General features: G+C 72.2%; 41 protein-coding genes, 1 tRNA gene and 2 rRNA genes (2 of these 44 only partly in view). 25 read left to right on the forward strand and 19 right to left on the reverse strand.

Features of this window, described 5'->3' with window-relative positions:
- The 3 genes from OG982_RS22710 to OG982_RS22720 all read left to right on the forward strand — a co-directional run.
- Positions 1-2,552, forward strand: a 23S ribosomal RNA gene (locus OG982_RS22710) (it extends 570 nt beyond the left edge of the window).
- A gap of 72 nt (positions 2,553-2,624) precedes the next feature.
- A 5S ribosomal RNA gene (gene rrf, locus OG982_RS22715) occupies positions 2,625-2,741 on the forward strand.
- A gap of 5 nt (positions 2,742-2,746) precedes the next feature.
- Positions 2,747-2,819 (forward strand) — tRNA-Thr (locus OG982_RS22720).
- 46 nt (positions 2,820-2,865) lie between these two features.
- On the opposite strand, the gene OG982_RS22725 is transcribed toward OG982_RS22720, so the two are convergent.
- The 3 genes from OG982_RS22725 to OG982_RS22735 all read right to left on the reverse strand — a co-directional run bounded on the left by OG982_RS22725 (position 2,866) and on the right by OG982_RS22735 (position 6,503).
- Positions 2,866-3,336, reverse strand: a complete 471-nt coding sequence (locus OG982_RS22725; RefSeq protein WP_266783927.1) for a hypothetical protein — start codon at positions 3,334-3,336, stop codon at positions 2,866-2,868.
- Positions 3,337-3,404: 68 nt separating this feature from the next.
- Positions 3,405-3,917, reverse strand: coding sequence for a DinB family protein (locus tag OG982_RS22730; protein ID WP_266783925.1), 513 nt, complete (start codon positions 3,915-3,917; stop codon positions 3,405-3,407).
- A 63-nt stretch (positions 3,918-3,980) separates the two neighbouring features.
- Positions 3,981-6,503 carry a SpoIIE family protein phosphatase gene (locus OG982_RS22735; protein WP_266783923.1) on the reverse strand — a complete coding sequence of 841 codons (2,523 nt, stop codon included), beginning with the start codon at positions 6,501-6,503 and terminating at the stop codon, positions 3,981-3,983.
- A 260-nt stretch (positions 6,504-6,763) separates the two neighbouring features.
- Here OG982_RS22735 and OG982_RS22740 point away from each other — a divergent pair, with 260 nt between their 5' ends.
- The 9 genes from OG982_RS22740 (at position 6,764) to OG982_RS22780 (ending at position 21,120) form a co-directional block, all read left to right on the forward strand.
- Positions 6,764-12,295, forward strand: a complete 5,532-nt coding sequence (locus OG982_RS22740; RefSeq protein WP_266783921.1) for a HAMP domain-containing protein — start codon at positions 6,764-6,766, stop codon at positions 12,293-12,295.
- Between the two features lie 274 nt (positions 12,296-12,569).
- Positions 12,570-13,256: a two-component system response regulator gene (locus OG982_RS22745; protein WP_266783919.1), complete on the forward strand. Its 687-nt coding sequence runs from the start codon at positions 12,570-12,572 to the stop codon at positions 13,254-13,256.
- Positions 13,257-13,399: 143 nt separating this feature from the next.
- Positions 13,400-16,228 (forward strand): DNA translocase FtsK, encoded by a 2,829-nt coding sequence (locus OG982_RS22750; protein ID WP_266949184.1) that lies wholly within the window; start codon positions 13,400-13,402, stop codon positions 16,226-16,228.
- Positions 16,229-16,445: 217 nt separating this feature from the next.
- Positions 16,446-17,336 (forward strand): helix-turn-helix domain-containing protein, encoded by an 891-nt coding sequence (locus OG982_RS22755; RefSeq protein ID WP_266783915.1) that lies wholly within the window; start codon positions 16,446-16,448, stop codon positions 17,334-17,336.
- Positions 17,337-17,462: 126 nt separating this feature from the next.
- Entirely contained in the window at positions 17,463-18,977 is a 1,515-nt protein-coding gene (gene rimO / locus OG982_RS22760; RefSeq protein WP_266783913.1) for a 30S ribosomal protein S12 methylthiotransferase RimO, read from the forward strand.
- Positions 18,974-19,630 carry a CDP-diacylglycerol--glycerol-3-phosphate 3-phosphatidyltransferase gene (gene pgsA / locus OG982_RS22765; protein WP_266783911.1) on the forward strand — a complete coding sequence of 219 codons (657 nt, stop codon included), beginning with the start codon at positions 18,974-18,976 and terminating at the stop codon, positions 19,628-19,630. The genes rimO and pgsA overlap by 4 nt, the downstream gene beginning before the upstream one ends.
- Before the next feature lie 86 nt (positions 19,631-19,716).
- Positions 19,717-20,196, forward strand: a complete 480-nt coding sequence (locus tag OG982_RS22770; protein WP_266791781.1) for a CinA family protein — start codon at positions 19,717-19,719, stop codon at positions 20,194-20,196.
- Positions 20,197-20,305: 109 nt separating this feature from the next.
- Positions 20,306-20,689 (forward strand): helix-turn-helix domain-containing protein, encoded by a 384-nt coding sequence (locus OG982_RS22775; protein WP_037791103.1) that lies wholly within the window; start codon positions 20,306-20,308, stop codon positions 20,687-20,689.
- 140 nt (positions 20,690-20,829) lie between these two features.
- Entirely contained in the window at positions 20,830-21,120 is a 291-nt protein-coding gene (locus OG982_RS22780) for a hypothetical protein (protein ID WP_266783907.1), read from the forward strand.
- Here the strand turns inward: OG982_RS22780 and OG982_RS22785 are convergent.
- The 4 genes from OG982_RS22785 to OG982_RS22800 form a co-directional block, all read right to left on the reverse strand.
- Positions 21,068-21,832: an SDR family NAD(P)-dependent oxidoreductase gene (locus tag OG982_RS22785; protein WP_266783905.1), complete on the reverse strand. Its 765-nt coding sequence runs from the start codon at positions 21,830-21,832 to the stop codon at positions 21,068-21,070. The genes OG982_RS22780 and OG982_RS22785 overlap by 53 nt on opposite strands.
- A 67-nt stretch (positions 21,833-21,899) precedes the next feature.
- Complete coding sequence (locus OG982_RS22790; RefSeq protein ID WP_266783903.1) at positions 21,900-22,685, reverse strand: DNA-formamidopyrimidine glycosylase family protein; 786 nt, start codon at positions 22,683-22,685, stop codon at positions 21,900-21,902.
- Between the two features lie 204 nt (positions 22,686-22,889).
- A complete protein-coding gene (locus OG982_RS22795; protein WP_266783901.1) occupies positions 22,890-23,573 on the reverse strand; it encodes a hypothetical protein in 684 nt (227 codons plus the stop codon).
- Positions 23,574-23,760: 187 nt separating this feature from the next.
- Positions 23,761-28,350 (reverse strand): ATP-dependent helicase, encoded by a 4,590-nt coding sequence (locus OG982_RS22800; RefSeq protein ID WP_266783899.1) that lies wholly within the window; start codon positions 28,348-28,350, stop codon positions 23,761-23,763.
- A gap of 80 nt (positions 28,351-28,430) precedes the next feature.
- On the opposite strand from OG982_RS22800, the gene OG982_RS22805 reads away from it, so the two are divergent.
- From OG982_RS22805 to OG982_RS22815, 3 genes are all read left to right on the forward strand, one after another.
- The gene (locus OG982_RS22805) at positions 28,431-29,267 is read left to right on the forward strand and encodes an AraC family transcriptional regulator (RefSeq protein WP_266783897.1); all 837 of its coding nucleotides are present in this window, start codon (positions 28,431-28,433) and stop codon (positions 29,265-29,267) included.
- Between the two features lie 131 nt (positions 29,268-29,398).
- Positions 29,399-30,097 carry an AzlC family ABC transporter permease gene (locus OG982_RS22810; protein WP_266783895.1) on the forward strand — a complete coding sequence of 233 codons (699 nt, stop codon included), beginning with the start codon at positions 29,399-29,401 and terminating at the stop codon, positions 30,095-30,097.
- Positions 30,094-30,402 (forward strand): AzlD domain-containing protein, encoded by a 309-nt coding sequence (locus tag OG982_RS22815; protein WP_266783893.1) that lies wholly within the window; start codon positions 30,094-30,096, stop codon positions 30,400-30,402. Before OG982_RS22810 ends, OG982_RS22815 begins: the two co-directional genes overlap by 4 nt.
- Here OG982_RS22815 and OG982_RS22820 read toward each other — a convergent pair.
- The gene (locus OG982_RS22820) at positions 30,371-31,348 is read right to left on the reverse strand and encodes a hypothetical protein (protein WP_266783891.1); all 978 of its coding nucleotides are present in this window, start codon (positions 31,346-31,348) and stop codon (positions 30,371-30,373) included. The genes OG982_RS22815 and OG982_RS22820 overlap by 32 nt on opposite strands.
- Before the next feature lie 81 nt (positions 31,349-31,429).
- Between OG982_RS22820 and OG982_RS22825 the strand changes: the two genes are divergently transcribed.
- Positions 31,430-31,624 carry a DUF3046 domain-containing protein gene (locus tag OG982_RS22825; RefSeq protein WP_266783889.1) on the forward strand — a complete coding sequence of 65 codons (195 nt, stop codon included), beginning with the start codon at positions 31,430-31,432 and terminating at the stop codon, positions 31,622-31,624.
- Between the two features lie 228 nt (positions 31,625-31,852).
- Positions 31,853-32,956, forward strand: a complete 1,104-nt coding sequence (locus OG982_RS22830; protein WP_323139299.1) for an AI-2E family transporter — start codon at positions 31,853-31,855, stop codon at positions 32,954-32,956.
- Here OG982_RS22830 and OG982_RS22835 read toward each other — a convergent pair.
- On the reverse strand, positions 32,904-33,665 hold the full coding sequence (locus OG982_RS22835) for a Clp protease N-terminal domain-containing protein (RefSeq protein WP_266783885.1): 762 nt from the start codon (positions 33,663-33,665) through the stop codon (positions 32,904-32,906). The two genes, OG982_RS22830 and OG982_RS22835, sit on opposite strands and share 53 nt — an antisense overlap.
- A 238-nt stretch (positions 33,666-33,903) precedes the next feature.
- Here OG982_RS22835 and recA point away from each other — a divergent pair, with 238 nt between their 5' ends.
- From recA to OG982_RS22850, 3 genes are all read left to right on the forward strand, one after another.
- On the forward strand, positions 33,904-35,013 hold the full coding sequence (recA, locus tag OG982_RS22840; RefSeq protein ID WP_266783883.1) for a recombinase RecA: 1,110 nt from the start codon (positions 33,904-33,906) through the stop codon (positions 35,011-35,013).
- A gap of 3 nt (positions 35,014-35,016) precedes the next feature.
- Positions 35,017-35,625 carry a recombination regulator RecX gene (recX, locus tag OG982_RS22845; RefSeq protein ID WP_266783881.1) on the forward strand — a complete coding sequence of 203 codons (609 nt, stop codon included), beginning with the start codon at positions 35,017-35,019 and terminating at the stop codon, positions 35,623-35,625.
- 105 nt (positions 35,626-35,730) lie between these two features.
- On the forward strand, positions 35,731-38,304 hold the full coding sequence (locus tag OG982_RS22850) for an FtsX-like permease family protein (RefSeq protein WP_266783879.1): 2,574 nt from the start codon (positions 35,731-35,733) through the stop codon (positions 38,302-38,304).
- Between the two features lie 441 nt (positions 38,305-38,745).
- Here OG982_RS22850 and OG982_RS22855 read toward each other — a convergent pair whose 3' ends face one another.
- The 8 genes from OG982_RS22855 to OG982_RS22885 form a co-directional block, all read right to left on the reverse strand.
- On the reverse strand, positions 38,746-39,156 hold the full coding sequence (locus OG982_RS22855; protein ID WP_266783877.1) for a rhodanese-like domain-containing protein: 411 nt from the start codon (positions 39,154-39,156) through the stop codon (positions 38,746-38,748).
- Positions 39,153-39,680, reverse strand: a complete 528-nt coding sequence (locus OG982_RS22860) for a cysteine dioxygenase (RefSeq protein WP_266783875.1) — start codon at positions 39,678-39,680, stop codon at positions 39,153-39,155. Before OG982_RS22860 ends, OG982_RS22855 begins: the two co-directional genes overlap by 4 nt.
- Positions 39,681-39,779: 99 nt before the next feature.
- Positions 39,780-39,866, reverse strand: a complete 87-nt coding sequence (locus OG982_RS31065; RefSeq protein WP_311318651.1) for a putative leader peptide — start codon at positions 39,864-39,866, stop codon at positions 39,780-39,782.
- A gap of 41 nt (positions 39,867-39,907) precedes the next feature.
- Positions 39,908-41,512, reverse strand: a complete 1,605-nt coding sequence (locus OG982_RS22865; RefSeq protein ID WP_266783873.1) for an NAD(P)/FAD-dependent oxidoreductase — start codon at positions 41,510-41,512, stop codon at positions 39,908-39,910.
- A gap of 167 nt (positions 41,513-41,679) precedes the next feature.
- Positions 41,680-42,573, reverse strand: coding sequence for an amino acid ABC transporter permease (locus OG982_RS22870; protein ID WP_266783871.1), 894 nt, complete (start codon positions 42,571-42,573; stop codon positions 41,680-41,682).
- Complete coding sequence (locus tag OG982_RS22875) at positions 42,570-43,244, reverse strand: amino acid ABC transporter permease (RefSeq protein ID WP_266783869.1); 675 nt, start codon at positions 43,242-43,244, stop codon at positions 42,570-42,572. Before OG982_RS22875 ends, OG982_RS22870 begins: the two co-directional genes overlap by 4 nt.
- A gap of 83 nt (positions 43,245-43,327) precedes the next feature.
- The gene (locus OG982_RS22880; protein ID WP_266783867.1) at positions 43,328-44,179 is read right to left on the reverse strand and encodes a glutamate ABC transporter substrate-binding protein; all 852 of its coding nucleotides are present in this window, start codon (positions 44,177-44,179) and stop codon (positions 43,328-43,330) included.
- Positions 44,180-44,295: 116 nt separating this feature from the next.
- The gene (locus OG982_RS22885) at positions 44,296-45,081 is read right to left on the reverse strand and encodes an amino acid ABC transporter ATP-binding protein (RefSeq protein WP_266783865.1); all 786 of its coding nucleotides are present in this window, start codon (positions 45,079-45,081) and stop codon (positions 44,296-44,298) included.
- Between the two features lie 328 nt (positions 45,082-45,409).
- Here OG982_RS22885 and OG982_RS22890 point away from each other — a divergent pair, with 328 nt between their 5' ends.
- Both OG982_RS22890 and OG982_RS22895 read left to right on the forward strand, forming a co-directional pair.
- The gene (locus OG982_RS22890; RefSeq protein WP_266783863.1) at positions 45,410-46,120 is read left to right on the forward strand and encodes a response regulator transcription factor; all 711 of its coding nucleotides are present in this window, start codon (positions 45,410-45,412) and stop codon (positions 46,118-46,120) included.
- Positions 46,121-46,131: 11 nt separating this feature from the next.
- The gene (locus OG982_RS22895) at positions 46,132-47,544 is read left to right on the forward strand and encodes a HAMP domain-containing sensor histidine kinase (RefSeq protein ID WP_266783861.1); all 1,413 of its coding nucleotides are present in this window, start codon (positions 46,132-46,134) and stop codon (positions 47,542-47,544) included.
- A gap of 27 nt (positions 47,545-47,571) precedes the next feature.
- Here OG982_RS22895 and OG982_RS22900 read toward each other — a convergent pair whose 3' ends face one another.
- On the reverse strand, positions 47,572-49,860 hold the full coding sequence (locus tag OG982_RS22900) for an endo-beta-N-acetylglucosaminidase (RefSeq protein WP_266783859.1): 2,289 nt from the start codon (positions 49,858-49,860) through the stop codon (positions 47,572-47,574).
- A gap of 120 nt (positions 49,861-49,980) precedes the next feature.
- A complete protein-coding gene (locus OG982_RS22905; protein WP_266783857.1) occupies positions 49,981-51,246 on the reverse strand; it encodes a glycosyl hydrolase in 1,266 nt (421 codons plus the stop codon).
- A gap of 352 nt (positions 51,247-51,598) precedes the next feature.
- Here OG982_RS22905 and OG982_RS22910 point away from each other — a divergent pair, with 352 nt between their 5' ends.
- The 3 genes from OG982_RS22910 to OG982_RS22920 all read left to right on the forward strand — a co-directional run.
- Positions 51,599-55,924: an NEW3 domain-containing protein gene (locus tag OG982_RS22910; RefSeq protein WP_266949185.1), complete on the forward strand. Its 4,326-nt coding sequence runs from the start codon at positions 51,599-51,601 to the stop codon at positions 55,922-55,924.
- Positions 55,925-55,931: 7 nt separating this feature from the next.
- Entirely contained in the window at positions 55,932-56,960 is a 1,029-nt protein-coding gene (locus OG982_RS22915) for a LacI family DNA-binding transcriptional regulator (RefSeq protein WP_266783855.1), read from the forward strand.
- A gap of 84 nt (positions 56,961-57,044) precedes the next feature.
- On the forward strand, positions 57,045-57,671 hold the 5' portion of the coding sequence (locus OG982_RS22920; RefSeq protein WP_266791780.1) for an ROK family protein. Its footprint extends 303 nt past the window's final position; the window shows 627 of its 930 coding nt (coding positions 1-627); it begins with the start codon at positions 57,045-57,047; the stop codon falls past the right edge of the window.

Genomic DNA, 57,671 nt, shown 5'->3' on the forward strand with positions numbered 1-57,671 from the left:
CCGCGGGAGCGGAGTGAAATAGTACCTGAAACCGTGTGCCTACAAGCCGTGGGAGCGTCGCCGTTGTTCTTCGGAACAACGGTCGTGACTGCGTGCCTTTTGAAGAATGAGCCTGCGAGTTAGCGGTGTGTAGCGAGGTTAACCCGTGTGGGGAAGCCGTAGCGAAAGCGAGTCCGAATAGGGCGTTTGAGTTGCACGCTCTAGACCCGAAGCGGAGTGATCTAGCCATGGGCAGGTTGAAGCGGAGGTAAGACTTCGTGGAGGACCGAACCCACCAGGGTTGAAAACCTGGGGGATGACCTGTGGTTAGGGGTGAAAGGCCAATCAAACTCCGTGATAGCTGGTTCTCCCCGAAATGCATTTAGGTGCAGCGTCGTGTGTTTCTTGCCGGAGGTAGAGCACTGGATAGGCGATGGGCCCTACCGGGTTACTGACCTTAGCCAAACTCCGAATGCCGGTAAGTGAGAGCACGGCAGTGAGACTGTGGGGGATAAGCTCCATGGTCGAGAGGGAAACAGCCCAGAGCATCGACTAAGGCCCCTAAGCGTACGCTAAGTGGGAAAGGATGTGGAGTCGCAGAGACAACCAGGAGGTTGGCTTAGAAGCAGCCACCCTTGAAAGAGTGCGTAATAGCTCACTGGTCAAGTGATTCCGCGCCGACAATGTAGCGGGGCTCAAGCGTACCGCCGAAGTCGTGTCATTGCAGCAATAGGGCCAACGCCCGCTGTGATGGGTAGGGGAGCGTCGTGTGCCGGGTGAAGCAGCAGCGGAAGCTAGTTGTGGACGGTTCACGAGTGAGAATGCAGGCATGAGTAGCGATACACACGTGAGAAACGTGTGCGCCGATTGACTAAGGGTTCCTGGGTCAAGCTGATCTGCCCAGGGTAAGTCGGGACCTAAGGCGAGGCCGACAGGCGTAGTCGATGGACAACCGGTTGATATTCCGGTACCCGCTTTGAAACGCCCAATATCGAATCAGGCGATGCTAAGTCCGTGAAGCCGTTCCGGACCCTTCGGGGAAAGGAAAGTGGTGGAGCCGACGAACCAGACTTGTAGTAGGTAAGCGATGGGGTGACGCAGGAAGGTAGTCCAGCCCGGGCGGTGGTAGTCCCGGGGTAAGGGTGTAGGCCGAGGGGTAGGCAAATCCGTCCCTCATTAAGGCTGAGACCTGATGCCGAGCCGATTGTGGTGAAGTGGATGATCCTATGCTGTCGAGAAAAGCCTCTAGCGAGTTTCATGGCGGCCCGTACCCTAAACCGACTCAGGTGGTCAGGTAGAGAATACCGAGGCGTTCGGGTGAACTATGGTTAAGGAACTCGGCAAAATGCCCCCGTAACTTCGGGAGAAGGGGGCCATCACTGGTGATCGGACTTGCTCCGTGAGCTGGGGGTGGCCGCAGAGACCAGCGAGAAGCGACTGTTTACTAAAAACACAGGTCCGTGCGAAGCCGTAAGGCGATGTATACGGACTGACGCCTGCCCGGTGCTGGAACGTTAAGGGGACCGGTTAGTGCGCTTTCGGGCGTGCGAAGCTGAGAACTTAAGCGCCAGTAAACGGCGGTGGTAACTATAACCATCCTAAGGTAGCGAAATTCCTTGTCGGGTAAGTTCCGACCTGCACGAATGGCGTAACGACTTCTCGACTGTCTCAACCATAGGCCCGGTGAAATTGCACTACGAGTAAAGATGCTCGTTTCGCGCAGCAGGACGGAAAGACCCCGGGACCTTTACTACAGTTTGATATTGGTGTTCGGTTCGGCTTGTGTAGGATAGGTGGGAGACTTTGAAGCGGCCACGCCAGTGGTTGTGGAGTCGTCGTTGAAATACCACTCTGGTCGTGCTGGATGTCTAACCTCGGTCCGTGATCCGGATCAGGGACAGTGTCTGATGGGTAGTTTAACTGGGGCGGTTGCCTCCCAAAGGGTAACGGAGGCGCCCAAAGGTTCCCTCAGCCTGGTTGGCAATCAGGTGTTGAGTGTAAGTGCACAAGGGAGCTTGACTGTGAGACCGACGGGTCGAGCAGGGACGAAAGTCGGGACTAGTGATCCGGCGGTGGCTTGTGGAAGCGCCGTCGCTCAACGGATAAAAGGTACCCCGGGGATAACAGGCTGATCTTCCCCAAGAGTCCATATCGACGGGATGGTTTGGCACCTCGATGTCGGCTCGTCGCATCCTGGGGCTGGAGTCGGTCCCAAGGGTTGGGCTGTTCGCCCATTAAAGCGGTACGCGAGCTGGGTTTAGAACGTCGTGAGACAGTTCGGTCCCTATCCGCTGTGCGCGTAGGAATATTGAGAAGGGCTGTCCCTAGTACGAGAGGACCGGGACGGACGAACCTCTGGTGTGCCAGTTGTCCTGCCAAGGGCATGGCTGGTTGGCTACGTTCGGGAGGGATAACCGCTGAAAGCATCTAAGCGGGAAGCCTGCTTCAAGATGAGTATTCCCACCTCCTTGAGAGGGTAAGGCTCCCAGTAGACGACTGGGTTGATAGGCCAGATGTGGAAGCCCGGTAACGGGTGGAGCTGACTGGTACTAATAGGCCGAGGGCTTGTCCTCAGTTGCTCGCGTCCACTGTGTTAGTTCTGAAGTAACGACCGTGTTGTCATCCGGTTGATATCTTCATAGTGTTTCGGTGGTCATAGCGTTAGGGAAACGCCCGGTTACATTCCGAACCCGGAAGCTAAGCCTTTCAGCGCCGATGGTACTGCAGGGGGGACCCTGTGGGAGAGTAGGACGCCGCCGAACAACCCGCCCTTTTAGCTCAGTCGGTAGAGCGTCTCCATGGTAAGGAGAAGGTCAACGGTTCGATTCCGTTAAAGGGCTCACAATGAAAAGGCCCCCGCCTCTTGGCGGGGGCCTTTTTTTGTTTTCAGCGCAGATGCCGGCCCGCGGCGTCCAGGAAGGTTTCCACGGCCGCCTCGAATTGGGCTTCGACGGTGATGAGGGCCTGGCGGTCCGCCGCGCGCTCGATCTCGCCGAGTTTGGTGGATATCGCTTCGGTGAGGGGCCGTAGGGCCGGGTCGTTCGCGACGAGGCGGAGGCGGAAGACGGCAGTCTCGGCGGCCGCGCCGAGGCGGTCGCTGTCCAGCTGGGCGGCCTGGAGGGTCTCCTCGTCGCGTGGGAGCCGGCGTCGGCGGAACCAGAGGGTGATCAGGGCCCGTTTGAGGTCGCTGACCGCGCCGGCGTAGCCGCTGTAGGCCGCCAGGCGCTCCTGGCGCAGCCGTTCCTCCCGGTTGGCCGCGTCTGCTCGTGCCGCGGTGCGTCGCTGGAACACGTAGGTGCTCCAGGAGCCGATGAGTGTGCCGATCACGGCGACCACGCTCGTCAGAACAGTGTTCATGCGGTGAGTCGACCACAGCCCGCGGGACGGAAGAAGGCCCCCGACCGTCCGGGGGCCTTCCTTGGGCGCTAGAAGTAGCCGGTCTCGCCGTCGAGGAGTTCGCGGATCGTGTCGAGGTGGCCGGCGTGCCGGGCGGTCTCTTCGATCATGTGGAGGAGCATCCAGCGCAGGGAGGCCGCTCCGGACTTGAAGTCGCGGTTGAGGCCGGTCTGGTCGAGGGCGTGGGCCGCGGTGATCTCGTTGGAGGCCGCGCACTGGGCGTCGTACTCCTCCAGGAGCCGGGCGAGCGGGACGCCTTCGACCTTGAAGTCGAGGTCCTCCTCGTCACCGAACTGAGGGTTCTCCGGGGCCTGCTGGTTCAGGAAGAGGACCTGGAACCAGCAGTGTTCCGTCCAGCGCATGTGGGAGATGAGCCCGGCGACGGTCATCAGAGGGGAGTCGGGCAGGACGACCCGGTGGGCGTCCTCTTCGGAGATCCCCTCACATTTCCACCGGACGATCGAGCGCTGGAGGTCGAGCCAGCCAACGAGCTGAGTGCGTTCGTCTGCCGTGAAGTCCGGCCGGGTGCGAGGTAGGGGCATGGGCGCCGAGGCTAGTGCGGGTCGGGGGCACGCGCATCGGGTTTTCCGCGGCGCCCCGTGGCGTCAGTCGCCCTCGCGTTGCTGGGGGACGCGGAAGGCGAGGATGGCCATGTCGTCCGAGGCGGGTTCCGCCGCGAAGCGTTCCACGGCGCGCAGGACGCGGGAGGCCACGGCGCCGGCGGTGAGGCCGGTGCAGGTGGTGAGGACCTCCGTGAGGCCGTCGTCGCCGAGCATGCGGGTGCCCTCGCGGCGTTCCGTGACGCCGTCGGTGACGCAGAGGAGGACGTCGCCCGGGTCCAGGGTGAGGGTCTGCTCGTAGAGGTCGAGGTCGTCGATCACGCCGAGCAGGGGCTGGGGCTCCGCCGCCGGGACGACCTCGCCGTTCGGGCGCAGGCGGAGGGGGAGCGGGTGGCCCGCGCAGACGACCTTCATCAGGGCGCTGCCGTCCGGCTGGGGGTGGAGCTCGCCGTACAGGAGGGTGAGGAAGCGGCTGCGGGCGCCCTCGTCGAGGATCGCCGCGTTGAGGCGCTCCAGGACCGCCGGGCCGCCCAGGCCCTCGCGGGCCAGGAGGCGCAGGGCGTGGCGGGCCAGGCCCGTGACGGCGGCCGCCTCGGGGCCCGTACCGCAGACGTCGCCGATGGCGAAGCCGTACGCGCCGTCGCGGATCGGGAAGACGTCGTAGAAGTCGCCGCCGACCTCGTTGCCCTCGCCGGCCGCGCGGTAGATGACCTCGACCTCCATGCCGGGGATGGCGGGGGAGCCGGGCGGCAGCAGGCTGCGCTGGAGAGAGCGGCTGATGGCGGTGCGCTCGGAGTAGAGACGGGCGTTGTCCAGGGCGAGCGCGGCCCGGCGGGAGAGGTCCTCGGCGAGTTCGAGGATCTCCTGGCGGAAGTGCTCCTCGGACGGCTTGCCGAGGGTGAGCAGGCCGATGACGCGGTTGCGGGCGAGGAGCGGCAGGACCACGGTCTCGCCGCCGACGGCGAGCGCCGTCTCGGGCCAGGGGCGGGCGCCGGCCTCGCGGACCGGCTCGGGCGGGCTGACCCGGGAGAGCAGGGCCTTGAGGCCGTCGATGCGCTCCTCGTCCTCGTGCAGGACGTAGGAGAGGAACGGGTCGGAGGACTGGTCGGCGATGGTGTAGACGGCGCACCAGGTGGCGAGGGTCGGGACGGTCATCTGGGCCATGAGGGCCAGGGTCTGGTCCCGGTCGAGGGTGCCGGCGAGCAGGTCGGACGCCTCGACGAGGAAGGACAGGGAGCCGCGGCGCAGCCGTTCCAGCTCGCCGAGGCGGGCGGACTCGACGGCGAGGGCGATGCGGTCGGCGGCGAACTGGAGGCGCAGGGCCTCGGCGTTGGAGTAGCGCCCGGGGTTCTCGGTGGCGACGCCGAGCGAACCGGTGAGGCGGCCCTCGACCTTGAGGGGGACGGTGATCACCGAGCGCATGCCGGTGGCCTCCAGCAGCGGTACGGCTCCGGGGACGGCGGCGAGGTCGTCGTGGACGGCGGGCATGCGGGCGGAGCCGTAGCGGTTGGTGCCGGCCTCGACGGGGACGCGGGCGAAGCGCTGGCGGGTGGAGGGCAGGCCGGTGGTGGCGCGTACCTCCAGCTCCGTTTCGTCGTCGGTGGCCAGGAGGAGGAAGGCGGCGTCCGCGTCGAGCATGTCGCGGGCCCGTTCCACGGTGCGCTGGAGCAGGCCGTCGAGGTCGTCGGGGGCGGGGGAGCCGATGAACACCTCGAAGGGGTCCGCGGGGCGGGGCTCGGTGAGCCCGGCGTCGGACGTGGCGACGCGTACGGGGGTCTGGAGCAGGGCACGTTCGTCGTCGTGGACCAGGAGGCAGACGATGGACGGTTCGCCGTGTGCGTCGCGGACCCGCAGGTGCGAGGCGTAGACGGGGATGACGCGGCCGTCGGCGCCGCGGATGCCGTAGCTGCCCTCCCAGCGGGACAGGCGCAGGGCCTCGGCGATGCCGGTGCCGGTGCCGGGGGTCTGGGGCCAGGCGGCGAGTTCGGCGAGGGGGCGGCCGAGGACCTTGTCGGCGGAGTACCCGAAGACGTGCTCGGCGTCCTCGTTCCAGGCGGAGATGCAGTCGGCGGCGTCGATCTGGAGGACGGCGACGCGGACGCGGCTGTCGGCGAGGGGGAGGAGCTGGTCGGGGACGACGGGGCCGGCGGACCGGGTACCGACCGGTCGGTCGGGCAGGTCGAGGCGGAACCAGACGTGTTTGTGCGTGGCCGTGTACTCGACGCCCCAGCGGGTGGCGAGCGCGGCGCACAGCATCAGGCCGCGGCCGCTCTCCCGGTCGGGGTCGGCGTAGGGGCGCTCGTCGGGGTGGCGCAGGGGGAGCTCGCGTTCGGGGTACCGGTCGGCGACCTCGACGCGCACGCCGTCCTCGGCCCGCAGGCACAGCACCTCGGCGCGGGTTCCGGCGTGGACCACGGCGTTGGTGACCAGCTCGCTCGTGAGGACCACCGCGTCGTCGACGATGTCGGCGAAGCCCCAGCCCTGGAGGGTGTCGCGGACGAACGCGCGGGCGGCGGCGACCGACCGCCCGAGAGGGTCGAAACTGGCAGCCGCCCGAGCCGTGATCACAAATCTCCTTCGACGCGGTTGGACATCGGATGCCAGGTTACTTACCTTCGCGGTCGGCGTGGTGCGGTCGTCCGGGATTCCACCCGCGGGGTAAGGCGGGTGTGCGATGGTGCCGAAGTGTTATGGCCGGGTTCGGCCAGGGTGAAACACTGGGCAGGCTTGGAGAGCCGGGCTGTGGAGTGTCGGGCCTTGGAGTGGTGTCCGGCCTTCGTGGCCGGAAGTCCGGTGGAACAGCGGTCGACCCTTTCGGGAGGGACACGGTGGAGTCTGGCGCAGCGGTGCGGCGTACGGGAACGCGCCCGAAGGGCGGGCGTTCCCGGCGGAACGGGACGACGGAAGTCGATACCGCCGCCCTGAACCGGCTGCTCGCGGCCCTGGTGTCGATGCGGGACGGGAATTTCCGCAAGCGGCTGACGGTGTCCGGCGACGGTGTGATGGCGGAGATCGCCGCCGTCTACAACGAGGTCGCCGACCGCAATCTCCACCTCACGGGGGAGCTGTCCCGGGTCCGGCGGATGGTGGGCCGCGAGGGCAAGCTGAGCGAGCGGCTGGAGACGGGGGCCTGCGAGGGCTCCTGGGCGGCCGCGATCGACGCCTCGAACCAGCTGGTGGACGATCTGGCCCGGCCGGTGTCCGAGGTGGGCCGCGTCCTGTCGGCGGTGGCCGAGGGCGACCTGGACCAGCGCATGGACCTGCGGACGCAGACGGCCGACGGTGCCGGGCACCCGCTGCGCGGTGAGTTCCTCAAGGTCGGCCGTACGGTCAACAACCTGGTCGACCAGCTGTCCGCGTTCACCGACGAGGTGACGCGGGTGGCGCTGGAGGTCGGTACCGAGGGCAAGCTCGGCGGCCAGGCCCAGGTGCGCGGAATGTCCGGTTCCTGGAAGGACCTGACCGACTCCGTCAACACCATGGCGTACCGGCTCACCGCTCAGGTGCGTGACATCGCTCTCGTCACCACGGCGGTGGCCAAGGGCGATCTGTCGCGCAAGGTCACGGTGCACGTGGCCGGCGAGATGCTCCAGCTGAAGAACACCGTCAACACGATGGTGGACCAGCTGTCGTCGTTCTCCTCGGAGGTGACGAGGGTCGCCCGCGAGGTGGGTACGGAGGGCGAGCTCGGTGGTCAGGCCAAGGTGCCCGGGGTCGCGGGCGTGTGGAAGGACCTGACCGACTCCGTCAATACGATGGCGGGCAACCTGACCGCCCAGGTGCGCGGGATCGCACAGGTCACGACGGCCGTCGCCAACGGTGACCTGTCGCAGAAGGTACGGGTCAGCGCGCGCGGCGAGGTGGCGCAGCTGGCCGAAACGATCAACCAGATGACCGAGACGCTGCGGACCTTCGCGGACGAGGTCACGCGCGTGGCCAGCGAGGTCGGTGCGAAGGGCCTGCTGGGCGGGCAGGCGCAGGTGCCGGGCGCGGCGGGTACGTGGAAGGACCTCACCGACTCGGTGAACACGGTCTTCCGCAACCTGACCACCCAGGTGCGGGACATCGCGCAGGTCACCACCGCCGTCGCCAACGGCGATCTGTCGCAGAAGGTCACCGTCGACGTGGCCGGCGAGATGCTGGAGCTGAAGAACACCGTCAACACGATGGTGGACCAGCTCCAGTCGTTCGGCGCCGAGGTGACGCGGGTGGCCCGCGAGGTCGGCGTCGAAGGCGAGCTGGGCGGGCAGGCGCAGGTGCCGGGCGCGGCGGGTACGTGGAAGGACCTCACCGACTCGGTGAACACCGCCTTCCGCAACCTGACCGGGCAGGTGCGCAACATCGCCCAGGTGACGACGGCGGTGGCCAACGGCGACCTGTCGCAGAAGGTCACCGTGGACGTCTCCGGCGAGATGCTCCAGCTGAAGAACACCGTGAACACGATGGTGGACCAGCTGTCCTCGTTCGCCGACCAGGTCACGCGGATGGCGCGGGACGTGGGTACGGAGGGCCGTCTCGGCGGCCAGGCACGGGTGGAGGGGGTCTCCGGCACGTGGAAGGAGCTCACCGACTCCGTCAACTTCATGGCCGGCAACCTGACCTCCCAGGTGCGCCAGATCGCCCAGGTGACCACGGCGGTGGCGCGCGGTGACCTGTCCCAGAAGATCGACGTGGACGCGCGCGGCGAGATCCTGGAGCTGAAGAACACCATCAACACGATGGTCGACCAGCTCTCGGCGTTCGCCGAGCAGGTGACGCGGGTGGCCCGGGACGTGGGTACGGAGGGCCGTCTCGGCGGCCAGGCGCAGGTGCCCGGCGTGGCCGGGGTGTGGCGCGACCTGACCGACTCGGTGAACGGCATGGCCGGGAACCTGACCTCGCAGGTGCGCAACATCGCGCAGGTCGCGACGGCGGTGGCGCGCGGTGACCTGTCCCAGAAGATCGACGTGGACGCGCGCGGCGAGATCCTGGAGCTGAAGAACACCCTCAACACCATGGTCGACCAGCTCTCGAACTTCGCGGAGCAGGTGACCCGCGTCGCCCGCGAGGTGGGTACCGAGGGCATCCTGGGCGGCCAGGCGGAGGTGAAGGGCGTCTCCGGCACCTGGAAGGACCTCACCCAGTCCGTCAACTTCATGGCGAACAACCTGACCTCGCAGGTGCGCAACATCGCCGAGGTGACGACGGCGGTCGCGATGGGCGACCTTTCCAAGAAGATCACCGTCGACGCCAAGGGCGAGATCCTCGAACTCGTCACGACCGTCAACACGATGGTCGACCAGCTGTCGTCGTTCGCGGAGCAGGTGACCCGGGTGGCCCGCGAGGTGGGCTCCGAGGGCATCCTCGGCGGGCAGGCCCGGGTGCGCGGGGTGACCGGCATCTGGAAGGACCTGACCGACAACGTCAACCTGATGGCCAACAACCTGACCTCGCAGGTGCGCAACATCTCGCAGGTCTCGGCGGCGGTCGCCAACGGTGACCTGACGAAGAAGGTCACCGTAGAGGCGCGCGGCGAGGTCGCCCAGCTCGCCGACACCGTGAACACGATGGTGAAGACCCTGTCCTCGTTCGCCGACGAGGTGACGCGCGTGGCCCGCGAGGTGGGTACGGAGGGCCGGCTCGGCGGCCAGGCGCACGTGCCGGGGGTCTCCGGGACGTGGAAGGACCTCACCGACTCGGTGAACTTCATGGCCTCCAACCTCACCGGCCAGGTGCGGCAGATCGCCATGGTCACGACCGCCATCGCCAAGGGCGACATGACCAAGAAGATCGACATCGACGCGCGCGGCGAGATCCTGGAGCTCAAGACGACCATCAACACGATGGTCGACCAGCTGTCCTCGTTCGCCGACCAGGTGACCCGCGTGGCCCGCGAGGTGGGCACGGAGGGCATCCTCGGCGGCCAGGCCCGGGTGCGCGACGTGGACGGCACCTGGCGGGACCTCACGGAGTCCGTGAACGAGATGGCCGGGAACCTGACCCGGCAGGTGCGCGCCATCGCGGCCGTGGCCACGGCCGTGACCCGGGGCGACCTGAGCCTCAAGGTCGACGTGGACGCGGCGGGCGAGATCCAGGTGCTCCAGGACAACATCAACACGATGATCGTCAACCTGCGCGACACCACCCTGGCCAACAAGGAGCAGGACTGGCTCAAGGGCAACCTGGCCCGGATCTCCGCCCTGATGCAGGGGCGCCGGGAACTGGACGACGTGGCCTCGCTGATCATGAGCGAGCTCACCCCGGTGGTCTCGGCGCAGCACGGGGCGTTCTACCTCGCCCTGCCGGCCGGCGGCAGCACCGAGATCGGGACGGACGGCGGCGCGGACGGCCCGTACGAGCTGCGGATGCGCGGCAGTTACGCGTACGCCGGGAGCCAGATGCCCACGTCCTTCCGGCCGGGGGAGGGGCTGATCGGGACGGTCGCCGAGGAGAAGCGGACGATCCTCGTCGAGAACACCCCGCCCGGCTACCTGAAGATCTCCTCGGGCCTGGGCGAGGCCCCGCCGGCGCACGTGATCGTGCTGCCGGTGCTGTTCGAGGGCACGGTGCTCGGGGTCATCGAGCTGGCGTCCTTCACGCCGTTCACGCAGATCCAGAAGGACTTCCTCAGCCAGATCGCCGAGATGATCGGTACGAGCGTCAACACCATCTCCGTCAACTCCAAGACGGAGATGCTGCTCAAGCAGTCGCAGGAGATGACCGAGCAGCTGCGCGAGCGCTCCGACGAGCTGGAGAACCGGCAGAAGGCGCTCCAGGCCGCCAACGCGGAACTGGAGGAGAAGGCCGAGCTGCTGGCCCAGCAGAACCGGGACATCGAGGTGAAGAACACCGAGATCGAGGAGGCCCGGCAGGTCCTGGAGGAGCGCGCCGAGCAGCTCGCGGTCTCCATGCGCTACAAGTCCGAGTTCCTGGCGAACATGTCGCACGAGCTGCGCACGCCGCTGAACTCGCTGCTGATCCTGGCCAAGTTGCTGGCCGACAACGCGGACGAGAACCTGTCGCCGAAGCAGGTGGAGTTCGCCGAGACCATCCACGGGGCGGGCTCGGACCTGCTCCAGCTGATCAACGACATCCTCGACCTGTCGAAGGTCGAGGCCGGGAAGATGGACGTCTCGCCGACCCGGATCGCCCTGGTCCAGCTCGTGGACTACGTGGAGGCGACCTTCCGGCCGCTGACCGCGGAGAAGGGGCTGGACTTCTCGGTACGGGTCTCCCCGGAGCTCCCTGCGACCCTGCACACCGACGAGCAGCGCCTGCTCCAGGTGTTGCGCAACCTGCTGTCGAACGCGGTGAAGTTCACCGACACCGGGGCGGTGGAGCTGGTGATCCGGCCCGCCGGTACGGACGTGCCGCCGGCGATCCGGGAGCAGCTGCTGGAGGCCGGTTCGCTGCGCGAGGCGGACGGGGACCTGATCGCCTTCTCGGTGACGGACACCGGGATCGGGATCGCGGCGAGCAAGATGCTGGTGATCTTCGAGGCGTTCAAGCAGGCCGACGGGACCACCAGCCGCAAGTACGGCGGCACCGGGCTCGGACTGTCGATCAGCCGGGAGATCGCCCGGCTGTTGGGCGGGGAGATCCACGCGGCCAGTGAGCCGGGCCGCGGGTCCACCTTCACGCTGTACCTGCCGCTGCACCCGAGCGAGCTGCCCCCGCAGGGGTACGCGCCGCCGGCGCCCGGCGGCGGCCGCGGCGAGCTGTACCGCAGGCCCGCCGATGAGGCGCGGCCCGCGCTGCCGGCGGCGCCGGCGCCCGTGTCCGTACCGCCCGCGCAGGCCCAGCCGGCCCGGTCCGGGCCGTCGGCCCCGGAGCCGGCCGGGCAGGGGCAGGGCGGCGCGGCCGCGCTGTTCCGGCGGCGGCGCAAGTCGCTGAGCGATCTGGAGCCGCGTACGGCGGTGCCGGGGCAGCCGACGACGCACGGGGCCGAGGGCGGCTGGGGCGGGGCGGACGAGGAACTTCCGGCGTCGCGGCGGACGTACGACTTCCACGGCGAGAAGGTCCTCATCGTGGACGACGACGTGCGCAACGTCTTCGCGCTGACCAGCGTGCTGGAGCAGCACGGACTGGCGGTGCTGTACGCGGAGAACGGCCGGGAGGGCATCGAAGTCCTGGAGCAGCACGACGATGTGACGGTCGTGCTGATGGACATCATGATGCCGGAGATGGACGGATACGCGACGACCTCGGCGATCCGGCGGATGCCGCAGTTCGCGGGGCTGCCGATCATCGCGCTGACGGCGAAGGCGATGAAGGGCGACCGGGAGAAGGCCATCGATTCCGGCGCTTCCGACTATGTCACCAAACCGGTCGAACCCGACTACCTGCTGTCGGTGATGGAGCAGTGGATGCGCGGGAAGTGATCGCCGCCGGGCGGTAATGACGTCAATCGCTGACACAGTGTGGCGAAGGCGGTGTGGGAGGGCGGTATCCGGGGAACCTTCTGCTCTCCCACACCGTTTCTGCTTCGTGCACAGTGACATCTTGGTGACAGGGTGTGGCGATCTCGGGACTGGGGCTACGATGACCGGCACAAGGACGGACGGCGCAAGGATGCCGTCCTCTGGGGCGGGGCCCGGCGCACAGGCCGGAGCCTGGAGCCGGGGAGGCCCCATGCCGGGGCGAGGAGGACAGGGCATGGTGCAGAAGGCCAAGATCCTCCTGGTCGACGACCGGCCGGAGAATCTGCTGGCGCTGGAGGCCATCCTCTCCGCGCTCGATCAGACACTGGTCCGGGCGTCGTCGGGGGAGGAAGCGCTCAAGGCGCTGCTGACGGACGATTTCGCGGTCATCCTGCTGGATGTGCAGATGCCGGGAATGGACGGATTCGAGACCGCCGCGCACATCAAGCGGCGGGAGCGGACCCGGGACATCCCGATCATCTTCCTCACCGCGATCAACCACGGTCCCCACCACACCTTCCGCGGCTACGCGGCCGGAGCGGTGGACTACATCTCCAAGCCCTTCGACCCGTGGGTGCTGCGGGCCAAGGTCTCGGTGTTCGTCGAGCTCTACACGAAGAACTGCCAACTGCGGGAGCAGGCCGCGCTGCTGCGGCTCCAGCTGGAGGGCGGCGGCTCCAGCGGCACCGAGGGCTCCAAGGAGACGGCCGGGCTGCTGGCCGAGCTCTCCGCGCGGCTCGCGGCGGTCGAGGAGCAGGCCGAGGCACTGACCAAGCAGCTCGGCGAGGAGTCGGCCGACGCGGCGGTGGTGGCGACGGCGGCCCATCTGGAGCGCAAGCTGACCGGACTGCGGCGGGCGCTGGACGCGCTGGAGCCCGGGACCGGCGCCGGCGGCGCGCCCGTACTGCCCGCACAGGGCTGAGCCTCCCGCGCGAGTGCCCGGCCGCTGCCCGCGAGGGCGCCCGGTCTGGCGGTCCGTCAAAGAGGCCACCGGTGCGGCGACACGAACGGGTGAAGGGGTGGGCACGCGTGTCCACCGGCGTGGACACCGGTAATCTCGGGCGCATGGCCTCAAGTACGTCCGGCAAGGGTTCCCAGAGCACCGCGGGTACCGCGAAGGGCCGCACCGGCCGTACGACGGCGCCGGCGAAGAAGGCGGCTCCCGCGCGCAAGGCTCCCGCGAAGAAGACCGCGGCCGCCAAGCGCGCCCCGGCCAAGAAGGTCGCGGCCCAGCCCGCGCCGTCGCCGACCGGGGGAGTCGTACGGCTGGTACGGGCGTGCTGGCTCGGGCTCGCGCACGCGGTCGGAGCGGTGCTGCGCGGCATCGGGAAGGGGGCGAAGAACCTGGACCCCGCCCACCGCAAGGACGGCGTCGCGCTGCTGCTGCTCGCGCTCGCCCTGATCGTCGCCGCCGGAACCTGGTCGAACCTGCGCGGTCCCGTGGGCGATCTGGTCACGATGCTGGTCACCGGCGCCTTCGGACGACTGGATCTGCTCGTGCCGATCCTGCTCGGCGTCATGGCGGCACGTTTCATCCGCCACCCCGAGCAGACCGACGCCAACGGGCGCATCGGCATCGGCCTGTCCGCGTTCGTCATCGGCGTCCTCGGGCTCGTCCACATCGCCTGCGGGGCGCCCGGCCGGGACGAGGGCACGACCGCGATGCAGAACGCGGGCGGGCTCATCGGCTGGGGCGCCTCGAAGCCGCTGATCTTCACCATGGGTGCGCCGCTGGCCGTGCCGATGCTGGTGCTGCTGACGATCTTCGGCCTGCTCGTCGTCACCGCCACCCCGGTCAACGCGATCCCGCAGCGGCTGCGGGCGCTGGGGATCCGGCTGGGGATCATCGCGCCGAACGAGTACGACGAGCAGGAGGCGGCGGGCGAGAGTCGGGGCCGGCGCGACCGGCACGACCCCGAGCAGTGGCGGGCCCGGTCCGGGGACCAGGACGACCCCGCCGACAACGCCGACGCCGCCGAGGAGGAGGCGCTGGCCCGGCGCCGGCGCCCGCGCCGGAGCGCCGGCGGGCCCGCGATGGGCCGGGAGATGGACGCCGTGGACGTCGCCGCCGCGGCCGCCGCCGCACTGGACGGGGCCGTGTACGGAGGAATGCCGCCCTCGGCGCTGGTCGCCGACCTCACCCAGGGGATCTCCGTCGAGCGCGAGGGCGCGGAGTTCACCGCTCCGGTGCCGCCGGCGCGCGAGGCCAAGCCCGGGCCGGCGTCTGCGGCCCCGGCCCCGGGGCCGGCCCGGGCCCCGGCCCCGGCCCCGCAGGCTTCCCCGGCCGCCGAGGGCGCGGCGGCGCCCCACGACAGCACCGCCGCGGCCTCCGGGACGCTGGCCGTGCCGGACCTGACCAAGGCCCCGCCGCAGACCCAGGCCCTGCCGCCGCGCGCCGAGCAGTTGCAGCTGCGCGGGGACATCACGTACGCCCTGCCCTCGCTGGACCTGCTGGAGCGCGGCGGACCCGGCAAGACCCGCAGCGCCGCCAACGACGCGGTCGTGGCCTCGCTGACCAACGTGTTCACCGAGTTCAAGGTCGACGCGCAGGTCACCGGCTTCACCCGGGGCCCGACGGTCACCCGCTACGAGGTCACCCTCGGCGCGGCGGTCAAGGTCGAGCGGATCACGGCACTGGCGAAGAACATCGCCTACGCCGTGGCCTCCCCGGACGTCCGGATCATCAGCCCGATCCCGGGCAAGTCGGCGGTCGGCATCGAGATCCCGAACACCGACCGCGAGATGGTCAACCTGGGGGACGTGCTCAGGCTGGCGGACGCCGCCGAGGACGACCACCCGATGCTGGTCGCGCTCGGCAAGGACGTCGAGGGCGGCTACGTCATGGCCAACCTCGCGAAGATGCCGCACGTGCTGGTCGCCGGCGCCACCGGCTCCGGCAAGTCCTCCTGCATCAACTGCCTGATCACCTCGGTCATGGTGCGGGCCACCCCGGAGGACGTCCGGATGGTGCTCGTGGACCCCAAGCGCGTCGAGCTGACCGCGTACGAGGGCATCCCGCACCTGATCACGCCGATCATCACCAACCCCAAGCGGGCCGCCGAGGCGCTCCAGTGGGTCGTGCGCGAGATGGACCTGCGCTACGACGACCTGGCCGCCTTCGGCTACCGGCACATCGACGACTTCAACCGGGCGATCCGGGACGGCAAGATCAAACTGCCGCCGGGCAGCGAGCGGGAGCTGAGCCCGTACCCGTACCTGCTGGTGATCGTCGACGAGCTCGCGGACCTGATGATGGTGGCGCCGCGCGACGTGGAGGACTCGATCGTCCGCATCACCCAGCTGGCCCGCGCGGCCGGCATCCACCTGGTGCTCGCCACCCAGCGGCCGTCGGTGGACGTCGTCACCGGCCTGATCAAGGCGAACGTCCCCTCGCGGCTCGCGTTCGCCACCTCCTCGCTCGCCGACAGCCGGGTCATCCTCGACCAGCCCGGCGCCGAGAAGCTCATCGGAAAGGGTGACGGACTGTTCCTGCCGATGGGCGCGAACAAGCCGGTCCGCCTGCAGGGCGCGTTCGTCACCGAGGACGAGATCGCCGGGATCGTCCAGCACTGCAAGGACCAGATGGCGCCCGTCTTCCGGGACGACGTCACCGTCGGGCAGAAGCAGACCAAGGAGATCGACGAGGAGATCGGCGACGACCTGGACCTGCTGTGCCAGGCGGCGGAGCTGGTGGTCACCACCCAGTTCGGCTCCACCTCGATGCTCCAGCGCAAGCTGCGCGTGGGCTTCGCCAAGGCCGGCCGGCTCATGGACCTGATGGAATCGCGCTCCATCGTCGGCCCGAGCGAGGGTTCGAAGGCGCGCGACGTCCTGGTGAAGCCCGACGAGCTGGACGCGGTGCTGGCGGTCATCCGGGGAGAGACCCAACCGTAATTCGTGGGCGGGCAACCGTTTCCCTTGGGTCCGCGTCAAGTTGAGGGAGGTGGCGGCACCGTGCCCGGTGCCGGGCCGCCGCAGCGCCCGGACTTCCCGCACTGTTCGGATTGCCATTCGAATGGCGTAGGAAGTCCACCCTCCGGTTGCTCCACCCTTTCGTCACCCCCCTAGACTGGACATCCAGCAGGTGGCTACACGCTCGAAAGGCGCCCTCGTGTCCATCGGCAACGCCAACTCCCCCGAAGAAGAGCAGCCTTCGACCGACGACCGGTCCGAGGACCGGCTCGTCGAACGCTCCGTCGAAGGCCCGTCCATCGGGGCGGCCCTCAAGAAGGCCCGCATCGCCGCCGGGCTCACCGTCGACGAGGTCAGCTCCACCACCCGCGTGCGCATCCCGATCGTGCACGCGATCGAAGAGGACGACTTCACGCGGTGCGGCGGCGACGTCTACGCCCGCGGTCACATCCGAACGCTCGCCCGCGCCGTCAACCTCGATCCGACCCCCCTGATCGACAGCTACGACGCGGCCCACGGCGGCCGGCCGGCCCCCACGCCCGCCGCGCCGAGGTTCGAAGCCGAGCGCATCCGCCCCGAACGGCAGCGGCCCAACTGGACCGCGGCCATGGTCGCCGCCATCGTCGCCGTGATCGGCTTCGTCGGCTTCACCGCCTTCAACGACGGCGACACCGCCAAGCGGCCGGTGGCGGACGGATCCGCCTCCCCCAAGCCCGCCCCCAAGCAGCCCGCCGGGAAGCCCGCCGCCCAGCCCCAGACCCCGCAGGCGCCCAAGCCGGAGCCCTCGGACAGCGCCATCGCCGCCGCGCCCAAGGACCTCGTCACGGTCGTCCTGACGGCCAACGACGGCGACAGCTGGATCTCCGCGAAGGACCACAGCGGCCGACTGCTGTTCGACGGGACCCTCCAGGTGGGTGAGTCGAAGACCTTCACCGACAAGGAATCCATCGACCTCGTCCTCGGTGACGCGGGCGCCGTCAACCTGTTCGTGAACGGCAAGGAGATCAAGGACGATTTCCAGCCGGGCCAGGTGGAACGCCTCACATACACCAAGGACGATCCGCGTCAGGGCCAGGCCCAGGCGGGCTGACCCCGCCCCGGCCACCTGCTGAACAGGCAATTCCGGATCCCCGGGGCACAGCGCCGCGCCCCGGGGATCCTGCTGTACCCGGACGTGCGGCGGGGGCCCGCGCCGGGACGAAGTAGTCTTGAGTCCATGCCCGAACGCCGTACCGTCGCCCTTGTCACTCTTGGCTGCGCCCGTAACGAGGTGGACTCGGAGGAGCTCGCAGGCCGCTTGGCGGCGGATGGCTGGGAGCTCGTCGAGGACGCCGCCGACGCGGACGTAGCCGTCGTCAACACCTGTGGCTTCGTCGAAGCCGCCAAAAAGGACTCCGTAGACGCCCTCCTGGAAGCCAACGATCTCAAGGATCACGGCAAGACCCAGGCCGTCGTCGCCGTCGGCTGCATGGCCGAGCGCTACGGCAAGGAGCTCGCCGAGGCGCTTCCCGAAGCCGACGGCGTGCTCGGCTTCGACGACTACGCCGACATCTCCGACCGCCTCCAGACCATCCTGAACGGCGGCATCCACGCCTCCCACACCCCGCGCGACCGGCGCAAGCTGCTGCCGATCAGCCCGGCGGCCCGCCAGGACGCCGAGGTGGCCCTGCCCGGCCACGCGCAGGGTGTGTCCGCCGAGTCGACCGCGGCGGCGGCCGAGGCCGCCCCCGCGGACCTGCCCGAGGGCGTCGCGCCCGCTTCCGGGCCGCGCGCGCCGCTGCGCCGCCGCCTGGACAAGAGCCCGGTGGCCTCGGTCAAGCTGGCCTCCGGCTGCGACCGGCGCTGCTCCTTCTGCGCCATCCCGTCCTTCCGCGGCTCCTTCATCTCGCGCCGCCCCAGCGACGTGCTGGGCGAGACGCGCTGGCTCGCCGAGCAGGGCGTCAAGGAGATCATGCTGGTCTCCGAGAACAACACCTCGTACGGCAAGGACCTGGGCGACATCCGCCTGCTGGAGACCCTGCTGCCGGAGCTGGCCGAGGTGGAGGGCATCGAGCGCGTCCGCGTCAGCTACCTCCAGCCCGCAGAGATGCGGCCCGGCCTGATCGACGTACTCACCTCGACCCCCAAGGTCGTGCCGTACTTCGACCTGTCCTTCCAGCACTCGGCCCCCGACGTGCTGCGCTCCATGCGCCGCTTCGGTGACACCGACCGCTTCCTGGAGCTGCTGGACACCATCCGCTCCAAGGCCCCGCAGGCCGGTGTCCGGTCCAACTTCATCGTCGGCTTCCCCGGCGAGACGGAGTCGGACTTCAAGGAGCTGGAGCGCTTCCTCACCCACGCGCGGCTCGACGCGATCGGCGTCTTCGGCTACTCGGACGAGGACGGCACCGAGGCCGTCACGTACGAGAACAAGCTGGACGAGGACACCATCGCCGAGCGCCTCGCGCACATGCAGCGCCTCGCCGAGGAGCTCACCTCGCAGCGCGCGGAGGAGCGGATCGGGGAGACCCTGGAGGTGCTCGTCGAGTCCGTGGAGTCGGTGGACGAGGACGGCGAGGGCGCCTACGGGCGCGCCGCCCACCAGGCCCCCGAGACCGACGGTCAGGTCGTCTTCACCGACGGCACGGGCCTGGTTCCGGGGCGTATCGTCACGGCGAAGGTGGTCGGCACCCTCGGTGTGGACCTGGTGGCCGAGCCCCTGGGCATGGATCTTGAGGAGGCGGCCGGATGACCGGAGTCCCGGCATCTGCGGCGGGCGGGACCGGCCGCCGGCCCGTGCCCGGCGCGAAGCTCGGGGCCGCGGCCGTCAATCAGGCCAGCCTGTGGAACATCGCCAACATCCTGACGATGGTCCGGCTCGTGCTCGTGCCGGGATTCGTCCTGCTGCTGCTCGCCAACGGGGGCTATGACCCCGTCTGGCGGGCGTGGGCGTGGGCGGCTTTCGCCGTCGCCATGATCACGGACATCTTCGACGGGCACCTCGCCCGCACGTACAACCTGGTCACGGACTTCGGGAAGATCGCCGACCCCATCGCCGACAAGGCGATCATGGGGTCGGCTTTGGTCGTTCTCTCCTGGCTCGGCGATCTGCCCTGGTGGGTCACCGGGGTGATCCTCGGACGGGAACTCGGGATCACTCTGCTGCGTTTCTGGGTCATCCGGTACGGGGTGATTCCGGCCAGCCGGGGCGGCAAGATGAAGACCCTGGCCCAGGGCACGGCGGTGGGCATGTACGTCCTCGCCCTGACCGGGGCGCTGGCGACCATGCGCTTCTGGGTGATGGCGGTCGCCGTCGTGCTGACCGTGGTCACCGGGTTGGACTACATCCGGCAGGCCGTCGTGCTGCGCCGCAAGGGCATTGAAGCGGAGCGGGCGGCGGCGTGACGCGCGGGGCGGGGGATTCGCCGGACAGCGAAACCGCTGGTGTCGCGGTGACTGGTGCCGCTGGGGTGGCCGGGGACGTACTGCGGATGCTCGCGGAGAGTGACCAGACGGTCGCGGTCGCGGAGTCGCTGACCGGCGGTCTGGTGGCCGCCCAACTCACGGAGGTGCCCGGGGCCTCCCGCTCCTTCCGCGGCTCGGTCACGGCGTACGCGACCGAGCTGAAGCACCGGGTCCTCGGGGTGGACGCGGAGCTGCTGGCGGCACACGGTGCGGTGAACGCGCAGGTCGCCGAGGAGATGGCGGCCGGGGTGCGGCGCGTACTGGGGGCCTCGTGGGGGATCGCCACCACCGGAGTGGCCGGTCCGGACCCGCAGGACGGGCAGCCGGTGGGCACGGTTTTCATCGCCGTCGCCGGTCCGGCGGGCAGGAAATCGTCCCGTCTGCGGTTGAACGGCTCCCGTGGGGAAATCCGTAGGGAGAGTGCACGGACAGTGCTCGAACTCCTCTCGAGCGAACTCCGCGAGAATCTGCGGGGGCAGGATACGGAACAGAACGGGGGGATTTGATGTTTGCAGCCCTGAGTGAACACGACATCGCTCCCCGCACGGCCGCGGCGCGAGGCGGTACGGTGGGGCGTGAAGGTTACGGCTACACGGTCAGAGGAGGGAGCCACCGATGATTCTGCTCCGTCGCCTGCTGGGTGACGTGCTGCGTCGGCAGCGCCAGCGCCAGGGCCGTACTCTGCGCGAAGTCTCCTCGTCCGCCCGAGTTTCGCTCGGCTATCTCTCCGAGGTGGAGCGGGGGCAGAAGGAGGCATCCTCCGAGCTGCTCTCCGCGATCTGCGACGCGTTGGACGTACGGATGTCCGAGCTGATGCGAGAAGTCAGCGACGAGCTGTCGCTGGCCGAGCTGGCACAGTCGGCCGCGGCGAGCGAACCGGTGCCGGCACCGGTACGCCCGATGCTCAATTCGGTCTCCGTGACCTCGGTCACGGGTGGCCCGCCGGAACGGGTGACCATCAAGGCGCCCGTGGAAGCGGTGAATGTCGTAGCCGCGTGAGCGTGTGAGTGCGCCCCAGGTGTGGCCGGAGCCCCGGTCGGTGCGATGCACCGGCCGGGGCTCCCGGCTGTTTGGGGTGCGGGCGCGCAAGGGGTGCGGGAGGATGGGGCCGTCCGGGTCCCCGGTCCTGGGAGGCGGCCGTGCGGCGGTTCCTGCGCATACGTCCGGTGTCGGCTCTCGCGCTGGCGGTGGGCGCGCTGTGGTGGTGGGCCGTGCTGCGGCTGGCGTTCGCGCCGGCGGACGCCGGGCCCGTGGAGGGCGCGGTGGCCGTGGGCGGCTGGGGGCTGGGCCTGCTGCCGGTGCACTGCGCGCCCGGTCCCGTACGGCGCAGGGCGCGGCGGGCGGACACCGCCGACGCGGAAGCCGCGGCGGCGGCGACTACCAGGGCATCGACACTCCACCGTTCGGGCGAAGAATCTGTCCGGTCATGAAGGACGAGGCGTCCGAGGCCAGGTAGAGCACGGCCTGCGCGATGTCCTCGGGCTCGCCGACGCGGCGCAGCGGGGACATCCGGACCATCGCGGCCTCGGTCTGCTCCTGGACCTCGGGGGAGTGGCGGCCGGTCATCGGCGTGCGGATCCAGCCCGGCGCGACGGCGTTGACGCGGATGCCGTGCGGGCCGGTCTCGGTGGCCAGGGTCTTCGTCAGCTGGACCACGGCGGCCTTGGCGGCGCTGTAGCAGAGCAGGCCCGGCTGGGCGGCGTCCACGGCGCCGGAGGCCATCGTGACGATCGACCCCGGACGGCCGGCGGAGATCATGGCGCGGGCCGCCTCCTGGCAGGTGCGCAGGACCCCCTTGAAGTTGATGTCCAGCACCCGGTCGAGGTCCTCGTCGGTGGTCTCCAGGACGGTGCTGGTGTGCATGACGCCGGCGATGGCGGCGGTGATGTCGAGGGGGCCGGCGGCCGCGACGGCGGCGCGGATCGCGGTGCGGTCGGTGACGTCGAGGGGGTGGACGGCGGCGGCGCCGCCCGCTTTGGCGATGAGGGCCGCCGTCTCGGTGAGGCCCCGTTCGTCGCGGTCCGCGCAGTGCACGGTCGCGCCCGCCTCGGCGAGGAGCAGGGCGGTGGCGCGGCCGATGCCGCTGGCGGCGCCGGTGACCAGGGCGGTGCGGCCGGTGAGGTCGTACGCGGGTATGGGCATGCGGGGACGGTACGACCGGATCTGACGGAGCGTCAACTGGTGGGCGGGAACTGTCGCGAGGCCGGGGTTACGGCGTGGGACCTCTCTGGCAGCGGGGGCACCAGTACGAGGGGCGGTCGTCCTGCTGGGCCTCGCGGACCGGGGTGCCGCAGCGCAGGCAGGGCCGGTGGGCGCGGCCGTAGACGAACAGGTCCTGGCCGGGGCGGCGGCTGCCGGTGGTGTTGCGACGGCGGTCCTTGTTGGCGGCGAGCAGCCGCTGGGCGGCCGCGGCCAGCCGGGGGATGTCGGCCTCTGGGAGCGCGCCGACGGGGCTCCAGGGGGTGACCTGTGCCAGGAAGCAGAGCTCGGACTTGTAGATGTTGCCGATCCCGGCCAGGTTGCGCTGGTCCAGGAGGGCCTCGCCGAGGGGGCGCTGTGGGGCGGCCAGCAGATTGGCGGCGGCCTTGGCGGGGTCCCAGTCCGGGCCGAGCAGGTCGGGACCGAGGTGGCCGACCACGCGCTCCTCGTCGCAGGTGCGCAGCAGTTCGAGGACCGGGAGGCGGTAGCCGACGGCGGTGTCGGTGGCGGTGCCCAGGATGGCGCGGATCTCGTGGGCGGGGCCGCCGCGCCACTTCTCCCCGGCGGCGAAGATCCGCCAGGCGCCGTCCATCCGGAGGTGGCTGTGCAGGGTGAGGCCGCCTTCGAGGCGGGTGAGGAGGTGTTTGCCCCGGGGGGTGACGTCGAGGGTGGTGCGGCCGGTGAGGTCGACGGTGGCGAGCCGGGGGACGCGCAGGTCGCTGCGCACCAGTTCCCGGCCCGCGAACGTGGCGTGCAGGCGGGCGGCCAGGCGCCAGATGCTGTCACCTTCGGGCATGACCCCATTGTGACGGGCGGGGCGGTGGCGGGGCGGGTGGTGGCGATGCGAGCGGTGGCGGGGCGAGTGGTGGCGGGGCAGGTGGTGACGGGGGTCGTGGCGGGGCGGGTGGCCGCGGGGCGGGACACGGGGCGAGCCCCTGCGGCGGGGTGCCGTCGCAGGGGCTCGGTGATCGGGAGTCGCGGAGGCCGGTCGGCCCGCCGACTACTTCCAGTACAGGGGCTTGCTGTCGTTCAGGTTGTTGTACGGGTCGCCCCAGTACTCGGCGCCGACGACCTTCGTCTCCGCCGACGGGGCCAGGGCTATCGCGCAGTTGGTCTGCGTCTTGCCGCCCGTGAAGCCCTTCGGGAGCGAGTCGTCCTTGCACTTCTCGAACTTGCCGATGACCGACACGCCCTGCGCCTCGCTGCCGTCCGGGAGCAGGCCCTTGATGTGGCCGACCGAGGCGTACGCCAGGTCCGTCGTGCCGACGTTCTTGACGGTGTAGCGGATGTAGTAGGGGACCATCCCCTTCACCTTGTCGCCGAGCTTGAGCGGCTCCAGGTCGGCGGCCTGGCCCTGCTCCACCGCGGTGACGGTGAGGGCGATGGTTCCGTTGGTGGTGGTGCCGTACTTGAACGGGACCGTGGCGCTCTCGCCGATCTTGAAGGTCTGGCCCGGCTTCGCCGCGCCGGCCGGCGCCCCGCCGGGAGCCTCGCCGCCGCCACCCGTGCCGGTGCTCGGGCTGGCCGGGGCGCTGGGCTGCTCCGACGGGGCGGTCTGGGACGGCTGCGTGGCCGGGGAGCCGCTCTGTACCGGGCCCGCCTCCTCGTTGCCGTTCTTGCAGCCCGTCAGGGACAGGGTTCCGGCGACCGCCAGGCCGATGGCGCCGAGCGTGGTTCGCTTCATACGGTTGGTGCTCACTCTCTTCCCCCCATGATGTGCATCGTCATGAATGTGCATCGTCAATTCGATGCCTTCGTGGATCTTGATAGTCCACAACCGGGGGGCGCTGCCAGGCCGGAGGGGGCCGGGCGGCCTTTCGTGACGTGCTCCGTACATAAGCGCGACATAAGTGGAACAGTGGAGCCTGGGGTCAGGAACGCATGCGCAGTCCCCGGGGCGTCGCGTGGAACCCCGCCGATTCCAGGGCTCGGCCCAGCGGCGAGGTCAGCGCGGGCGCCGCGTTGACCCGCTCCACCGTGAGGTCCGGGACGGTGCCCGCGCGGGAGGCCGCGGCCAGGGCCGCCGTGGCCGCCGCGAGCCGCGGATCGTCCGCCGGGGGCCAGGCGAGCAGGGTCTTGCCGCCGCGCTCCAGGTAGAGCGTGAGCTCGCCGTCGACCAGGACCACCAGCGAACCCGCCTTGCGGCCCGGCTTGTGGGTCGCACCCGTCGGGGGCTCCGGCCAGGGCAGGGCCGCGCCGTACGCGTTCGCCGGGTCGGCGGCCGCCAGGACCACGGCCGCCAGCGGGGGCGGAGTGCGCTCGGCCGCCCGGAGCCGGTCCACCGCGCCGTCCATCGCGAACTGGGCCGCGCCCAGGCCCTCGACGACATAGCCGCGCCGGGCCTGGCCGCTGTCCTCGAAGGCGGACAGCACGCGGTAGACCGCGCTGAAGCCGCCCTCCACCCCCTCCGCGGCGACCGCGCCCCGGGTGACCACCCCGTGCCGGTCCAGGAGGGTACGGGCCAGGGCGTGGGCCCGGTGCGTCGGATCCGGGGCGTGGGTCGGGAGCAGGGACCAGCGCCCGGTGACCGTGGGCGGGCCGGTACGGGAGACCGTGGCGCTGAGCGTGCCGTACCGGCCGCGCGGGATGGTGCGCCGGGCCCGGTGGGCGGTCGCGCCCGCCGTACGGCCGGAGCCGAGCAGCGAGCGCAGCGGAGCCAGCGTGTCGTTCGTCAGCCTGCCGGACCAGGCCAGGTCCCAGACGGCCGAGGCCAGCTCCGGTTCGGTGGTCTCGGGGTGGCGGGCCCGGGCCGCCTCCGCGAGCTGGCGGAAGAACAGGCCGTACCCGCCGGAGAGGGTGTCGAGGACCGTCTGGTGGAGCTCGGTCAGCTCCAACGGGTGCGGCGGCGGCAGCAGGAGGGGGGCCGCCTCCGCCAGGTAGAGGGAGATCCAGCCGTCCTTGCCCGGCAGGGCTCCCGCTCCGGCCCAGACCACCTCGCCGGTGGTGGTGAGCTCGTCCAGCAGCGTCGGGGAGTACCCCGAGACCCGGGACGGGAGGATCAGGCGCTCCAGCGCCGAGGCCGGGACCGGCGCCCCCTGGAGCTGCTCGACGGCGCGGGCCAGCCCGTCGATGCCGCGCAGGGCGCCGCCCAGGTGCTGCCACTGCGGCAGGAACGTCGCCAGGGAGGTCGGCGGTACCGGCTCCAGCTCCTGCCGCAGCGCGGCCAGCGAGCGGCGCCGCAGCCGGCGCAGCACCGTCGCGTCGCACCACTCCTGGCCGATGCCCGCCGGGTGGAACTCGCCCTGGACCACGCGGCCGGCCGCCGCCAGCCGGTGCAGGGCGCCCTCGGTGACCGCCGCGCCCAGGCCGAAGCGGGCCGCCACGACGGCCGTGGTGAACGGACCGTGCGTGCGGGCGTAGCGGGCCAGGAGATCGCCGAGCGGGTCCTTGACCGGCTCGGTGAACGCCTCCGGGACCCCGACCGGCAGGGCGGTGCCCAGCGCGTCGCGCAGCCGGCCGGCGTCCTCGATCGCCGCCCAGTGGTCCACGCCGCCGATCCGGACGCCGATCGCCCGGCGGGCGGCGGAGAGCTCGACGGCCCAAGCCGGCTCCGCCCCGCGCGCGGTGAGCTCGGCGTCCGTCAACGGGCCCAGCAGCCGCAGCAGATCGGCCACCGACTCGGGATCCTTGGCCCGGCGGTCCTGCGTCAGCCACTGGAGCTCCCGCTCCAGCTCCTCCAGGACCTCCGCGTCCAGCAGTTCGCGCAGCTCCGCCTGGCCGAGCAGCTCGGACAGCAGCCGGGAGTCCAGCGACAGCGCGGCCGCCCTGCGCTCGGCGAGGGGCGAGTCGCCCTCGTAGAGGAACTGGGCGACGTACCCGAACAGGAGCGAGCGGGCGAAGGGGGACGGCTCGGCGGTGGTGACCTCGACCAGGCGGACCCGGCGCGCCTCGACATCGCCCATCAGCTCCGTCAGCCCAGGCACGTCGAAGACGTCCTGGAGGCATTCCCGTACGGCCTCCAGCACGATCGGGAAGGAACCGAACTCGGACGCCACCTGGAGCAGTTGGGAGGCCCGCTGGCGCTGCTGCCACAGCGGGGTGCGCTTGCCCGGACTGCGGCGCGGCAGCAGCAGGGCGCGGGCCGCGCACTCGCGGAACCGGGACGCGAACAGCGCGGAGCCGCCCACCTGGTCGGTGACGATCTGGTTGATCTCGCCCTGGTCGAAGGCGACGTCCGCCGCGCCCAGCGGGGCCTGCTCGTCGTCGTACTCGAACGCCCGGTCCGGCGCGGGGTCGTGGTCGAGGAGGTCCATGGAGAGCAGGTCCGCGTCCGGCAGGCGCAGCACGATCCCGTCGTCGGCGTGCATCACCTGCGCGTCCATCCCGTACCGCTCGGCGAGGCGGGCGCCGAGGGCCAGCGCCCACGGGGCGTGCACCTGCGCGCCGAAGGGGGAGTGGACCACGACCCGCCAGTCGCCCAGCTCGTCACGGAACCGCTCGACCACGATGGTCCGGTCGTCCGGGACGTGGCCGCACGCCTCGCGCTGCTCCGCGAGGTAGGCCAGCACGTTCTCCGCGGCCCAGGCGTCCAGCCCGGCCGCCAGCAGCCGCAGCCGCGCGTCCTCGTCGCCGAGACCCCCGAGTTCGCGCAGGAACGCGCCGACCGCACGGCCCAGTTCGAGCGGACGGCCCAGCTGGTCGCCCTTCCAGAACGGCAGCCGGCCCGGCACCCCGGGCGCGGGGGAGACCAGCACCCGGTCCCGCGTGATGTCCTCGATGCGCCAGGAGGTGGTGCCGAGGGTGAACACGTCCCCGACGCGGGACTCGTAGACCATCTCCTCGTCGAGCTCGCCGACCCGGCCGCCGCCCTTCTTCGGGTCGGCGCCCGCCAGGAACACCCCGAACAGCCCGCGGTCGGGGATGGTGCCGCCGGAGGTCACCGCGAGCCGCTGGGCGCCCGGCCGGCCGGTGATCGTACCGGCCACCCGGTCCCACACCACGCGCGGCCTGAGCTCCGCGAAAGCGTCCGACGGATAGCGGCCGGCCAGCATGTCCAGCACCGCCGTGAACGCCGAATCGGGCAGCGCCGCGAAGGGCGCCGCCCGCCGCACCAGGGCCAGCAGGTCGTCCAGCTGCCAGGTGTCCATCGCCGTCATCGCGACCAACTGCTGCGCCAGCACGTCCAGCGGGTTGGAGGGGATGCGCAGGGACTCGATCGAGCCGGTGCGCATCCGCTCGGTGACCACCGCCGCCTGCACCAGATCGCCCCGGTACTTGGGGAACACCACGCCCGTGGAGACCGCGCCGACCTGGTGTCCCGCCCGGCCGACGCGCTGGAGCCCGGAGGCCACCGACGGCGGCGACTCCACCTGCACCACCAGGTCCACGGCGCCCATGTCGATGCCCAGCTCCAGGCTGGAGGTCGCCACCACGGCGGGCAGCCGGCCCGCCTTCAGGTCCTCCTCCACCAGCGCCCGCTGCTCCTTGGAGACCGAACCGTGGTGCGCGCGGGCCAGCAGCGGCGGGGCGCCCCGCGCGGCGCCCGACTGGGCCATGATCTCGGCCGGCGGAGCTCCCTGCGGCAGCTTCTCGCCCATCGCCCGCTCGTAGGCGATCTCGTTGAGCCGGTTGCACAGCCGCTCCGCCAGCCGCCTGGAGTTGGCGAACACGATCGTCGAGCGGTGCGCCTGCACCAGATCGGCGATCCGCTCCTCCACGTGCGGCCAGATCGACGGCTTGTCACCGCCCTCGCGGCCCTCGGTCGCGGGAGAGCCGCCCAACTCGCCCATGTCCTCGACCGGGACGACCACCGACAGGTCGAACTCCTTCGCCGACGGCGGCTGGACGATCTCCACCCGGCCGCGCGGCGCGAGGTAGCGGGCCACCTCCTCCACCGGCCGGACCGTCGCCGACAGGCCGATCCGGCGGGCCGGACGCGGCAGCAGCTCGTCCAGCCGCTCCAGGGAGAGCGCCAGGTGCGCGCCGCGCTTCGTCCCCGCGACCGCGTGCACCTCGTCCAGGATCACCGTCTCGATCCCGGCCAGCGCCTCGCGGGCGGCCGAGGTCAGCATCAGGAACAGCGACTCGGGCGTCGTGATCAGGATGTCCGGCGGCCGGGTCGACAGCGCCCGCCGCTCGGCGGGCGGGGTGTCACCGGACCGGATCCCGACCCGGATCTCCGGCTCGGGCAGCCCCAGCCGCACCGACTCCTGGCGGATCCCGGTCAGGGGGCTGCGCAGGTTCCTCTCCACATCGACGGCGAGGGCCTTCAGTGGCGACACGTACAGCACCCGGCAGCGCTTCTTCGGATCGGCCGGCGGCGGGACCGAGGCGAGCCGGTCCAGGGCGGCGAGGAAGGCGGCCAGGGTCTTCCCGGAGCCGGTGGGCGCCACGACCAGCACGTCCGAGCCCTCCCCGATGGCCCGCCAGGCGCCCTCCTGGGCGGAGGTGGGCGTACGGAAGGCCCCCGTGAACCAGGAGCGGGTCGCGGGGGAGAACGAATCGAGCGCGGCAGTGGCCATGCCCCCATCGTGCACCCGGGCACTGACAGGGGGTCGGACCTGCGCGAACACGGCCTGGAGACGGGGCGCAGAATGGGGGGATGGGAGCGGACGAGGGCGGCCGGACGGAGTGGGCCCGCCACTGGCAGTACGCGGAGCTGCCCGGGCTGGACCTGCTGCGCGCCCACTACGTACGCCACACCTTCCCGCGCCACGCGCACGACGGCTACGTCATCGCGGCCGTCACCGGCGGCATCGAGCAGATCGGCATGCCCGGCGGCACCCTGCGGGCCGGCCCGGGCAGCGTGGTCCTGATCAACCCGGAGGTGCCCCACAGCGCCCGCGCCGGGGTGCCCGAAGGCTGGGCGTACGCCACCCTCTACCCCTCCCGGGCGCTGATCACCGAGGTCGCCGCCGAGATCGGCACCCTGCGCGGGACCCCCGGGTTCACCACCGACATGGTCACCGACCCGCAGACCTCCCAGGTGATCACCGAGGTGCACCGGGCCGCCGAGGCCGGCAACGCGCTGGCCGCCGACACCCTGCTGCGCGGCGCGGTGGCGCGGATGCTCAGCCGGCACGCGGGCCCGCTGCCCGCCCGTACGGTACGCCGCGCGGGCGCCGCCGACGCCGAACGGGCCCGGGCCGTCCTGGCGGGGCGGATGAGCGACCCGCCCTCCCTGGAACAGCTCGCGGCGGAGATCGGGACGAGCCCGTTCGCGCTGCTGCGGGCCTTCCGCGAGCGGTACGGGATGCCGCCGCACACCTGGCTCACCGACGCCCGGGTCCGCCAGGCGCGCCGGCTGCTCGACGCCGGGACCCCGCCCGCGGAGGCGGCCGTCGCCGTCGGGTTCACCGACCAGCCGCACCTGAACCGCCACTTCACCCGGATCGTGGGGGTGCCACCGGGTGCGTACCGGCGCGAGCGCGCCGGTTAGGCTCCGGCCCGCCCCGCCGCACCGGGGACCGCCGCGCGCGAGCCGCGGCGGCCGTGGGAGCCGCGCGCGCAAGAACGTACAAGACCCGACCGCCCCGTCCTGCGTACGTTCGCGGGGTGGGAGAACATCAGATGGTGATACAGGAGACCCCCGAGGGGGTCGCCGGGCGGCCGCGCGCCGCCGTCGTACGGGACGCGCTCGGGGTCGGGGTGGCCGTCGGGCTGTCCGGATTCGCGTTCGGGGTGACCGCCGCCGGGGCCGGCATCAGCACCCTTCAGGCCTGCGTGCTGAGCCTGCTCGTCTTCACCGGGGCCTCGCAGTTCGCCCTGGTGGGAGCGCTGGCCGCGGGCGGCAACCCGTTCACGGCCGCCGCCGGGGCCTTCTTCCTCGGCACCCGCAACGCCTTCTACGGGCTGCGGCTGTCCCAGCTGCTCGCGCTGCCCCGGGCCGTACGGCCGCTCGCCGCGCACTGGGTCATCGACGAGACCACCGCCGTCGCCCTGGCCCAGCCCGACCGGAAGTCGGCCCGCCTCGGCTTCACCGTGACCGGGCTGGCCCTCTACGTCCTGTGGAACCTCACCACCCTGCTCGGTGCGCTCGGCGCCGAGGCCATCGGGGACACCAACGCCTGGGGCCTCGACGCCGCGGGCCCCGCCGTCTTCCTCGCCCTGCTCGCGCCGATGCTGAAGACCTCCACCGAGCGGGCCGTCGCCGCGCTCGCGCTGATCCTCGGGCTGGGCCTGCTGCCGGTGCTGCCCGCCGGGGTGCCCGTGCTCGTCGCCGCCCTCGCCGCCCCCGTGGTGCTCTGGATGAAGGGACGCCGCTCGTGAACGTCTGGATCGCCATCGGCATCACCGTCGTCGGCTGCTACGCCGTCAAGCTCGCCGGGCTGCTCGTGCCCGCCGGGGCCCTGGAGCGGCCGATGGTGCGCAAGCTCGCCGCGCTGCTGCCGGTGGCCCTGCTCGCCGCGCTCACCGCCCAGCAGACCTTCAGCACCGGGGACGCGCTCGTGATCGACGCCCGCGCCGCCGGCCTCGCCGCCGCCGGGGTGGCGCTGCTGCTGCGGGCCCCCTTCCTCGTCGTGGTCGCGGCCGCCGTCGTGGTCACCGCGGGGGTACGGGCGCTGGGCGGTTAGCCCCGCCGGGCAGCCGGCCGTACGCCCGCAGGGTCAGCAGCGACTCCAGGGTGGCGATCGGGCGCCGCTCCAGGGAGCTGCCCGGCGCCCAGTCCCGCCGGTGCACCGGCCAGCCGCCGTCCGGGGCCTGCTCGGCGGCCAGGAACGCCAGCGCGCCGGACATCTCCGCGTCGGTGAACCAGCCCCGGGCCAGCGACTCCGGCCGGCGCGCGAAGTCGTACGGGAACAGCTGCTCGCCCGGCGCGTACCCGGGGAACACCGGGTACTCCTCGCGCCGCCCCGGGTCCAGCACCGCGAGGCCCCGCTCGCGCACCAGCCGCCCCAGCCGGTCCGCGGCCTCCGCCGCCCGGGCCCGGTCCGGGGCGCCGTCGAGGAAGGCCACCGCGCTCTGGATCTCGTACGGGTGCGAGTGGCGCAGGTTCTCGACCCGCTCCCAGCAGAACTCCGTGGCGCGGAACAGCCACGCGTGCCAGACCCGGTTGCGGTGCAGCACCCCGACGACCGGGCCCGTGGCCAGCAGCTCGCCCGGCGGGTCGTCCCGCACCGGGTGGTACGGGGCCGCCGGATAGTCGGCCGGGGCCGGGAAGACCACCGGAAGCGCCCCTTCCGGGGTGGAGACCCGGGTCAGGTGACGGCAGAGGCGCTCGATCCGCTGCCCGGCGCAGCGGCCGAGGCTGTCCAGGACCCGCAGGGCGTGCGCCGTGTGCAGGGGCTGACTCAGCGGACCGCGCAGATCCGGATCGAGCGCGTGTCCGTACCCGCCGTCGCCGCCCAGGTACGCGCCGAGGGCGGCGTCCACCGGGTCGGCGTCCCCGCCGAGGAAGTGGAACGCGAACCGTCGCTGCTCCAGTACACGGGCCGTGAGCCAGATGAACCGCTCGGCGCGGGCCAGCACGGCCCCGTCGTCGGTCGGCCGGCTCAGCGCGGAAGCTTCGTCTCCAGGCATGCGTGAAACCGTAGGACGCCGTCGCGCGGACAGGGGGCGGGAACGGGGCCGGTGCACTCTCCGGGGCGGGATACTGGAGGCATGCGGTTGACGATTTTCTGGGAACGGATGGCCGAACACTTCGGCGCGGCCTACGCGGACTCCTTCGCGCGGGACCACGTCATGACGGAACTCGGCGGGCGCACCGTCCACCAGGCGCTGGACGCCGGCTGGGAGGCCAAGGACGTGTGGCGCGCGGTGTGTTCGGCGATGGACGTGCCGGCCTCGCTGCGCTGACGCCGCGCACCGACTGCCTCGAACGGGTGGCGGGTGGGACAGACTGGGGTCGTGGCAGCGACTGAAGACACGACCGACCAGGCAGACGGGGCAGGCGCGGCAGCCCGTGTGGGGCCGCCCCGCCAGGAGCCCGCCGGCAGCCCCGGACCCGCCGCGAGCCCCGAGCCCGCCGGGGTCCACGGGCCCCCCGACCCGCCCGACCGGGGAGGAGCCGCGGCGGCGGCCCGGATGCCGCGCTGGCTGCCGCGCGCGGTGATCCTCGTACTGGCCCTCTACGCCTGCTTCCAGCTCGGCAGCTGGGCTTTCCACCAGCTCGTCGGGCTGCTCGTCAACATCCTGATCGCGTTCTTCCTCGCCCTCGCGGTCGAGCCCGCCGTGGCCAGGATGGCGGCCCGCGGGATGCGGCGCGGGCTCGCCACCTTCCTGGTCTTCCTCGGGGTGTTCGCCGCGGCCGTCGGCTTCGTCGTCCTGCTCGGCTCGATGCTCGCCGGGCAGATCGTCGCCATGGTGGGCGGCTTCCCGGGCTACCTCGACTCGGTGATCAGCACGATCAACGAGACCTTCCACACCAAGCTGTCCCGGCTGGCGATCCAGGACAGCCTGCTGCACTCGGACTGGCTGCAGAAGTACGTGCAGAACAGCGCGACCGGCGTGCTCGACGTGTCCGCCACCGTGCTCGGCGGGCTCTTCAAGCTCCTGACGATCGGCCTGTTCTCCTTCTACTTCGCCGCCGACGGGCCGCGGCTGCGGCGCGCGCTGTGCTCCGTCCTGCCGCCCTCCAAGCAGTCCGAGGTGCTGCGCGCCTGGGAGATCGCCGTCGCGAAGACGGGCGGGTACCTGTACTCGCGCGGGCTGATGGCGCTGATCTCCGGCGTCGCGCACTACGTCGTGTTCGTCGTCCTGCAGGTGCCGTACGCGCCCGCGCTCGCGGTGTGGGTGGGGCTGGTCTCCCAGTTCATCCCCACCATCGGCACCTACCTGGCGGGCGCGCTGCCGATGCTGATCGCGTTCCCGGACTCGCCCTGGTACGCGCTGTACGTGCTCGGCTTCGTGGTGATCTACCAGCAGTTCGAGAACTACGTCCTGCAGCCGAAGCTGACCTCGAAGACGGTCGACATCCACCCGGCGGTGGCCTTCGGGTCCGTCATCGCGGGCACGGCCCTCCTGGGCGCGGTCGGGGCGCTGATCGCGATCCCGGCCGTCGCCACGCTGCAGGCGTTCCTCGGGGCGTACGTGAAGCGGTACGAGCTGACGGAACGCGCGGCCGGGGAGCCCGCGACTACTGCTTCTTCTCCTCGGCTGCGGCGAGGAAGGCTGCCAGGGCCTCGTTGACGGTCGCCTCGGCGGCGGCCTTGTCGACGCCGAGGCCGCTGAACACGCCCTCGCCGTTCTCGAGTTCGAGGAGGGCGAGCAGGATGTGCTCGGTGCCGACGTAGTTGTGGCCCAGGCGCAGGGCCTCGCGGAAGGTGAGCTCCAGGGCCTTCTTGGCGGAGGCGTCGAAGGGGACGAGGTCGGGGACCTCCCCGGAGGCCGGGGGCAGGGCGGCGGTCGCCGCGGCGCGGATGTCCTGCGGCGCGATCCGCTGGGCGCTCAGGGCGAGCGCGGCGAGGCCCTCGTCCTCGGCGAGCAGGCCGAGGACGAGGTGCTCGGTGCGGATCTCGGGGTTGCCGGCCGCGCGGGCCTCGTTCTGCGCGGTCACGACGACGTTGCGGGCGCGGGGGGTGAAGCGGCCGAAGCCCTGGTTGGGGTCGATGCCGCCCTCGCCCTCCTTGTCGGCCTTGGGGACGAAGCGCTTCTGGGCGGCCTGGCGGGTGACGCCCATGCTGCGGCCGATGTCGGTCCAGGAGGCGCCGGAGCGGCGGGCCTGGTCCACGAAGTGGCCGATGAGGTGGTCCGCGACGTCACCGAGGGACTCGGCGACGACGACGGCGCCGCTGAGCTGTTCGAGGGTGTCGGAGTGGACCTTCTTGATGGCCTCGATCAAGTCGTCGAGGCGTACCGGGTTGGTCATGCGAACGGGTTCCACCGAAGGGTTCGTCATAGGCGCAACCGTAGGTTGACAGTCGAGAGGGTGTCAACCCTGGGTTGTCAGGTGGCGTGGTGGTGGACTTGCCGTATGGCGGCGCTCCCGGGTCTGGTGTGGCGCGCTTGACAGGGAAATCGAACATCTATTCTCATGAGTTATCCACAGCCGAACCGGGCGTGGAAGCGCATTGTCAGTGGCAGGCGTTAGCGTCAATGGCGTGAAGCGATCGACTCAAGCAAATCGGGTGGAACCCATGGCAGGCACCGACCGTGAGAAGGCTCTCGACGCCGCTCTCGCACAGATTGAACGGCAATTCGGCAAGGGTGCGGTCATGCGCCTCGGCGACAAGCCGAACGACCCCATCGAGGTCATCCCCACCGGGTCGACCGCGCTGGACATCGCCCTCGGCGTCGGCGGGCTGCCCCGCGGCCGTGTGATCGAGGTGTACGGCCCGGAGTCCTCCGGTAAGACGACCCTGACCCTGCACGCCGTGGCCAACGCCCAGAAGGCCGGCGGCACCGTCGCCTTCGTGGACGCCGAGCACGCGCTCGACCCCGAGTACGCGAAGGCCCTCGGCGTCGACACCGACAACCTCATCCTGTCGCAGCCGGACACCGGCGAGCAGGCGCTGGAGATCGTGGACATGCTCGTCCGCTCCGGCGCGCTCGACCTGATCGTCATCGACTCCGTCGCGGCGCTCGTGCCGCGCGCGGAGATCGAGGGCGAGATGGGCGACTCGCACGTGGGTCTCCAGGCCCGACTGATGAGCCAGGCGCTCCGCAAGATCACCGGTGCGCTCAACCAGTCCAAGACCACCGCGATCTTCATCAACCAGCTCCGCGAGAAGATCGGTGTGATGTTCGGCTCGCCGGAGACCACCACCGGTGGCCGCGCGCTGAAGTTCTACGCCTCCGTGCGCCTCGACATCCGCCGTATCGAGACCCTCAAGGACGGCACCGACGCGGTCGGCAACCGCACCCGCGTCAAGGTCGTCAAGAACAAGGTCGCGCCGCCGTTCAAGCAGGCCGAGTTCGACATCCTCTACGGCCAGGGCATCAGCCGCGAGGGCGGCCTGATCGACATGGGCGTGGAGCACGGCTTCGTGCGCAAGGCCGGCGCCTGGTACACGTACGAGGGCGACCAGCTCGGTCAGGGCAAGGAGAACGCCCGCAACTTCCTCAAGGACAACCCCGACCTCGCCAACGAGATCGAGCGGAAGATCAAGGAGAAGCTGGGCGTGGGTGTCCGCAAGGACGCCGCCGCCGACGAGGCGGGCGCCGCTGCCCCCGCCGATGCCGCGGCCGTGCCCGCCCCGGCATCGAAGGCCAAGACGACGGCCAAGGCCGCCGTGGCCAAGAGCTGATCCGTGCGGGAGCAGGAAAGGGGCGGCGGGGGCGGCCGTGAAGGCCGTCGCGAAGGTGGCCGGGAGGGCCGCCGGGAAGGCGGTCGCGAAGGCCGCCAGGAACTGCCGCCCCAGAGTCCCGAGGAGCAGGCGCGGGCGATCTGCCTGCGCCTGCTCACCGGGATGCCGCGTACCCGGCGGCAGCTCGCGGACGCCCTGGAGAAGCGGGGCATCCCCGAGGAGGTGTCGCAGGCGGTCCTCTCCCGGTACGAGGAAGTGGGCCTGATCGACGACGCCGCCTTCGCCGGGGCCTGGGTCGAGTCCCGGCACCGTGGCAGGGGCCTCGCCCGCCGGGCGCTCGCGCAGGAGCTGCGTACCAAGGGGGTGCACGCCACCCTCGTACAGGAGGCGCTGGAACAGCTGGACTCCGAGCAGGAGGAGCAGACCGCCCGGGAGCTCGTGGAGCGCAAGCTCCGCTCGACCCGGGGCCTGGAGCGTGACAAGCGGCTCCGGCGCCTCGCCGGGATGCTCGCCCGCAAGGGGTACCCGGAGGGCATGGCCCTGCGGGTGGTCCGGCGTGCCCTGGAGGAGGAAGGCGAGGACGCCGACGACCTGGGGTACCAGGGGTTCTGAACCGCTGAATCGCTGACGTGCCGACCGGGGGTGGGGGTAGCCCCCCGGTGCGGACGCCGGGGTGCTCCAATGTCAGGAGCCGTCCCTGGCAGCAGAGTTGATCACATGATGCTGCGTTACGCCCTCCAGACCGTCCGGCACCGCAAAGCCGGGTTCCTCGGCGCCTTCGTCACCCTCCTGTGCGCGGCGGCCCTGATCACCGCCTGCGGCACCCTCCTGGAAACGGGACTCCGCGGAAAGATCGCCACCGAGCGTTACGCGGCCGCGCCGGTCGTGGTCTCCGCCGACCAGAACGTCCACGAGACGACGGTCAAGGAGAAGAAGGGCAAGACCAAGACGAAGCACAAGGCCAAGCCCGTCGCCGAACGGGCCTGGCTGCCGGCCGCCACCCTGGACACCGTCCGCGCCGTGCCCGGCGTCGAGCGGGCCGTGCCGGAACTCACCTTCCAGGCCGTCCCCCTGGTCAAGGCCCCGCTCGACGGGAAGCTCTCGTACGGGCACGCCTGGACCTCGGCGGTCCTCACCCCCTTCACGCTCGGCGAGGGCCGCGCGCCGCGCGGCGGCGACGAGATCGTCGTCGACCGTGAACTCGCCGCCCGGGCCGGGCTCAAGACGGGCGACCGGCTGACCGTCCAGGCCACGGGCGAGCCGAAGACGTACCTGGTGAGCGGGGTCGCGGGCACCGGTGACGGTGGCGGGGGCAGTGGAGGCGGCGCCCTCGGCGGCCTCGGCCGGCAGCACTCGCTGTTCTTCGCCGACGCCGAGGCCCAGCGGCTGGCCGCCCGCGAAGGGCAGGTCAGCGCCATCGGGGTACTGCCCGCGCCCGGCGTCGACGCGGGCGAGCTGGCCGGACGGGTCGGGCGGGCCCTCAAGGGCACCACCGCGCTGGTCGCCCACGGCGACGGGCGGGGGCCCGTCGAATTCCTCGACGCGGCCGGAGCCCGGGTCAAGCTGGTCTCCATGGGCGGTGCGATGGGCGGCACCTCGCTGCTCGTGGCGATCCTGGTCGTCGTCGGCACGTTCGCCCTCTCCGTCCAGCAGCGCCACCGCGAACTCGCCCTGCTGCGCGCCATCGCCGCCACCCCCCGGCAGCTGCGGCGCCTGATCGGCCGGGAGGCGCTGCTCGTCGGCCTGGCCGCCGGGGTCGCGGGCGCCGTCGCCGGACTGCCGCTCGCCGCCTGGCTGCACGGCCGGTTCATCGAGACCGGGGCCATCCCCGCCACCTTGGAGCGCACCGCCGGGATCTTCCCGATGTTCGCCGCCGTCGGCGCCAGTCTGCTCGGCGCCTGGGCGGCGGCCCGGATCACCGCGCGGCGCATCGCCCGGATCCGCCCGGCCGAGGCGCTGGCCGAAGCCGCCGTCGAGCGCGGGCGGCCCGGCTGGATCCGGCTCGCCGTCGGCGGGCTGCTGCTGGCCGGCGGGGCGGTGCTGGTCGTCGTACTCGGCTCGCTGCGCACCGAGCCGGCGTCGACCCCGGTGACGTTCCTCGCCGTGGTGGTCCTGGCGGGCGCCGTCTGCCTGCTCGGCCCGCTGCTGGTCCGGGCCGCGACCGCGCTGCTCGCCGGACCGCTGCGGCTGGCCGGCGCGGGCGGCCACCTGGCCACCGCGAACCTGCGTGGCAACGCGACCCGGATGGCCTCCGCCGTCACCCCGCTCACCCTGCTGATCGGGATGACCTGCACGGTGCTCTTCGTCACGCCGACGCTCGGCGGCGCGGCCCGGGCGCAGGCGCGCGAGGGCATCCGGGCCGAGTGGGTGCTCGCCGCGCAGGGGCCGGGGGTGAGCGGGGCCGCCGCCGAGAAGATCCGGCGGACCCCCGGGGTCACCGCCGCGACCGAGATCACGCACACCTCGGTACGGGTGGGGCTGGCCAAGTACGCGGCGCAGGGCGTCACCCCGGCCGGGCTGGAGCGGACGTGGGACCCGGCGGTGACGAGCGGGAGCCTGACCGGGTTCGGGGAGCGCAGCGCGGCGGTGAGCGAACTGGCCGCCGACCAGCTGGGGCTCAAGCCGGGGAGCTCGCTGAAGCTGACGCTGGGGGACGGGACGCCGGTGACGCTGACGGTGGCCGCCGTGTACGCGCGGGGGCTGGGCTTCGGGGATCTGACGCTGCCGCACGGGCTGGTCGCCGGGCATGTCGACAATCCGCTGGCGGGCAGCGTGCTGGTGGCGGCGGAGCCGGGGGTCGGACGGGAGCGCCTGGCCGCCGCGGTGGCGGGGTTCGCCGGGGTCGCGGTGCTGTCGGCGGCGGAGGCGGACGGGGCGCGGGCCGAGCGGCAGGCCGCCGGGGCGGAGATCAACCTGCTGGCGATGGGGCTGGTGCTGGCGTTCACCGCCATCGCGGTCGTCAACACGCTGGCGATGTCGACCGCCGAGCGGCTGCGGGAGTTCGCGATGCTGCGGCTGGCCGGGGCGAAGCGGAGGCAGGTGCGGGGGATGCTGCGGGCGGAGGCGGTGGCGGTGCTGCTGATCGGGGTGGTGCTGGGGTCGGGGATCGCGCTGGCCGTACTGACCGCGTTCAGTGTCGGCATGACGGGCGTGGCGGCGCCGGCGGTGCGGCCGGTCGCCTACGCGGTGGTCGTGGGCGTGGCGGGGCTGCTGGCGCTGGGCGCGACCGGGGTTCCGGGGCGGCTCGCCCTGCGGGTACCTCCGGTGGGGGTGGCGATGTCCAAGGCCTAGCCGAGGCCGGTACGGGGCCTCCCGCCCGCGTCCGCCCCGGACCCCGTGTCCGGGGCTGCTTCACCGCTGGGTGGGGGCGGGCCCCGGGCGGGGGCTGTTCCGCCGTCGGGTGGGTGGTGTGCGCACCGGGCCGGGGTTGCTGCGCCGTTGGGCGGGGGTGGGGCTGGCCACGGGGCTGGCGTTCCTTCGACGCTGGGTCGTGGCGGGTGGCGGGTGGCAGGTGGCAGGTGGCAGGTGGCGGGCCCGGCCGGGCGGGGTGGGGCGGGCCTGCGGCGCTGCTCCCCGCCCCGCCCTTTCTCCGTTTCCCGGGCTCTGCCCGGACCCGCCCTGGGGCTCCGCCCCAGCCCCCGCGCCCCAGCCCCCGCGCCTCAGCCCCCGCGCCTCAAACGCCGGCGGGGCTGGGGGTCCCCTGGCGGGGCTGGGGCGGAGCACCCAGGGGGTTCAGGGCGTCCGGGGTTTGAGGAGGACCGGGAGGCCGGTGGATTTCCAGGACTGGAAGCCGCCCTCCAGGTCCGTTGCCCGGTGGAGGCCCAGGGCGTGGAGGGAAGCAGCGGCCAGCGTAGAGGCGTAGCCCTCGTTGCAGATGACGATCACCTGGAGGTCGTGGCTCGTCGCCTGCGGGGTGCGGTGGGAGCCCTGCGGGTCCAGGCGCCATTCGAGTTCGTTGCGCTCGATCACCAGCGCGCCCGGGATCAGCCCGTCCCGCTCGCGCAGCGCCTGGTAGCGGATGTCCACCAGGAGCGCGCCCCGGCGGGAAGCGGCGTACGCGGCTTGCGCGTCGACGCGGGTGTACGTCTCGCGGACCCGGTCGATCAGGGCGTCGATGCCGGTCGGCGCGGCGGCGGCGCTCACTGCCAGTCCGCCGGGCGCTCGACGTGCTCCAGGGTGAGCACCGGGCCGCTGCGGCTGTAGCGGCGGATCAGCGGGAGCGGCGGGTAGTACGCGTGCACCGAGACCGCGTGCTCGGTCGGGGACTCGTTGAGCACCTCGTGCACGTGGTGCTCGGAGAAGCCGCGGGCCGCCCCCTGCGGCAGGCTCCGCTCCCGGTCCACGTCGGCGGCGAGCACCAGGCTGCGCCAGCCCTCCGAGGGCAGCCGCACGGCCAGCGAGTGCTCGGTGAGCCGGCCCCGGGCGGTCGCGAACGCGCCCCGCGACTCGGCGTGGTCGTGCCAGCCGGTGCCGGTGCCCGGCGGCCAGCCGATCAGCCAGGCCTCGCTGCCGCCGGGCCCGTCGAGCCGGATCCACGTGCGGCCCTCCGGGTCGAGGGGCAGCGAGTCCACGATCTCGGGGTCCGCGGCGGTGCGCAGGGCGAAGGAGAGGAGTTCGGCGGTGGTGGGGCCCGCGGAGACACGGGTGGGCGCAGGGGCAACAGACATGGAATGACCGTCCTGGGGGTTCGCGAAGGTGCGCGCGGGCCCGGCAGAGCAGTGCAGGGCAGCGGTGCGGGGCACGGGGCGCGCGGAGGAGAGGGCGAATCAGCAGGAAGGGCGACACACGCAGCCCGCGTAGCGGAGCAGGTCCATGTGAACCCTCCGCCACAGGCGTACGTCGTTGCCGGTCATGTCCGCGAGTGAAGCACGAGGACGGGATACGGGTCAATCGATCAAGCGGGTGGAGCAATCGCGGAGGTGGCAGGAGCCGCCGGAGTGGCGGGAGTGGCTGGAGTTGACGATGTGGCCGAGGCCGGCGCGCCCGCGCGGACGGTGTCCGCCGCCTCGTAGAGCTCGGCCGGCCGCACCCCGGCGAAGGTCGCCGCCAGGTGGCCGTCCGGCCGTACGAGGAGCACGGTGTGCGCCGGCGCCCCCGGGTAGCTGTCGGCGACCAGCAGTTCGGCCCTGACCGGCAGCGCACTGACCGCCGCCGCCAGCCGGGGCATCAGCCCGGCGCCCAGCCAGTGCCGCCGGTCCCACACCCCGGTGCCCGGGGCGACCAGGAGCACCAGCAGCCGGCCCCGCCCCAGCAGGTCGCGCAGCGGCACCGTGGACCCGTCGGGCGCGGTCACGGGAACGTTCGCCACCGGGCCGCCCGGCTCGGTGGCGGTCGGCACCTCGCGCACCGCGACCGGCGGGCCGTACGTCGGGGCCGCGCCGAGCGGGCCGCGCCCCAAGTGGCCGTCGGTGAGCAGGGATTCCGCGGAGCGTGCGGCTCCGGGGAGGTAGGTGCGCAGTCCACCGCCGCTGCGCAGGGCCGGCATCGCCTGGTCGGCGGCGCGCAGCCGGGCCGCGACCGCCCTGCGCCGCTCGTCCTCGTACCCGTCGAGCAGCGCCTCGGAGGCCCCCTGGTGCCAGGCCAGCGCCAGCTTCCAGGCCAGGTTCTCGGCGTCCCGCAGCCCCTCCTCGACGCCCTGGGTGCCGAGCGCGCCGAGCAGGTGCGCCGCGTCCCCGGCGAGGAAGGCCCGGCCGTCGCGCCAGCGCCGGGCGAGCCGGTGGTGCAGGGTGTGGACGCCGGTGTCGATCAGTTCGTACGGGGGCGTCGTGCCACCGCACCACGTCGCCAGGGTGTCGCGGATGAGGGTGACCAGCGCGTCGGGGGTGACGAGCTCGCCGCGCGGCGGAAGCAGCCAGTCCAGCCGCCACACCCCGTCGGGCAGCGGCCGCGCGGTGACCTCGTCGGGGGCGCGGCGGTGCAGCAGGGCCTCGCCGGGCCACGGCAGCTCGGTGCGCAGCGCGGCCACGGCGTGCCGCTCGACGGCGGTGCGGCCCGGGAAGCGGATGCCGAGCAGCTTGCGCACGGTGGAGCGGGCGCCGTCGCAGCCGACCAGGTAGCTCCCGCGCCACCAGGTGGTCTCGGCGCCCTTGGTGTGCGCGGTGACGCCCCGGCCGTCCTGCTCCAGGGAGTCGAGTTTGCTGTCGGGGACCAGCTGGACGAGGGGGTGCGCGGCGGCGGCGTCGCGCAGCCCGCGCGTGAGGGCGTGCTGCGGCAGGTGCAGCGGCGCCGGGTGGTCCTCGAAGGTGACGCGCTGGGTGTCACGCCCGCGCCGCAGGGTGCGCCAGGCGGCGTAGTACGCGCCCTCGTCGCGCAGTGTCGTACAGCCCAGCCGGTGGGCCATGGCCGCGGTGTCGGAGTGCAGCACGACGGTTCGGGCGGGCCGGGGCTCGTCCTTGCCGGGGCCTTCGTCGAGCACGACGCAGGGCACGCCCGAGCCGGCCAGGGCCAGGGACAGGGAGAGTCCGACGGGCCCTGCGCCGACGACGATCACCGGGTCCATGACGCGGCTCCCGATGTCCGGTATGTGATCACAGAAGGTATGCAACCGACTGGAGGTGCCTGCGTCAAGTGACGCCGGTCGCGACAATGCCGTGTGGTGCGACGGAAGAGATCCGCCGCACCACACGTGTCACGCCAGTGTACTGACCGGGTGTCAGAGAGCTGGGATCAGGGAGCCTCGCCCACACCCGCGGCGCCGCCCGCGTCGACTTCGGCCACGTCGCCGCCGACGACCGCGCCGGTGGTCTTCTGCGACTTGCGCTGACGGCTCTCCAGGAAGGAGGCCACGGAGGTGAGCGCGAAGTTCACCACGATGTAGATCAGCGCGATGACCGTGAACGTCGCGATGGTGTTGCTGTAGTTCGCGGAGATCTGCCGGGCCATCGAGAGCAGTTCGGCGAGCCCGAGCAGGGTGCCGCCGAGCGCCGTGTCCTTCAGGATCACCACGAGCTGGCTGACCAGGGCCGGCAGCATCGCGGTGACCGCCTGCGGGATCAGGACGTGGACCATGACCTGGCCCTTGCGCATGCCGATCGCCTTGGCCGCGTCCGTCTGGCCGCGCGGCAGGGACAGCACGCCCGCCCGGACGATCTCGGCGATGACCGCGGAGTTGTACAGCACCAGGCCGGTGACCACCGCGTACAGCGGCCGGACGTCGGAGGAGACCGTCGAGAACTGCACGTACAGGGCGCTGCCGAAGAGCATCAGCATCAGCACCGGGATGGCGCGGAAGAACTCGACGAACGCGCCGACCGGGACGCGCACCCAGGCGTGGTCGGACAGCCGGCCGATGCCGAGCAGCGCGCCCAGCGGGAGGGCGATCACGACGGCGATCACACCGGCCTTGAGCGTCTCCAGCAGGCCGGGGATCAGGAACGTCGTCCAGATCTGGCTGTCGGTGAGGAAGGGGCTCCACTTGTCGGCTTCGAGCTGGCCCTTCTCCGACATCAGGCCCAGGGCCCACCACAGGACGAGCGCGAACGCGACGACGAAGACACCGGAGTAGATCCAGTTGCGGATCTTGGCCTTGGGGCCCGGGGTGTCGTACAGAACGGAGCTCATCGCTTCACCGCCACTCGCTTGGCCACCCAGCCCAGCAGGAGGCCGGTGGGCAGGGTCAGCAGGACGAAGCCGAGGGCGAAGACCCCGAAGACGGCGAAGAGCGCGTCCGCCTCGTTCTCGATCATTTCCTTCATCAGCAGGGCCGCCTCGGCCACGCCGATGGTCGCCGCCACCGTGGTGTTCTTGGTGAGGGCGATCAGTACGTTGGTGAGCGGCGCGATGACCGCCCGGAAGGCCTGGGGGAGCACGATCAGCGTGAGCACCTGGAAGAAGCTCAGGCCCAGCGCGCGCGCCGCCTCCGCCTGTCCCACGGGCACGGTGTTGATGCCCGAGCGCAGTGCCTCGCAGACGAAGGTGCCGGTGTAGGCCGTCAATCCGAGAACGGCCAGCCGGAAGCCGGTCTCCTTGAACGTGCCGCCGCCCAGCGTGATGCCGAGGGTCTCGCTCAGACCGAGCGAGCACGCGATGACCAGCAGGGTCAGCGGGGTGTTGCGCACCACGTTGACGTAGGCGGTGCCGAAGCCGCGCATGAGCGGGACCGGGCTGACCCGCATCCCGGCGAGGACGGTGCCCCAGATCAGGGATCCGGCCGCCGAGTAGAGGGTGAGCTGAACCGTCACCCAGAAGGCTCCGAGCACGTCGTACTGCCCAGAATCAAGAAAATCGAACACGATGCCCTGCGCTCTCCCCAGGATGGCCGGCGAGGGGCGCCGCCGCCCGTGACAGGCGGGCGGCGACGCTCCTCACCGAGGAATCAGCTGCCTTCGGTGATCTGCGGGGCAGGCTCGTTCTTGTAGTTGGCCGGGCCGAAGTTCTTCTTCACGGCCGCCTCCCAGGCGCCGTCCGCGACCATCTTCTTGAGCGCGGCGTTGATCTTGGTCTGGAGCTCCTTGTCGCCCTTCTTCAGACCGATGCCGTAGTTCTCGTTGCTCAGGCTCAGCCCGACCAGCTTGAACTTGCCCTTGTTCTTGTCCTGCGCGGCGTAACCGGCCAGGATCGAGTTGTCCGTGGTCAGCGCGTCCATGGACTTGCTCTCCAGGCCGGTGAGGCACTCGGAGTAGCCCGCGGACTCCTTCAGGTCGGCGTCGGGCGCCAGCTTGGTCTTGACGTTCTGCGCGGAGGTGGAACCGGCGACCGAGCAGAGCTTCTTCTTGTTGAGGTCCTCGGCCTTGGTGATGCTGTTGTCGTCGGCGCGGACCAGCAGGTCCTGGTGCGCGAGGAAGTACGGGCCGGCGAAGTCGACCTTCTCCTTGCGCTTGTCGTTGATCGAGTAGCTCGCGACGACGAACTTCACGTCGCCGTTGGAGATGAGGTTCTCGCGCTCGGCGCTGATGGCCTGCTTGAACTCGATCTGGTTGGGCTCGTAACCGAGCTCCTTGGCCACGTACGTCGCGACGTCGACGTCGAAACCGGTGAACTTGCCGTCCGGGGTCTTCAGGCCCAGACCGGGCTGGTCGAACTTGATGCCGATGACGACCTTGTTCCCCTTGGCGCCACCGGACGCGCCGCCGTCACTGGCCTTGTCGCTGCTGCCGCCGCACGCGGTGGCCGTCAGTGCGAGGACGACGGACACGGCCGCGGCCGCACCGGCCTTGAAGAGCTTCATGATGAACTTCCCTCGGATGAGACGTAGTTGAAGGATGAGGCGAGTGCGACGGGTGCACCGCCGACCGCATCGCTGCGGCAGTGATCCGCCAACGGATTCACTACCAGACGAAACCGTCAGTGGTGCAGGATCTTCGACAGGAAGTCCTTGGCGCGGTCACTGCGCGGGTTGCTGAAGAACTGCTCGGGCGCGGCCTCTTCGACGATCTTTCCGTCGGCCATGAAGACGACCCGGTTGGCCGCAGAGCGGGCGAAGCCCATCTCGTGCGTGACGACCACCATCGTCATGCCCTCGGCGGCGAGCTGCTGCATGACCTCCAGCACCTCGTTGATCATCTCCGGGTCGAGGGCCGAAGTCGGCTCGTCGAAGAGCATCACCTTCGGCTCCATGGCCAGCGCGCGGGCGATCGCCACGCGCTGCTGCTGGCCGCCGGAGAGCTGCGCCGGGTACTTGTCGGCCTGCGAGCCGACGCCCACCCGGTCCAGCAGCGCCTGCGCCTTCGCGTGGGCGGTCGACTGCTCCGTCCCGCGGACCTTCAGCTGGCCCAGCATGACGTTCTGCAGCACCGTCTTGTGCGCGAACAGGTTGAACGACTGGAAGACCATGCCGACATCGGCGCGCAGCCGGGCCAGTTCCTTGCCCTCGGCGGGCAGTTCCTTGCCGTCGAGCGTGATGGTGCCCGAGTCGATGGTCTCCAGTCGGTTGATGGTCCGGCACAGTGTGGACTTGCCCGATCCCGAGGGACCGATCACCACGACGACCTCACCGCGGGCAATGCTCAGATCGATGTCCTGAAGCACGTGCAGCGCGCCGAAGTGCTTGTTGACGTTGCTCAGTACGACCAGGTCGTCCGCGGCGCCGGCCGCGTCCTGCACGTCCTTGGTCACTGATACTCCGCTCATCGGCTCTTGCTCCGTCCTCCTCGGTTGGGAGGACAGTAGTGAGAGGTCGCGCACAGCGTCATCACATCTGAGGGAGAATTGAGCATAACGATACGGCCTCGCCCGGATACGCTCCGTGGGCACGCCCGGCCGTGGAGCCGCGCGGGGAGTACCGGGTGCGTAACGGAAGGCGCGCCGGACCGGAACCCCCTTGACGTGGGACTCTCCATCGGTATGGATGCAGGGTGGCCTGTGAACGGAACGTGAACGGGCCGCAGCGACACACTCGCGGATCCCGACGACCTCGAAGATCCTCAGACCTCGAAGAAGACCACGGAAGGGGGACGCAGTGAGACTGCTGCTCGTCGAGGACGACGACCACGTCGCCGCCGCCCTGTCCGCGATCCTGGCCCGGCACGGCTTCCGGGTGACGCACGCCCGCAACGGCGAGGAGGCCCTCCAGGCCCTGCTCCCCGCCGACGCCCCGCCCTTCGGTGTCGTCCTGCTCGACCTCGGCCTGCCCGACCAGGACGGCTACGAGGTCTGCGGCAAGATCCGCAAGCGCACCAGCACACCCGTGATCATGGTGACCGCGCGCGCCGACGTGCGCTCCCGGATCCACGGCCTCAACATGGGCGCCGACGACTACGTGGTCAAGCCCTACGACACCGGCGAGCTCCTCGCCCGGATCCACGCCGTCGCCCGGCGCACCGGAGCCTCCGAGGACGCCGCCGCCGGGACGGCCGGGGCCGGCGAACCCGGCGTGGTCCGGCTCGGGCCCGTCAGCATCGAGCTGCCCACCCGCCGCGTCAGCGTGGACGGCGCCGACGTACCCCTCACCCGCAAGGAATTCGACCTGCTGGCCCTGCTCGCGCAGCGCCCCGGCGTCGTCTTCCGCCGCGAGCAGATCATCAGCGAGGTGTGGCGCACCAGCTGGGAGGGCACCGGGCGGACCCTGGAGGTCCACGTCGCCTCGCTGCGCTCCAAGCTGCGCATGCCCGCGCTCATCGAGACCGTCCGAGGGGTGGGCTACCGGCTCGTCACCCCGGCCGCCTCCTAGCGGCCCCTGCCGTGCGCGCCAGGCTGCTCCCGCTGCTCGTCATCCTCATGGCGGGCGTCCTGGTCGCGCTCGGATTCCCGCTCGCCGTCGCCCTCGCCGCCGGACAGCAGCAGCGCGTCGTCGTCGACCGGATCGACGACAGCGCCCGCTTCGCCGCACTCGCCCAGTTCGTCATCGACGCGGAGGGCTCCGGCGCCTCCGGCGCCGACGAACGCCGCAAGACCCTCCAGCAGGAACTCGCCCGCTACCAGGAGCTGTACGGCATCCGGGTGGGCGTCTTCTACCGCGACGACAACGCCATGGCCCGGTCGCCCGGCTGGTGGCAGCTGCCCTCCTCCAAAGACGGGCGGCGGGCCTTCGAGGAGGCCCTCGCCGGACGCCGCAGCCACGACCCCGGCCAGGTGTGGCCCTGGCAGACGCACGGCAAACTCCTCGTCGTCTCCCCGGTCGTCCTCGACGGGGACGTCGTCGCCGTCGTCGCCACCGAATCACCCACCGACCAGATGCGCGCCCGCATCCTGAACGGCTGGCTGCTCATCGTCGCCGGTCTCGGCGCCGCCATGCTCCTCGCCTTCGGCGCCGCCCTGCGGCTGACCACCTGGGTGCTCAAGCCCGTACAGACCCTGGACGCCGCCGCCCACGGCATCGCCACCGGGCGGATGAACTCCCGCGTCGCCGCGGCCGGCGGGCCTCCGGAACTCAGGCGCCTGGCCCGCTCGTTCAACGAGATGGCCGACAACGTCGAAGAGGTACTGGAACAGCAGCGGGCGTTCGTCGCCGACGCCTCCCACCAGCTGCGCAACCCGCTCGCCGCCCTGCTGCTGCGCATCGAGCTGCTCGCCCTCGAACTCCCCGAGGGCAACGAGGAGATCGCCTCCGTACGCACCGAGGGCAAACGCCTCGCCCAGGTCCTCGACGACCTGCTCGACCTCGCGCTCGCCGAGCACGCCTCCGCCGAGATCAGCCTGACCGACATCGGCGCCCTGACCGCCGAGCGGGTCGCCGCCTGGCGGCCCTTCGCCGAGGAGAAGGGCGTACGGCTCACCGAGACGGGCCGGGCCGCCGTCACCGGCTGGGCCGACCCCATCGCCCTGTCCAGCGCGCTCGACGCCGTCATCGACAACGCCCTCAAGTTCACCCCTGAGGGTGAGGAGGTCGAGGTGTCGGTCGCCGGCGAAGGACGCTCGGTGCTCGTCGTGGTCGCCGACCGGGGCCCCGGGCTGACCGAGGAGGAGCTGCTGCGCGTCGGCGACCGCTTCTGGCGCAGCGGCCGCCACCAGAACATCAAGGGCTCCGGGCTCGGCCTGTCCATCTCCCGCGCGCTGCTCGCCGCCGGCGGCGGATCCCTCTCCTACGAGAAGAACCCGCCGCACGGGCTGCGGGTGACGGTGTCGGTGCCGCGCACCGACCCGCACCCCACCTGAGCGACCGAGCGCCCGCCCGCCCCGCTGTCAGGTCCAGGCGAGGGTGGTGGCGGACGGGGCGGAGAGGGCGTACAGCTCGTCCACCGCGCGGACCTCGAAGGCGGCCGCCGTTTCCCCGGACGCGCGGTCGACGGCGGGGAGGTGGAGCGCGGCGGCGCAGGTGCCGCCGAGGAAGCGGCGGGTGCCGTCGGGGAGGACGCGGGACACCTCGTAGTGGCGGACCGGCCCGGGGGAGCGGTGCCAGGCCAGCCGGAGCGAGGCCCTGCCGTTCTCCTGGGCCGAGGCGGTCACCGTCAGGGCACCTGGCGGGGCCGGTTGCCGCCGGGCGGGCGCGTCGTGCAGCGACAGGGCTCCGAGCCGCCATGACACCGGTGTGTTCCCGGCCGGGGTGATCCGTACGGCCAGGGCGTGGGCGGTGGTGCCGGGTGGGGAGGAGATCCGGAACCGGGAGGTCTGCCAGCCGTTCGTGGTGCCGGACGCCTCCGGTTTCCGCCAGGCGTACGGGACGGGGGCGCCCGGTGCGGACGGCTCGCGGGTGGCCACGCCGATCTCCACGGTCACCGCGCCCGACTCCGTCGCGTGGACCAGCTCCAGCACCGTGGCGCCGGTCAGCGGGACGCGGGTGCGGTGCAGCCCGACGACGGCAGGCGCGGTGAGCCGGCCCGCCACCAGCAGGCTGGAGCCGCCGCGCCAGGCCCGCGCGAAGTCGAGGGTGACGGAGGGGCGTTCCCCGGCCGTGTCCACCACCCAGCGCCGCCCCGGCAGGCGGTCCTGGAGCCCGAGGTGGTTCCACGGGGCGTCGGAGGTGATCTCGCCGCCCTCGTACCAGCGCTCCCCGTGCCCGGTGTTGAAGGCGCAGGCGAACGGGAGCGCGGTGACCGTCGAGCGGTCGGCGACGGCGGTGGCGGGTGCCCGCCAGGCCGCCCCGGGCGCGGGCCGGGCCGGGTCCAGGGACTCGCCCGTCCAGAACCGGTCGTCGGCGCGGTGGAAGGCGCCCGGGGAGCGGTCGGTGAGGTGGTTGCGGGTCCACTCGGGACGGTAGAAGCCGAAGCTGACCACGTGCCGGCGATCGCGCGGGACGAAGGCGTCCCAACGGACACTGGAGTCCCAGCCGTTGGACTCCGTGTCCACGGCCGCCCACAGCTCGTACCGGCTCCGGCCGAGGCGGTCGGCGAGCGCGCCCGAGGCGGCCAGCGACCGGGGCGTCCAGCGGAAGTCCACGAACACGCTGTCCGCGACCCGGCCCGCCCGGTCCTCGAAGAACTCCTGGTTCAGGGCGTTGAGCGCGCCCTGCCAACCGACGCGCCCGGTGCTGTTCATGGCGTCGTACCAGGTGATGCGCAGGCCGTGCGGGGCGCCGGCCGCCCGCAGGGCGCGCAGGAACTCCCGCATCCGGGTGGCGAGGGCGCTGTCCCCGCCGTCGGTCTCGGCGTTGACGAACCAGCCGTCGAACCCGTACGTCCGCGCCACCTGTACGAGCTTCTCGGCGACGGGGAACCGGCCGAGCGCGTCCCGCTGGACCAGGTCCCGCGTCCAGCGGAGGTCGCCCCCGTACGCGACGGGCGGCAGGAAGACGTTGCCGAGCACCGGGACCCCGTTGCGGTGCGCGGCGTCGACCACGGGCGCGTTCGGGGCGAGCACGATGCCCTCGCCGGAGGAGCCGCCCCAGAACACCAGCTCGTCGAGGTACGCCCAGTGCGTGAGCGCGTAGTAGTCGGCGGTCGGGGAACCCTGGGAGGGGTTGCGCGAGGTCGGCCCGAAGGAGACGAGCGAGGCGATGCGAGCCTGCCCGGCGCGGGCGCCGGGGTGCGCGGGCACGGGCGTGAAGCGCGGCGCGAGCGGGACGGTCGCGGTGTTGTGGGCGAGGTCCGGGTCCGACTCCGGACTCCAGCGCAGCAGCGAGCGCCACACGATGCCGGGGCCGGGGGTCCCGCTCGGGAGCGAGTCGGGGAACCAGTAGGAGGCGTACGGGGCCAGGTCGGGCAGGGCGGCCGGAGCCACCGGGGTGACCTCGGGCGGGGCCGGGGCCGGGGCTGCTGTGGCGGGGGCTGCGGTGGCAGGGGCCGCGGAGGCGGTGGCCGCGCCCGTCGCGCCGAGGAGTGCGGCGGCCCCCGCCCCGGCCGCGGCGGCGAGCACCCCGCGCCGGGTCTGCGGTGCGGGGGGTGCCGGGGGCACCAGGCCGGCCGGGCTCGTCGGTCTCGTCGGGCTCGGGCTCGGGCTCGGCGGGTTCGGCGGGTTCGTTCTGCTCGGCGTACTGCGGGGCGGGCGTATCGAGCGGGCGGTGCGAGGTTCGGCGCCGTTGCCGGTCTCGGACATGCGGGCTCCTCGATGAGGGGTGCGGGTCGGGGTGCGGGTGGGGGTTCGCGATCGGGGTGCGGGTCGGGTGCGGGGTGCGGGGTGCGGGTCCGGGTCGGGGCGAGGGGTGGAAGGGACCGGTCAGGTGACGTCGGGCACGCGCAGCACCTCGGTGATGCCCCGCGCGGACAGGTGGGCGCGGTCCTCGGCCAGCTCGGCCAGCACCACCGCCGGGCGGACCCCCTCGGCGGTCAGCGCCGCCCAGGCCTCGAAGAACGCCCCGCCCGGCGCGCACACCGAGCGCCGCGGCGCCGTCTGCGCCCCGCCGACGTCGACGGCGAGCGCGGTGGTCCGTACGGCGGGGCGGTGCTCCCGGCCCCGCCACTCCCCGGCGACGCGGGCGACGGCCGCCCCGGCGGGCTTGACCGCGCGGCCGTTGGTGAGCAGGCCGAGCCCGTACTCCAGCTCGGGGAAGTCCGCGAGGTCCCGCGACACGTCGTGCGAGCACCACCAGGTCACGCCCCACAGGTCCGCGCAGTCCAGCGCGCCCGCCAGGGTGGCCCGGGTGAACTCCGCCGCGTGCTCCGCCGGGATCAGCGGCGCGGGCGCCCCGACCTCCTGGAGCCACACCGGCCGGTGCGGGTCGCGCGCCCAGGCCTTGGAGAGTTCGATCAGGTACGCGGCATGGTGCTCGGTCGCCGTCCCGGTGCGGCCGTGGCGCTGGGCGGTGCCGTTGAACACCCAGGAGTGCACGGCGGTCGCGGCCCCGAGCCGGGCGGCCTGGGCGACGGTGAACGGGTGCCCGTCCTGGTACCAGGCGGCGTCGTACGCGGCGTGCAGGTGGAACCGCCCCGGGGCGCCCTTCTCGCAGGCGGCGAGCATCCTTTCGAGCCACCGGCCGGCCTGGTCCGGGGTGATCCGGTCGGGGGAGGGGTGCGGGGCGTCGGAGAACTGGTTGACCTCGTTCCCGACGGTCATGCCGAGGAAGTTGGGCCGGTCCGCGAGGGCGGCGGCCAGCGTGCGCAGGTACTCCTCCTGACCGGCGATCACGTCCGGGTCGGTGAAGAGGTTCCGGCGGTGCCAGGTCGTGGTCCACGCGGGCAGGAAGTCGAAGCTCGACAGGTGCCCCTGGAGGCCGTCCGCGGCGACGTCGAGGCCGCGTTCGGCGGCCGCGTCGGCCAGCGCCACGAGCTGCTCGACGGCGCGCGGCCGGATCAGCGCGCGGTTCGGCTGGAACACCGGCCACAGCGGAAAGACCCGGACGTGGTCCAGGCCGAGCGCGGCGATCGAGTCGAGGTCGGCCCGCACCTCGTCGAGGTCGAAGTCGAGCCAGTGGTGGAACCAGCCGCGGGTCGGGGTGTAGTTGGCGCCGAAGCGGAGCGGACGAGGGGTGACTTCGTCGTGCATAAGGCGTCCTGGAGTTCTGGAGTTCTGGGACTCTCGGGTTCGGAGACTCTCGGGTTCTGGGACTCTCGGGTTCTGGGACTCTCGGGTTCTGGGACTCTGGGGAATTCGCCGGGTGACGCACAACCTGCCGGGTGCCACGAGGTAAGTCAACAGGGCCTCAGAAGGCGGAACTTATGCGCTTCAGCGCCGTTGACAGCAGGGCTCATGGCCTCTCAAGCTGAGAGAGCTAATGCGGTTTAGTTTTGCTGCCACGAGAAAGTGTGCGGAATTGGACAGCGGTATTTCGGTCACGGCGGTCACCACGCCCGCCCTCTTTACCGGCTCCGCGGAATCCCCCGCGCAGGTGGTCCGCGTGCGGATCCGCAGGGAGCGCCCGGCCGGCCCGCTGTACGTGACCGTGCACGGCCCCGGGATCACCACCCCGCACCCGCGCATCATGCGGGCCGAGGCCGTCGAGGCCGGGGCAGAGGCCGGGGCTGAGGCGGGGGCTGAGGCGGGGGCGGGGCCGGGTACCGGCGCCGCGGAGTCCACCGTCGAGGTGGCCGTCCGTACCGGCGACGCCGAACCGGGGGCGCTGCTCCCCGCCACCGTCCGGGTCGCCACCCCCGACGGCCGCCCCCTGGCCGAGCTGCCGTTCCGCCTGACCGTCGCCGAGCCCGGCTGGACCGTCCGGCTCGTCCCGCACTTCCACTACGACCCCATGTGGTGGAACACCCAGGCCGCCTACACCGCCCTGTGGGACGCCCCGCCGAAACCCGGCGAGCCGGAGCGAGGCTGGGAGTACACCGGGGTCCCCGCCTTCACCCTGATCCCGCTCCACCTCCAGCAGGCGCGCGAGGACCCCGCGTACCGCTTCGTGCTCTCGGAGGTCGACTACCTCAAGCCGTACTGGGACAGCCACCCCGCCGACCGCGCCGAGCTGCGCGCGCTGATCGCCGAGGGCCGCGTCGAGATCGTCGGCGGCACCTACAACGAGCCCTCCACCAACCTCACCTCGGCCGAGAGCACCGTCCGCAGCGCGGTCCACGGCCTGGCCCTGCACCGCGGCACCCTCGGCGCCGACCCGCGCACCGCCTGGCAGCTCGACGTCTTCGGCCACGACCCCTCGTTCCCCGCCCTGATGGCCGGCGCCGGACTCGACTCCGCCGTCCTCGCCCGAGGCCCGCACCACCAGTGGGGCCCGATGGCGGACCGCTGGGGCGACCCCCTCCGGGCTCCCACCGCCATGCAACTGCCCTCCGAGTACGAGTGGATCGCGCCCGACGGCACCGGACTGCTGCTGCACTACCTGCCCGCGCACTACTCCGCGGGCTGGTTCTCGCACCGGGCCCCGGACGCGGAGAGGGCCGCCGAGCAGTTGCTGGAGCTGTACGAGCTGCTGCGCACCCGGGCCGCGACGCGGAACGTCCTGATTCCGATGGGCACCGACTTCTCGTGGCCGCACCGCTGGGGCCTGGACGTGCAGCACGCCTGGAACCGCCGCTACCGCTGGCCGCGCATGGAGCACTCCGGCCCGCGCGGCCACTTCGACGCCGTCCGGGCCGAGCTGGCGGCGCGCGGGGAGCGGCCGCTGCCGGTGACGCGGGAGATGGGCCCGGTGTACACCGGCAAGGACGTCTCGTACATCGACGTGAAGCAGGCCCACCGCGCCGCCGAGAACCTCCTGGAGCAGGCCGAGACGTTCGCCGCGCTGGCCTGCGCGGAGGGGCTGCTGGACTACCCCGCGCAGACCCTCGCCAAGGCCTGGCGGCACCTGCTGCACGCCGCGCACCACGACGCCGTCACCGGGACCTTCTCCGACCAGGTGTACCTGGACCTGCTGCCGACCTGGCGCGAGGCGCACGACCTGGCGGACGCCGTACGGGAGGAGGCGCTGCGGGCGCTGACGGCCGCGGCCGACACCCGGAGCCCGGCGGCGGCCCCGCCGTGCCTGCTCGCGGTGACCGTGTTCAACCCGGTGTCGTGGACGCGGACCGACCTGGTCCGTACGACGGTGGACCTGGCGGCCCTCGGGATCCGGGGCGGGGGCGGAGACAGGGACGGGGACGGGGGCGGAGGACGGGGCCGGGACGTGGGCCCGTACCCGTACCTGGACCCGTACCCGGACCCACGGCGTGTCACCCTGCGTGATGACACCGGCCGGGACGCGCCCGTCCACGTCGAGGCCGTGAGCGGCGGGGTGGCCGAGGTGGTGTTCCTGGCCCGGGAGGTCCCGCCGCTCGGCCACCGCACGTACTGGCTGCACGCCTCCGGCCGGCCGGTTTCGGGCGGCTGGGAGCCCGCCGACGGCCTCGTCGCCGAGAACGCCCGCTTCCGGGCCGAGGCCGACCCGGCGCGCGGCGGCGGCCTCGCCCGGCTGCGGGACCTGCGCACCGGGCAGGAGCTGTTCACCCCGGGGCAGGTGGACGAGCTCGTCGTGCAGGAGGAGTACGACCGGCACCCCTTCTTCGAGGAGGGCCCCTGGCACCTGCTGCCCAAGGGCCCGGGCACCGGTTCGGGCGACGCGCCCGCCGAGTCCTGCCGCGTCGAACGGGGACCGCTCGGCGCGCGGATCGTGGCCACCGGGCGCACCGGCGCGGTCCGCTGGATCCGCACCACCACCCTGTGGGACGGCCTGGACCGTGTGGAACTGACCACGACCGTGCGGGAGTTCCAAGGGCGCGACCAGCTGCTGCGGCTGCGGATCCCGGCCGATGTGCCGGGGGCGCTGCCGGTGGCCGAGACGGCCGCGGCCGCCGTGGGGCGCGGCTTCGCGTTCCCCGAGGCGGACGCGGGGGCGGATCACACCCGGGCCCCGTGGACGCTGGACAGCCCCTGCCTCAACTGGTTCGCGCTGTCGGCGCCGCTGTGCGTGGGCGGCCGGGCGGTCGGCGCGGCCGAGATCGTGCTCCCGGACTCCGGAACTCCGCCGGGCCTGCGGGAGTTGGTGACCGCGCTCGGCCGTCGCGGGGTCACCGCCACCCCGACCCGGCCCGGCGGGCCGCGCTGGGGCGACCTGGCGGTGGACAGCAGCCTCCCGGACCTGCGGATCGCGCTGGGCGGGCCCGAGCGGAACGCCTTCACGGCGGAGGTCCTGGCGACGGCCGACCCCGCCTACGCCCAAGCCGTACGAGAGCACGCGCGGGTCTGGATCCCGGCCCGGGCCCCTCTTCGCGAGCTCTGGGAGCCCGGCTGTGACCTGACCGGCTTCCGTGACCTGCCGGTCCTGGTGATCCCCGGGTCACCCGAAGACCTCGCCCCGGCCCTCGCCTGCGACGGCCCGCTCGAAGCGGTGGATCCGCTGCCCGGTCCCGCCGCGCGCGGGGAGACGTACGCGGGCCGGACCGTCGGGATCCTGGTCAAGGGCACGCCCGGCTTCGCGGTGGACACCTCGGGCCGGCTTCACGGCAACCTGATGCGCTCCTGCACCGGCCGTCCCGCCGGGGCGTGGATGGACCCGCCCCGGCGCACCGCCCCGGACGGCAGCTCCTTCCAGCTCCAGCACTGGACCCACGTCTTCGAGCACGCCCTGGTCGCGGGAGCCGGGGACTGGCGGGAGGCCGATCTGGTCCGCCGGGGGCGGGAGTTCAACAAGCCCCTCACCGCCGTGGTCGCCGTGCCGGGGGCGGGCCCGAGGCCGGGCGCCCGCTCGCTGCTGGCGGTGGAGCCGGCCGACCGGGTGCTGATCGAGGCGGTGAAACGGGCCGAGGGAACGCGTGGTGACGCTGCCCTGGCGGTCCGGCTGCGCGAGACGCACGGCCGTCCCGCCGCCGCCCGGGTCTCGCCGGCATGGCCGACCGCGGGAGCCGCCGCCGTCGGAGCCGCTGCCGCTGCCGTCGGAGCCGCCGGATCTGCTGGAGCCGTCGGAGCCGTCGAGGCCGACCTGCTGGACCGCCCGCGCGGCCCCTTCGCGGGCGGTGTCGGCGCCGCCGCCACGACCACGCTGCTGCTGCCCACGCCCTCCGGCATGCCGCTCCGCACGGACGAACGGGAGCCCGGCCGACCGGTGTTCAGCCGCTACTGGCTGCACAACACGGGCACGGCCCCGCTCGGCGACGCCCCGTACACGGTGATGTGCGATGGCACGCCTTCGGAGGTGGTGGTCACCCTCGCAGCCCACGGCGGCGCGACCCCGCCGGCCGGCGGCCCGGTCAGGCTGGAGGTGCGGGTGCCCGGGGGGTGGCGGGCCTCCTGGACCCACCGCACCGCCGATCTGCCGCCCGGCGGCCATCTGCGGCTGCCGCTGGCCGTCGTACCCGCCGCCGGCGCCGAGCCCGGTGAGCACCTGGTCCGGGTCGTCGCCGCCACCCCGGCCGGGGAGTTCGAGGACGTGCTCGCGGTGACCGTCCCGGGCGACCCCGCCGCGGCGGAGGTCCCCGCGCTGTGGGTCGAGGCGGACCCCGGGGTCGAAGTCGCCCCCGGGGCGCGGGCCTTCGTACGGGTCCGGGTCGGCAGCACCGGCATCCGGAGCCCGCTCACGGGTACGGCGTACGCGCTCTCCCCGTACGGCAGCTGGCAGCTGGTGGGGCCCGCCGCCCAGCCCCTGCACGTCCCGGCGGACCGCCCGGCCGAACTGGAATTCGTCCTCGCCCCGCCGCCCGGCACCCCTCCCGGGAGCTACTGGACGGCGGTCAAGGCGGTCTGCCAGGGCAGGATCGCGTACGGTCCCGCCATCGCAGTCCGCGTCACCGAGGGATGAGGCAGGCATGGCCCGCAGACCCACCATCAAGGACATCGCCCGGCAGGCCGGGGTGTCGGAGAGCGCCGTGTCCTTCGCGCTCAACGACCGCCCGGGCGTCTCCCAGGACACCCGCGCCCGGATCCGCCGGGTCGCCGAGGAACTCGGCTGGCAGCCCAACAGCGCCGCCCGCGCCCTGTCCGGGGAGCGCTCCGGGGCGGTCGGCCTCGTCCTCGCCCGGCCCGCCCACACCCTCGGTGTCGAGTCCTTCTTCCTCCGACTGGTCTCCGGCATACAGGAGGTGCTCGCGGCCGGCCGGATCGCCCTGCTCTTCCAGGTGGTGGAGGACATCGACGCCGAATGCGCGGTCTACCGGCGCTGGTGGGCCGAACGCCGCGTGGACGGAGTCCTCGTCGTCGACCCGCGTACGGATGACCCGCGCCCTGCCCTGCTCGAACAGCTGGCGCTGCCCGCGGTGCTGGTCGGCGGCGCGGGCGGCGGCGCGCACTCCTCGGTCTGGGCGGACGACGCCCGGGCCATGACCCGGGTCCTGGAACACCTCCACGCGCTCGGCCACCGCCGGATCACCCACATCGCCGGCCTGCCCGGCCTCGCCCACACCGCCCGCCGGATGGCCTCGCTGCGCACCGAGGCGGCGCGGCTCGGCCTCGGCCCCGACCGGGTGCGCTCCGTCGTCACCGACTACTCCGACGCGGAGGGCGCCGCGGCCACCCGCCGGGTCCTGGCCGAGCCCGAGCCGCCCACGGCCCTCGTCTACGACAACGACGTGATGGCGGTGGCCGGCAGCGCCGTCGCCGCCGAGCTGGCCATCCCCGTCCCCGACCGGCTCTCGATCGTGGCCTGGGACGACTCCGCGCTCTGCCGCGTCACCCACCCCCGGCTCACCGCCCTGGTCCGGGACACCGCCGCCTTCGGTCGGCTCGCCGCCGAGGAACTGCTCTCGGTGCTCGCCGGGGGCCCGCCCCGGGTCCGGGAGGCCGAACAGCCGCGACTGGAACCCCGCGAGAGTACGGCGCCGCCGACGGCCGCATACTGAGTTCCGTCCCTCATCTGGAGCGCCTCCGTGACCCCTTCCACCTCCGCCGTCCCCGACGTCCCGGGCTCCGCCCCGGCCGAGGGCCTGACGGTGGCGATCGACATCGGCGGCACGAAGATCGCCGGTGCGCTGGTGCACCCCGACGGCACGATGACGGCCACCACCCGCCGCCCGACCCCCCGGGGCGTGGACGGCGACGGGGTGTTCGCCGCCGTCGCGGAGGTCGTCGCGGAGCTGGCGCGATCCCCACTCTGGGTCTCGGCGGTCCGCTGCGGTGTCGGCAGCGCGGGCCCGGTCGACACCTCGCGCGGCACTGTGAGCCCGGTGAACATCGGGGCGTGGCGCGACTTCCCGGTCCAGGAGCGGGTCTCGGCCGAACTGGCCCGGCACGGCGCCGCCGTTCCCACGGTCCTGGCCGGGGACGGAGTGGCGATGACCGCGGCCGAGCACTGGCTGGGCGCGGCCCGGGGCCACGCGAACGCCCTGTGCATGGTGGTCTCCACCGGCGTCGGCGGCGGGCTGATCCTGAACAACCAGCTCCACCCCGGCCCCACGGGCAACGCGGGCCACATCGGCCACATCAGCGTCGCCTTCGACGGGGAGCGCTGCGTCTGCGGCGGGCACGGCTGCGTCGAGTCGATCGCCTCGGGCACCGCCATCGCCCGCTGGGCCCTCGCCCAGGGCTGGACCCCGGCCGCGGACGCCACGGCG

Origin of the sequence: Streptomyces sp. NBC_01551, assembly GCF_026339935.1 — a bacterium.
Taxonomy (GTDB): domain Bacteria; phylum Actinomycetota; class Actinomycetes; order Streptomycetales; family Streptomycetaceae; genus Streptomyces.

What these genes read in the sequence shown, in the direction of transcription:
- OG982_RS22725 (WP_266783927.1), bottom strand. Translation starts at nt 3,336, where the DNA reads ATGAACACTGTTCTGACGAGCGTGGTCGCCGTGATCGGCACACTCATC.
- OG982_RS22730 (WP_266783925.1), bottom strand. Translation starts at nt 3,917, where the DNA reads ATGCCCCTACCTCGCACCCGGCCGGACTTCACGGCAGACGAACGCACT.
- OG982_RS22745 (WP_266783919.1), top strand. Translation starts at nt 12,570, where the DNA reads ATGGTGCAGAAGGCCAAGATCCTCCTGGTCGACGACCGGCCGGAGAAT.
- OG982_RS22750 (WP_266949184.1), top strand. Translation starts at nt 13,400, where the DNA reads ATGGCCTCAAGTACGTCCGGCAAGGGTTCCCAGAGCACCGCGGGTACC.
- rimO (WP_266783913.1), top strand. Translation starts at nt 17,463, where the DNA reads ATGCCCGAACGCCGTACCGTCGCCCTTGTCACTCTTGGCTGCGCCCGT.
- pgsA (WP_266783911.1), top strand. Translation starts at nt 18,974, where the DNA reads ATGACCGGAGTCCCGGCATCTGCGGCGGGCGGGACCGGCCGCCGGCCC.
- OG982_RS22770 (WP_266791781.1), top strand. Translation starts at nt 19,717, where the DNA reads ATGCTCGCGGAGAGTGACCAGACGGTCGCGGTCGCGGAGTCGCTGACC.
- OG982_RS22775 (WP_037791103.1), top strand. Translation starts at nt 20,306, where the DNA reads ATGATTCTGCTCCGTCGCCTGCTGGGTGACGTGCTGCGTCGGCAGCGC.
- OG982_RS22785 (WP_266783905.1), bottom strand. Translation starts at nt 21,832, where the DNA reads ATGCCCATACCCGCGTACGACCTCACCGGCCGCACCGCCCTGGTCACC.
- OG982_RS22790 (WP_266783903.1), bottom strand. Translation starts at nt 22,685, where the DNA reads ATGCCCGAAGGTGACAGCATCTGGCGCCTGGCCGCCCGCCTGCACGCC.
- OG982_RS22795 (WP_266783901.1), bottom strand. Translation starts at nt 23,573, where the DNA reads ATGAAGCGAACCACGCTCGGCGCCATCGGCCTGGCGGTCGCCGGAACC.
- OG982_RS22800 (WP_266783899.1), bottom strand. Translation starts at nt 28,350, where the DNA reads ATGGCCACTGCCGCGCTCGATTCGTTCTCCCCCGCGACCCGCTCCTGG.
- OG982_RS22805 (WP_266783897.1), top strand. Translation starts at nt 28,431, where the DNA reads ATGGGAGCGGACGAGGGCGGCCGGACGGAGTGGGCCCGCCACTGGCAG.
- OG982_RS22810 (WP_266783895.1), top strand. Translation starts at nt 29,399, where the DNA reads ATGGTGATACAGGAGACCCCCGAGGGGGTCGCCGGGCGGCCGCGCGCC.
- OG982_RS22820 (WP_266783891.1), bottom strand. Translation starts at nt 31,348, where the DNA reads ATGCCTGGAGACGAAGCTTCCGCGCTGAGCCGGCCGACCGACGACGGG.
- OG982_RS22825 (WP_266783889.1), top strand. Translation starts at nt 31,430, where the DNA reads ATGCGGTTGACGATTTTCTGGGAACGGATGGCCGAACACTTCGGCGCG.
- OG982_RS22830 (WP_323139299.1), top strand. Translation starts at nt 31,853, where the DNA reads ATGCCGCGCTGGCTGCCGCGCGCGGTGATCCTCGTACTGGCCCTCTAC.
- OG982_RS22835 (WP_266783885.1), bottom strand. Translation starts at nt 33,665, where the DNA reads ATGACGAACCCTTCGGTGGAACCCGTTCGCATGACCAACCCGGTACGC.
- recA (WP_266783883.1), top strand. Translation starts at nt 33,904, where the DNA reads ATGGCAGGCACCGACCGTGAGAAGGCTCTCGACGCCGCTCTCGCACAG.
- OG982_RS22850 (WP_266783879.1), top strand. Translation starts at nt 35,731, where the DNA reads ATGATGCTGCGTTACGCCCTCCAGACCGTCCGGCACCGCAAAGCCGGG.
- OG982_RS22860 (WP_266783875.1), bottom strand. Translation starts at nt 39,680, where the DNA reads ATGTCTGTTGCCCCTGCGCCCACCCGTGTCTCCGCGGGCCCCACCACC.
- OG982_RS31065 (WP_311318651.1), bottom strand. Translation starts at nt 39,866, where the DNA reads ATGACCGGCAACGACGTACGCCTGTGGCGGAGGGTTCACATGGACCTG.
- OG982_RS22865 (WP_266783873.1), bottom strand. Translation starts at nt 41,512, where the DNA reads ATGGACCCGGTGATCGTCGTCGGCGCAGGGCCCGTCGGACTCTCCCTG.
- OG982_RS22870 (WP_266783871.1), bottom strand. Translation starts at nt 42,573, where the DNA reads ATGAGCTCCGTTCTGTACGACACCCCGGGCCCCAAGGCCAAGATCCGC.
- OG982_RS22880 (WP_266783867.1), bottom strand. Translation starts at nt 44,179, where the DNA reads ATGAAGCTCTTCAAGGCCGGTGCGGCCGCGGCCGTGTCCGTCGTCCTC.
- OG982_RS22885 (WP_266783865.1), bottom strand. Translation starts at nt 45,081, where the DNA reads ATGAGCGGAGTATCAGTGACCAAGGACGTGCAGGACGCGGCCGGCGCC.
- OG982_RS22900 (WP_266783859.1), bottom strand. Translation starts at nt 49,860, where the DNA reads ATGTCCGAGACCGGCAACGGCGCCGAACCTCGCACCGCCCGCTCGATA.
- OG982_RS22905 (WP_266783857.1), bottom strand. Translation starts at nt 51,246, where the DNA reads ATGCACGACGAAGTCACCCCTCGTCCGCTCCGCTTCGGCGCCAACTAC.
- OG982_RS22915 (WP_266783855.1), top strand. Translation starts at nt 55,932, where the DNA reads ATGGCCCGCAGACCCACCATCAAGGACATCGCCCGGCAGGCCGGGGTG.